General features: G+C 39.4%; 61 protein-coding genes (2 of these 61 running past the window's edge). 41 read left to right on the top strand and 20 right to left on the bottom strand.

The window, feature by feature from the left end; translation table 11 throughout:
• A protein-coding gene (gene mltF / locus H5122_RS12340) for a membrane-bound lytic murein transglycosylase MltF (protein ID WP_182682145.1) crosses the window boundary here: on the bottom strand, positions 1-219 show its start. The gene continues 1,290 nt to the left of window position 1, outside the view; only the first 219 of its 1,509 coding nucleotides appear in the window; the start codon lies at positions 217-219; its stop codon lies beyond the left edge, outside the window.
• A gap of 211 nt (positions 220-430) precedes the next feature.
• Between mltF and purL the strand changes: the two genes are divergently transcribed.
• The 4 genes from purL (at position 431) to H5122_RS12320 (ending at position 7,590) form a co-directional block, all read left to right on the top strand.
• A complete protein-coding gene (gene purL, locus H5122_RS12335) occupies positions 431-4,321 on the top strand; it encodes a phosphoribosylformylglycinamidine synthase (RefSeq protein ID WP_182682146.1) in 3,891 nt (1,296 codons plus the stop codon).
• A 277-nt stretch (positions 4,322-4,598) separates the two neighbouring features.
• Entirely contained in the window at positions 4,599-7,049 is a 2,451-nt protein-coding gene (locus H5122_RS12330) for a YdbH domain-containing protein (protein ID WP_182682147.1), read from the top strand.
• Between the two features lie 2 nt (positions 7,050-7,051).
• On the top strand, positions 7,052-7,249 hold the full coding sequence (locus tag H5122_RS12325) for a YnbE family lipoprotein (RefSeq protein ID WP_182682148.1): 198 nt from the start codon (positions 7,052-7,054) through the stop codon (positions 7,247-7,249).
• An 11-nt stretch (positions 7,250-7,260) separates the two neighbouring features.
• The gene (locus H5122_RS12320) at positions 7,261-7,590 is read left to right on the top strand and encodes a YdbL family protein (protein WP_002961068.1); all 330 of its coding nucleotides are present in this window, start codon (positions 7,261-7,263) and stop codon (positions 7,588-7,590) included.
• A 48-nt stretch (positions 7,591-7,638) separates the two neighbouring features.
• On the opposite strand, the gene H5122_RS12315 is transcribed toward H5122_RS12320, so the two are convergent.
• Both H5122_RS12315 and waaA read right to left on the bottom strand, forming a co-directional pair.
• Entirely contained in the window at positions 7,639-8,187 is a 549-nt protein-coding gene (locus tag H5122_RS12315; protein ID WP_002961067.1) for a DUF1415 domain-containing protein, read from the bottom strand.
• The gene (gene waaA, locus H5122_RS12310) at positions 8,184-9,467 is read right to left on the bottom strand and encodes a lipid IV(A) 3-deoxy-D-manno-octulosonic acid transferase (protein ID WP_182682149.1); all 1,284 of its coding nucleotides are present in this window, start codon (positions 9,465-9,467) and stop codon (positions 8,184-8,186) included. The genes H5122_RS12315 and waaA overlap by 4 nt, the downstream gene beginning before the upstream one ends.
• A gap of 182 nt (positions 9,468-9,649) precedes the next feature.
• Between waaA and H5122_RS12305 the strand changes: the two genes are divergently transcribed.
• Together H5122_RS12305 and hldE are read left to right on the top strand one after the other, a co-directional pair.
• The gene (locus H5122_RS12305) at positions 9,650-10,240 is read left to right on the top strand and encodes an SIS domain-containing protein (RefSeq protein ID WP_002961065.1); all 591 of its coding nucleotides are present in this window, start codon (positions 9,650-9,652) and stop codon (positions 10,238-10,240) included.
• A complete protein-coding gene (gene hldE / locus H5122_RS12300) occupies positions 10,240-11,679 on the top strand; it encodes a bifunctional D-glycero-beta-D-manno-heptose-7-phosphate kinase/D-glycero-beta-D-manno-heptose 1-phosphate adenylyltransferase HldE (protein WP_182682150.1) in 1,440 nt (479 codons plus the stop codon). Before H5122_RS12305 ends, hldE begins: the two co-directional genes overlap by 1 nt.
• A gap of 248 nt (positions 11,680-11,927) precedes the next feature.
• On the opposite strand, the gene H5122_RS12295 is transcribed toward hldE, so the two are convergent.
• Complete coding sequence (locus H5122_RS12295; RefSeq protein WP_182682262.1) at positions 11,928-13,433, bottom strand: capsule assembly Wzi family protein; 1,506 nt, start codon at positions 13,431-13,433, stop codon at positions 11,928-11,930.
• A gap of 211 nt (positions 13,434-13,644) precedes the next feature.
• Here H5122_RS12295 and H5122_RS12290 point away from each other — a divergent pair, with 211 nt between their 5' ends.
• Together H5122_RS12290 and H5122_RS12285 are read left to right on the top strand one after the other, a co-directional pair.
• Complete coding sequence (locus H5122_RS12290) at positions 13,645-14,718, top strand: glycosyltransferase (protein WP_182682151.1); 1,074 nt, start codon at positions 13,645-13,647, stop codon at positions 14,716-14,718.
• Positions 14,715-15,800: a glycosyltransferase gene (locus H5122_RS12285; RefSeq protein ID WP_182682152.1), complete on the top strand. Its 1,086-nt coding sequence runs from the start codon at positions 14,715-14,717 to the stop codon at positions 15,798-15,800. The genes H5122_RS12290 and H5122_RS12285 overlap by 4 nt, the downstream gene beginning before the upstream one ends.
• Positions 15,801-15,811: 11 nt before the next feature.
• Here H5122_RS12285 and H5122_RS12280 read toward each other — a convergent pair whose 3' ends face one another.
• Positions 15,812-16,540, bottom strand: coding sequence for a 3-deoxy-D-manno-octulosonic acid kinase (locus H5122_RS12280; RefSeq protein WP_182682153.1), 729 nt, complete (start codon positions 16,538-16,540; stop codon positions 15,812-15,814).
• A gap of 122 nt (positions 16,541-16,662) precedes the next feature.
• On the opposite strand from H5122_RS12280, the gene H5122_RS12275 reads away from it, so the two are divergent.
• The 6 genes from H5122_RS12275 (at position 16,663) to glpG (ending at position 21,914) form a co-directional block, all read left to right on the top strand.
• A complete protein-coding gene (locus tag H5122_RS12275) occupies positions 16,663-17,721 on the top strand; it encodes a glycosyltransferase family 9 protein (RefSeq protein WP_182682154.1) in 1,059 nt (352 codons plus the stop codon).
• The gene (gmhB, locus tag H5122_RS12270) at positions 17,721-18,284 is read left to right on the top strand and encodes a D-glycero-beta-D-manno-heptose 1,7-bisphosphate 7-phosphatase (RefSeq protein ID WP_182682155.1); all 564 of its coding nucleotides are present in this window, start codon (positions 17,721-17,723) and stop codon (positions 18,282-18,284) included. The genes H5122_RS12275 and gmhB overlap by 1 nt, the downstream gene beginning before the upstream one ends.
• 159 nt (positions 18,285-18,443) lie before the next feature.
• On the top strand, positions 18,444-19,637 hold the full coding sequence (locus H5122_RS12265; protein ID WP_002961055.1) for a glycine C-acetyltransferase: 1,194 nt from the start codon (positions 18,444-18,446) through the stop codon (positions 19,635-19,637).
• Between the two features lie 50 nt (positions 19,638-19,687).
• A complete protein-coding gene (gene tdh, locus H5122_RS12260; RefSeq protein ID WP_024595694.1) occupies positions 19,688-20,713 on the top strand; it encodes an L-threonine 3-dehydrogenase in 1,026 nt (341 codons plus the stop codon).
• Positions 20,714-20,781: 68 nt separating this feature from the next.
• Positions 20,782-21,099 carry a thiosulfate sulfurtransferase GlpE gene (gene glpE / locus H5122_RS12255; RefSeq protein ID WP_010554397.1) on the top strand — a complete coding sequence of 106 codons (318 nt, stop codon included), beginning with the start codon at positions 20,782-20,784 and terminating at the stop codon, positions 21,097-21,099.
• Positions 21,096-21,914, top strand: a complete 819-nt coding sequence (glpG, locus tag H5122_RS12250) for a rhomboid family intramembrane serine protease GlpG (RefSeq protein ID WP_024595695.1) — start codon at positions 21,096-21,098, stop codon at positions 21,912-21,914. Before glpE ends, glpG begins: the two co-directional genes overlap by 4 nt.
• Before the next feature lie 3 nt (positions 21,915-21,917).
• Here glpG and H5122_RS12245 read toward each other — a convergent pair whose 3' ends face one another.
• Positions 21,918-22,316 (bottom strand): flagellar basal body-associated protein FliL, encoded by a 399-nt coding sequence (locus H5122_RS12245; RefSeq protein ID WP_002961049.1) that lies wholly within the window; start codon positions 22,314-22,316, stop codon positions 21,918-21,920.
• A 154-nt stretch (positions 22,317-22,470) separates the two neighbouring features.
• On the opposite strand from H5122_RS12245, the gene H5122_RS12240 reads away from it, so the two are divergent.
• Together H5122_RS12240 and ubiA are read left to right on the top strand one after the other, a co-directional pair.
• On the top strand, positions 22,471-23,010 hold the full coding sequence (locus H5122_RS12240) for a chorismate lyase (RefSeq protein ID WP_182682156.1): 540 nt from the start codon (positions 22,471-22,473) through the stop codon (positions 23,008-23,010).
• The gene (gene ubiA, locus H5122_RS12235) at positions 23,007-23,885 is read left to right on the top strand and encodes a 4-hydroxybenzoate octaprenyltransferase (RefSeq protein WP_182682157.1); all 879 of its coding nucleotides are present in this window, start codon (positions 23,007-23,009) and stop codon (positions 23,883-23,885) included. Before H5122_RS12240 ends, ubiA begins: the two co-directional genes overlap by 4 nt.
• 38 nt (positions 23,886-23,923) lie before the next feature.
• On the opposite strand, the gene H5122_RS12230 is transcribed toward ubiA, so the two are convergent.
• The 3 genes from H5122_RS12230 to H5122_RS12220 form a co-directional block, all read right to left on the bottom strand.
• Positions 23,924-24,544, bottom strand: a complete 621-nt coding sequence (locus H5122_RS12230; protein WP_002961046.1) for a 2OG-Fe(II) oxygenase — start codon at positions 24,542-24,544, stop codon at positions 23,924-23,926.
• A 91-nt stretch (positions 24,545-24,635) separates the two neighbouring features.
• Positions 24,636-25,520, bottom strand: coding sequence for a LysR family transcriptional regulator (locus H5122_RS12225; protein ID WP_182673818.1), 885 nt, complete (start codon positions 25,518-25,520; stop codon positions 24,636-24,638).
• Positions 25,521-25,898: 378 nt separating this feature from the next.
• Positions 25,899-26,321 carry a DUF2721 domain-containing protein gene (locus tag H5122_RS12220; RefSeq protein WP_002961042.1) on the bottom strand — a complete coding sequence of 141 codons (423 nt, stop codon included), beginning with the start codon at positions 26,319-26,321 and terminating at the stop codon, positions 25,899-25,901.
• 75 nt (positions 26,322-26,396) lie between these two features.
• Between H5122_RS12220 and H5122_RS12215 the strand changes: the two genes are divergently transcribed.
• Genes H5122_RS12215 through tsaD form a run of 3 tightly spaced genes read left to right on the top strand, consistent with a single transcriptional unit; the run spans position 26,397 to position 28,385 of the window.
• Positions 26,397-26,750, top strand: coding sequence for a DUF2007 domain-containing protein (locus H5122_RS12215; protein WP_002961041.1), 354 nt, complete (start codon positions 26,397-26,399; stop codon positions 26,748-26,750).
• Positions 26,743-27,333, top strand: a complete 591-nt coding sequence (locus H5122_RS12210; RefSeq protein ID WP_002961040.1) for a YjaG family protein — start codon at positions 26,743-26,745, stop codon at positions 27,331-27,333. The genes H5122_RS12215 and H5122_RS12210 overlap by 8 nt, the downstream gene beginning before the upstream one ends.
• A gap of 38 nt (positions 27,334-27,371) precedes the next feature.
• Positions 27,372-28,385, top strand: coding sequence for a tRNA (adenosine(37)-N6)-threonylcarbamoyltransferase complex transferase subunit TsaD (gene tsaD, locus H5122_RS12205; protein WP_165744224.1), 1,014 nt, complete (start codon positions 27,372-27,374; stop codon positions 28,383-28,385).
• An 11-nt stretch (positions 28,386-28,396) separates the two neighbouring features.
• Here tsaD and plsY read toward each other — a convergent pair whose 3' ends face one another.
• The gene (gene plsY, locus H5122_RS12200; protein ID WP_002961038.1) at positions 28,397-29,008 is read right to left on the bottom strand and encodes a glycerol-3-phosphate 1-O-acyltransferase PlsY; all 612 of its coding nucleotides are present in this window, start codon (positions 29,006-29,008) and stop codon (positions 28,397-28,399) included.
• Between the two features lie 230 nt (positions 29,009-29,238).
• Between plsY and folB the strand changes: the two genes are divergently transcribed.
• The 8 genes from folB (at position 29,239) to H5122_RS12160 (ending at position 35,411) form a co-directional block, all read left to right on the top strand.
• Positions 29,239-29,598, top strand: a complete 360-nt coding sequence (gene folB, locus H5122_RS12195; RefSeq protein ID WP_024604056.1) for a dihydroneopterin aldolase — start codon at positions 29,239-29,241, stop codon at positions 29,596-29,598.
• A complete protein-coding gene (gene folK / locus H5122_RS12190; protein WP_024604057.1) occupies positions 29,599-30,087 on the top strand; it encodes a 2-amino-4-hydroxy-6-hydroxymethyldihydropteridine diphosphokinase in 489 nt (162 codons plus the stop codon).
• Positions 30,084-30,884 (top strand): undecaprenyl-diphosphate phosphatase, encoded by an 801-nt coding sequence (locus H5122_RS12185; RefSeq protein ID WP_182670780.1) that lies wholly within the window; start codon positions 30,084-30,086, stop codon positions 30,882-30,884. Before folK ends, H5122_RS12185 begins: the two co-directional genes overlap by 4 nt.
• 175 nt (positions 30,885-31,059) lie before the next feature.
• Positions 31,060-32,415, top strand: coding sequence for a UDP-N-acetylmuramate:L-alanyl-gamma-D-glutamyl-meso-diaminopimelate ligase (gene mpl, locus H5122_RS12180; protein WP_182682158.1), 1,356 nt, complete (start codon positions 31,060-31,062; stop codon positions 32,413-32,415).
• A 1-nt stretch (position 32,416) separates the two neighbouring features.
• The gene (locus H5122_RS12175; protein ID WP_182670782.1) at positions 32,417-33,040 is read left to right on the top strand and encodes a flavin prenyltransferase UbiX; all 624 of its coding nucleotides are present in this window, start codon (positions 32,417-32,419) and stop codon (positions 33,038-33,040) included.
• Positions 33,037-33,966, top strand: coding sequence for an ABC transporter ATP-binding protein (locus tag H5122_RS12170; protein WP_024595485.1), 930 nt, complete (start codon positions 33,037-33,039; stop codon positions 33,964-33,966). Before H5122_RS12175 ends, H5122_RS12170 begins: the two co-directional genes overlap by 4 nt.
• Complete coding sequence (locus tag H5122_RS12165) at positions 33,967-34,734, top strand: ABC transporter permease (protein WP_002961025.1); 768 nt, start codon at positions 33,967-33,969, stop codon at positions 34,732-34,734.
• Positions 34,734-35,411, top strand: coding sequence for a tRNA (guanosine(46)-N(7))-methyltransferase TrmB (locus H5122_RS12160; protein WP_182670784.1), 678 nt, complete (start codon positions 34,734-34,736; stop codon positions 35,409-35,411). Before H5122_RS12165 ends, H5122_RS12160 begins: the two co-directional genes overlap by 1 nt.
• Before the next feature lie 243 nt (positions 35,412-35,654).
• Here H5122_RS12160 and H5122_RS12155 read toward each other — a convergent pair whose 3' ends face one another.
• Positions 35,655-37,535, bottom strand: a complete 1,881-nt coding sequence (locus tag H5122_RS12155) for a GGDEF domain-containing protein (RefSeq protein ID WP_033020723.1) — start codon at positions 37,533-37,535, stop codon at positions 35,655-35,657.
• 264 nt (positions 37,536-37,799) lie between these two features.
• Between H5122_RS12155 and panP the strand changes: the two genes are divergently transcribed.
• Positions 37,800-39,425: a pyridoxal-dependent aspartate 1-decarboxylase PanP gene (panP, locus tag H5122_RS12150; RefSeq protein WP_182682159.1), complete on the top strand. Its 1,626-nt coding sequence runs from the start codon at positions 37,800-37,802 to the stop codon at positions 39,423-39,425.
• 52 nt (positions 39,426-39,477) lie between these two features.
• Here panP and serA read toward each other — a convergent pair whose 3' ends face one another.
• The 5 genes from serA to metK all read right to left on the bottom strand — a co-directional run bounded on the left by serA (position 39,478) and on the right by metK (position 43,914).
• Positions 39,478-40,707: a phosphoglycerate dehydrogenase gene (gene serA, locus H5122_RS12145; protein ID WP_024595232.1), complete on the bottom strand. Its 1,230-nt coding sequence runs from the start codon at positions 40,705-40,707 to the stop codon at positions 39,478-39,480.
• A 9-nt stretch (positions 40,708-40,716) separates the two neighbouring features.
• Positions 40,717-41,370: a ribose-5-phosphate isomerase RpiA gene (gene rpiA / locus H5122_RS12140; protein ID WP_002958979.1), complete on the bottom strand. Its 654-nt coding sequence runs from the start codon at positions 41,368-41,370 to the stop codon at positions 40,717-40,719.
• A 53-nt stretch (positions 41,371-41,423) separates the two neighbouring features.
• Entirely contained in the window at positions 41,424-42,020 is a 597-nt protein-coding gene (locus tag H5122_RS12135) for a 5-formyltetrahydrofolate cyclo-ligase (protein WP_182682160.1), read from the bottom strand.
• An 18-nt stretch (positions 42,021-42,038) separates the two neighbouring features.
• Entirely contained in the window at positions 42,039-42,587 is a 549-nt protein-coding gene (locus H5122_RS12130) for a hypothetical protein (RefSeq protein WP_182682161.1), read from the bottom strand.
• 175 nt (positions 42,588-42,762) lie between these two features.
• A complete protein-coding gene (gene metK / locus H5122_RS12125) occupies positions 42,763-43,914 on the bottom strand; it encodes a methionine adenosyltransferase (protein ID WP_002958976.1) in 1,152 nt (383 codons plus the stop codon).
• Between the two features lie 304 nt (positions 43,915-44,218).
• Here metK and tkt point away from each other — a divergent pair, with 304 nt between their 5' ends.
• From tkt to H5122_RS12080, 9 genes are all read left to right on the top strand, one after another.
• Positions 44,219-46,210 carry a transketolase gene (gene tkt, locus H5122_RS12120; RefSeq protein ID WP_076925203.1) on the top strand — a complete coding sequence of 664 codons (1,992 nt, stop codon included), beginning with the start codon at positions 44,219-44,221 and terminating at the stop codon, positions 46,208-46,210.
• A 234-nt stretch (positions 46,211-46,444) separates the two neighbouring features.
• Positions 46,445-47,635 (top strand): hypothetical protein, encoded by a 1,191-nt coding sequence (locus H5122_RS12115; protein ID WP_182682162.1) that lies wholly within the window; start codon positions 46,445-46,447, stop codon positions 47,633-47,635.
• Positions 47,632-48,438, top strand: coding sequence for a hypothetical protein (locus tag H5122_RS12110; protein WP_182682163.1), 807 nt, complete (start codon positions 47,632-47,634; stop codon positions 48,436-48,438). Before H5122_RS12115 ends, H5122_RS12110 begins: the two co-directional genes overlap by 4 nt.
• A gap of 298 nt (positions 48,439-48,736) precedes the next feature.
• Positions 48,737-49,051, top strand: coding sequence for a pyrimidine/purine nucleoside phosphorylase (locus tag H5122_RS12105; protein ID WP_002958974.1), 315 nt, complete (start codon positions 48,737-48,739; stop codon positions 49,049-49,051).
• A 177-nt stretch (positions 49,052-49,228) separates the two neighbouring features.
• Entirely contained in the window at positions 49,229-49,585 is a 357-nt protein-coding gene (gene hpf / locus H5122_RS12100; RefSeq protein ID WP_007376058.1) for a ribosome hibernation-promoting factor, HPF/YfiA family, read from the top strand.
• Positions 49,586-49,787: 202 nt separating this feature from the next.
• Positions 49,788-50,963, top strand: coding sequence for an NRAMP family divalent metal transporter (locus H5122_RS12095; protein ID WP_182682263.1), 1,176 nt, complete (start codon positions 49,788-49,790; stop codon positions 50,961-50,963).
• A gap of 71 nt (positions 50,964-51,034) precedes the next feature.
• Positions 51,035-51,490 (top strand): GNAT family N-acetyltransferase, encoded by a 456-nt coding sequence (locus H5122_RS12090; RefSeq protein WP_182682164.1) that lies wholly within the window; start codon positions 51,035-51,037, stop codon positions 51,488-51,490.
• Positions 51,491-51,508: 18 nt separating this feature from the next.
• Complete coding sequence (locus H5122_RS12085; RefSeq protein ID WP_182682165.1) at positions 51,509-51,919, top strand: GNAT family N-acetyltransferase; 411 nt, start codon at positions 51,509-51,511, stop codon at positions 51,917-51,919.
• Positions 51,920-51,953: 34 nt separating this feature from the next.
• Positions 51,954-52,649, top strand: coding sequence for a hypothetical protein (locus H5122_RS12080; protein WP_182682166.1), 696 nt, complete (start codon positions 51,954-51,956; stop codon positions 52,647-52,649).
• 354 nt (positions 52,650-53,003) lie between these two features.
• Here H5122_RS12080 and H5122_RS12075 read toward each other — a convergent pair whose 3' ends face one another.
• Genes H5122_RS12075 through H5122_RS12060 form a run of 4 tightly spaced genes read right to left on the bottom strand, consistent with a single transcriptional unit; the run spans position 53,004 to position 55,757 of the window.
• Positions 53,004-53,426, bottom strand: a complete 423-nt coding sequence (locus H5122_RS12075) for a hypothetical protein (RefSeq protein ID WP_182682167.1) — start codon at positions 53,424-53,426, stop codon at positions 53,004-53,006.
• A gap of 1 nt (position 53,427) precedes the next feature.
• Positions 53,428-54,615, bottom strand: a complete 1,188-nt coding sequence (locus tag H5122_RS12070; RefSeq protein WP_182682168.1) for a VWA domain-containing protein — start codon at positions 54,613-54,615, stop codon at positions 53,428-53,430.
• A gap of 1 nt (position 54,616) precedes the next feature.
• Entirely contained in the window at positions 54,617-55,465 is an 849-nt protein-coding gene (locus H5122_RS12065) for a MoxR family ATPase (protein WP_024610526.1), read from the bottom strand.
• 52 nt (positions 55,466-55,517) lie between these two features.
• Entirely contained in the window at positions 55,518-55,757 is a 240-nt protein-coding gene (locus H5122_RS12060) for a DUF1653 domain-containing protein (RefSeq protein WP_182670792.1), read from the bottom strand.
• Between the two features lie 60 nt (positions 55,758-55,817).
• On the opposite strand from H5122_RS12060, the gene H5122_RS12055 reads away from it, so the two are divergent.
• The 4 genes from H5122_RS12055 to ispD form a co-directional block, all read left to right on the top strand.
• The gene (locus H5122_RS12055; protein ID WP_002958965.1) at positions 55,818-56,297 is read left to right on the top strand and encodes a DUF2947 domain-containing protein; all 480 of its coding nucleotides are present in this window, start codon (positions 55,818-55,820) and stop codon (positions 56,295-56,297) included.
• 75 nt (positions 56,298-56,372) lie between these two features.
• On the top strand, positions 56,373-57,008 hold the full coding sequence (locus H5122_RS12050) for a hypothetical protein (RefSeq protein ID WP_002958964.1): 636 nt from the start codon (positions 56,373-56,375) through the stop codon (positions 57,006-57,008).
• 37 nt (positions 57,009-57,045) lie between these two features.
• The gene (gene ftsB / locus H5122_RS12045) at positions 57,046-57,333 is read left to right on the top strand and encodes a cell division protein FtsB (RefSeq protein WP_002958963.1); all 288 of its coding nucleotides are present in this window, start codon (positions 57,046-57,048) and stop codon (positions 57,331-57,333) included.
• A protein-coding gene (ispD, locus tag H5122_RS12040) for a 2-C-methyl-D-erythritol 4-phosphate cytidylyltransferase (RefSeq protein ID WP_182682169.1) crosses the window boundary here: on the top strand, positions 57,323-57,671 show its 5' end (the start). 353 nt of this gene lie beyond the right edge of the window; only the first 349 of its 702 coding nucleotides appear in the window; the start codon lies at positions 57,323-57,325; its stop codon lies off the right edge, out of view. The genes ftsB and ispD overlap by 11 nt, the downstream gene beginning before the upstream one ends.

Below are 57,671 nucleotides of genomic sequence, written 5' to 3'. Positions count from 1 at the left end.
CTCTACACCTAGATATTCAGCAAATGCTTGAGATAGCTCATATTCAAAGCCTTGTTCACCTTGAACGGCTTGATAATAATTACTAGCACTTGCAAGTGTACCCACACGTATTTTGTTTTGTTCTTTTATTTGGGCGAGTTGAGTTGGCTGCTCTTGCATATCACATGCACATAACAGCATAACTAAAGTAATGATTATTATTAGTTTTTCTTTGAACATTGAGTGCCCCTTAAGCTCGCCAACCACCGTTATAGCAAAACTAAGCTATCGCGTCACTTTACCTTTTATTTTATTAACCAAAAGAGGCTATAAATAAAGCTAAAAAGTTAATTTTATGAAAAGCGTAATTTTGAGTTAAATCTGAATGCTAATTGGACTATAATGCGTGCCTAAAATATCGTTCAATCCCTAACCCCGGATGAAATTACCTATGTTGATCCTTCGTGGTGCACCAGCACTTTCAGAGTTCAGAGTTAATAAAATTTTAGCGCGTTGCCAACAATCGCAACTTCCAGTCACTAACGTATACGCCGAGTATGCTCACTTTGCCGATTTAACATCGCCGTTGAGTAGCTCTGAGCAAACAAAGCTTGAAAAACTATTAACTTACGGTCCAACTATTGCTGAGCATACCCCAGCTGGCAAACTTGTACTTGTTACACCTCGCCCAGGTACCATTTCACCTTGGGCATCTAAAGCTACCGACATCGCCCACAACTGTGGTTTAAAGCAGGTTCACCGTGTTGAACGCGGTATTGCTTATTATGTTGAAGGTGATTTAAACGCAGAACAACTTGTACAAGTAACTGCGTTATTGCACGACCGCATGACTGAAGCCACACACAATGAACTTGAAGATGCGGCTCAGCTGTTTCGCAGTGATGCCCCACGCCAAATGTCGTCTGTCGATATTTTAGGTGGTGGACGCGAAGCATTAGTAATAGCCAATGTTGAGCAAGGCTTTGCGCTTGCTGATGACGAAATAGACTATTTAGTAGAAAATTTTACAAAGTTAGGACGTAACCCTAACGACATCGAATTGTTTATGTTTGCACAAGCGAACTCAGAGCATTGTCGCCATAAAATATTTAATGCTGACTGGACAATCGATGGTAAAGAGCAGCCAAAATCGCTGTTTAAAATGATTAAAAATACGTTTGAGCTAAATCCTGAAAATGTATTGTCGGCGTATAAAGATAACGCGGCAGTAATGAAAGGCTCAAAAGCGGGTCGCTTCTTCCCAAATGCGCAAGGTGAATATGCGTATCATCAAGAAGACATTGAAATACTAATGAAAGTTGAAACGCATAACCACCCAACAGCTATTGCGCCATTCTCAGGTGCTGCTACAGGTTCTGGTGGTGAGATTCGCGATGAAGGCGCAACTGGTCGTGGTTCTAAGCCAAAAGCAGGCTTAGTTGGCTTTACTGTATCAAATTTACGTATTCCAGGTTACGAGCAACCGTGGGAAAGCGATTTTGGTAAGCCGGGTCGTATTGTAAACGCACTTGATATAATGACAGAAGGTCCACTAGGTGGTGCTGCATTTAATAATGAGTTTGGTCGTCCTAACTTGTTAGGCTATTTCCGTACTTACGAAGAAAAAGTAACAAGCCATAATGGTGAAGAAGTGCGTGGTTACCATAAACCAATTATGCTTGCCGGTGGTTTAGGCAATATTCGCTCTGATCATGTTCAAAAAGGCGATATTCCTGTTGGCGCTAAGTTAATTGCGCTAGGCGGACCTGCAATGAACATTGGTTTAGGCGGTGGTGCTGCATCAAGTATGGCCTCTGGTCAGTCAAACGAAGATTTAGACTTTGCTTCAGTACAGCGCGAAAACCCAGAAATGGAACGTCGTTGCCAAGAAGTTATCGATAAATGTTGGCAGCTTGGTGACGAAAACCCAATTGCATTCATCCATGATGTAGGTGCCGGTGGTTTATCTAACGCGTTTCCTGAGCTTGTTAATGATGGCGGACGTGGTGGTAAGTTTCAATTACGTAGCATCCCTAACGATGAGCCAGGCATGGCACCACACGAAATTTGGTGTAATGAATCACAAGAGCGTTATGTACTCGCTGTTGGCGTAGAGGACTTTGACCGCTTTGAAGCAATTTGTAAGCGCGAACGTGCCCAGTACGCTGTTATTGGTGAAGCAACAGCGGAACCTCACTTAACAGTGTCAGACAGCCACTTTGAAAATAACCCTGTTGATTTGCCGCTGGACGTATTATTAGGTAAAGCACCTAAAATGCACCGCGATGTAACGTCAAAGCAAGTTGTTGGCAAGGCGCTTGATATCACATCAATAAATGCAGCAGATGCAGCGCAGCGCTTAATGCGTTTACCAACCATTGCAGAAAAAACATTCTTAATAACAATCGGCGATCGCTCAGTTACGGGTTTAGTAGCACGCGACCAAATGGTTGGTCCTTGGCAAGTACCTGTTGCTAACTGTGCTGTAACTGCGGCAACGTATGATACTTACCACGGTGAAGCTATGTCACTCGGTGAGCGTACTCCGGCTGCATTACTTAATTACGGTGCATCTGCTCGTTTAGCTGTGGCAGAGTCGTTAACTAATATTGCTTGTGCAAATATTGGTAGCCTTGAAAACATTAAGTTATCGGCAAACTGGATGGCAGCAGCGGGTCACCCAGGTGAAGATGCTGGTTTATATGAAGCTGTTAAAGCCGTAGGCGAAGAGCTTTGCCCTGCGCTTGGTTTAACTATTCCAGTGGGTAAAGATTCTATGTCGATGAAAACGACATGGAAAGATGAAGGTGACTCACAAGAGAAATCAGTAACATCGCCGCTTTCACTGGTTATAACTGCATTTGGTCGTGTTGACGACGTACGTAAAACAGTAACTCCACAACTACGCACAGATAAAGGCGATACATCGCTTATATTAGTTGATTTAGGTGCGGGTAAAAACCGCATGGGCGCATCAAGCCTTGCACAAGTTTATAAGCAATTAGGTGATGTAACCCCTGATGTTGATAGCCCTGAGTTATTAAAAGGCTTCTATAACGCAATGCAAGCACTTGTGGCTGATAGTAAGTTACTTGCTTATCATGACCGCTCAGACGGTGGCTTATTTACCACAGTAGCTGAAATGGCGTTTACGGGTCATACCGGTGTAACGGTTGATTTAGCAGCTTTAACAGGTTCTGACATTGAAGCGCTTTATAACGAAGAGCTAGGTGCGGTAATTCAAGTTGCGAATGCTGATTTAGATGCAGTAAATGCGGTGTTTGAACAACATGGTATAGCAGCCATTAGTCACAATATTGGCACGCTTAACAGTGACGATACGATTATGTTTCACCGTGGCGAAAATACGGTACTTAATCATACGCGTACTGAGCTTCGTACTATTTGGGCTGAAACAACGTATCAAATGCAAGCACGCCGTGATAACCCTGAGTGTGCTAAGCAAGAGTTTGATGCTAAATTTGATGCAAAAGATCCAGGCTTAAACGTAAAACTTAACTTTGATTTAAACGAAGATATAGCTGCACCATACATTGCAACCGGTGCTAAACCGCAAATGGCTATTTTACGTGAGCAGGGTGTTAACTCTCATTTAGAAATGGCGGCAGCGTTTAATCGCGCAGGTTTTGCAGCCGTTGATGTACACATGAGCGACATTTTAGAAGGTCGTTTAACACTAGAGCAATTTAAAGGTTTAGTGGCCTGTGGTGGTTTCTCATACGGTGACGTACTTGGTGCAGGTGAAGGTTGGGCTAAGTCTATTTTGTTTAACGACATGGCACGCGATCAGTTCCAAAACTTTTTCCACCGTGAAGATACTTTCAGCTTAGGTGTATGTAACGGTTGCCAAATGTTATCAACGTTAAAAGAGTTGATCCCTGGTACTGAACATTGGCCGCGCTTTGTAACTAATAAATCAGAGCGTTTTGAAGCACGCTTTAGTTTAGTAGAAATACAAGAGAATCCGTCTGTGTTCTTTAACGGAATGGCTGGCTCGCGTATGCCAATTGCAGTTTCTCATGGTGAAGGTCATGCTGAGTTTGCAAACGATGCAGCTACTAAAGCGGCGCTTGATAGCGGCACTGTAGCGGTTAAATTTGTAGATAACTACGGTAACCCTACAACGCAGTACCCAGCTAACCCTAATGGTTCTCCAGAAGGTATTACCGGTATTACGTCAACTGATGGTCGCGCCACTGTAATGATGCCGCATCCAGAACGTGTATTCAGAAGCGTTGCCAACTCTTGGCACCCAGATGAGTGGCTCGAGGATAGCCCGTGGATGCGTATGTTCCGTAACGCACGTAAAAACGTAGGTTAATTATATTTACGTTTATACAAGTTAGATTCATAATCTTACTGTAAAATAAAAAAGGCTGCATTGTGCAGCCTTTTTTGATTATACCAATCTGCTTATATATGGGGTCTATTTAACGTTAAGAAAATTACGCTAGAACTAGGCAAAAGTTTTTATATCTAGTTGTTCTAAATAAAAAACTTTTAACGACGTTATAGTGCAATTTAATTCGTTAAATTGATCAAAGATTTATGCAGGTTGGTATTAGTATAGCTAAAAGCACAAAGCATTTAAGGATAGTATGTTTAAGCGAATTGGTTTAATTGTTGGCGTTTTATTGCTAAGTACCTTGCTGCTTAGTTATGTATTTCGTTTACCTTTATTACAGTGGGTTATAGCGCCTGAGCTCGAAAAAGCGGGTGTCACATTAAACTGCTTTGATTTTTCAATAACGTCTGAACTAAATATTCATGCTGATAAAGTGTGTGTAAATTATCAAAATCAACAATTACAACTTACTGGTATTACTGCAAATACAAAGCGTGTAGATATTGAAAATGCAGTGCTAACAGTTAATCCACTCCCTAAAAGTGATAATGCTAATCAGCTTGCTAAAAATCTCGATTTAGCACTTCCCTTAAATCGCCCATTAATCAATATTAAACAGCTTGTAGTAAAAAGTGATGAGCTCAATAAGCCACTTAAAATAAGCATATTAGAACCCAAACTAAATAAATTTAATGTCTCAGGTGATATAAACGCAAGTGCAATTTTGACTGCTAATAAAGTAAGTGGTCAGTTTGAAATTAATGACACTTTTTTAAAGCACGTTATAAACACTAAAAATACATTAATAGCAGGTTTTAACTTTAATACTCAGCAAGCATTTAGCTTTGATGGTATAGAACTTAAGTTAAATGGCGATATTAGCTCCCAGTTTACTCACACGTATGAGCAGTGCAAAGTTAACGTATTAACCACTGGTAAATTGGCGACGCGTTTTAATTTAAATAGCCAAGCGTTAATGTTTAATACCGATTTGCTTAATAACAAAATTAATTTAACACCAAGCTGTACTGAGTTAATTCCACCAAGTGAATATGCAGGCTTTATTAGCAAACAAGTTCCTTTAAATTGGCAACTTAAACTCCCTCAATCAATTCGCTTAAAGAGTAGTGAGTTGAGGGTACCTGCAATTAATTTGTTAAGCGTGGGCGATAAGCAATTTGATTTTTTAATAACTGATACAACACTAAATATTACATCTCCATTTAAAGACTTACAGTCAACTTTATCAGCTCAAATAAATACACCCGATATAAATAATATTAACGTTAATGCTCAGTTATCTGGCGCTGCGATTAAAGGCGATTACGCCGTTATGCTTGAAAATTTACCTGAGTTTGTACCCGCAACAGCGGATGGGCTTAGCCTTAGTGGTCACTTTAATATAAGTGAGTTTATAGACTTAAAACCCATTGGGCTTATAAATGCTAAATTAACGCTTAATAGTGTAGATGCGTTTGATATAAGTGCAGTGCAATACCAAGGTGATTTAACTGCAAAAATGGATAAACAGTTAAACACAGAAGTAACGTTAACGCAGCAATTAAAAAGCGCAGAATATAAAGAATTTAAAGTCACAGATATAAGTAACACATTAACAGCAAATGCTAATTTAGGCGTAGGTGAGTTATTTGCTGATCTAACAGCAAAAACCAATATAAAGGCTGTTAATAGCCCCGACATAAAACTTAATAATATAAAAGTAGAGTCTACGGGCTTGCAAAGCCGTGCACTAAAAGCCACGCATCACGCATTTATAAATAATGTTGAGTTAGTGATAAATCATCATATGTCGTCGCAAGCTCATCCATTTGAAGTGGTTATTCCTGAACAAAGTGCGCTGCCGTTAAATGCGTTTATTAGTCAATTTGAGCCACTTGCACAGTTAACAGAGGGCGAATTTAATGGCTATATTAGTGGCGATATAAACTTACAAAATGCACTGTTCAATATAGGGATTAGTCATACAAGTGCATTGTATAACGATTACCTTGCGAGTGATTTAAGCAGTACATTTAGCGGGGAATATAATTCAGGTAAGCTTAATGTAAAACCAACTACCTTTAATTTAAATGAATTTAGAGCCGGTGCCGTAGTTAAAACTATTAAAGGTCAATGGCAAGTTAATAACAATACCGCGCTTATAAATGATGTAAAAGGAAGTGTGTTTGGTGGCGAGTTTTCATTAGATAGCTACACAGTAGGGAAGCCAAACCAAGTTGCTAATGTTAAGTTTGAAAATATTGATGCAAGCAAACTTGTTACACTCGACGATAAGTCGGGCATTGTATTAACGGGACGCTTGGCGGGGTCTTTACCGGTTCACTTTGATAGTGGAAAAATTGAAATAATTGACGGAAGCTTATTTAGCCAAGGAACAGGTAATTTAAAAATTACCAATAATGCCGCTTTTGATTCAGTAATGCAGCAACAGCAAGAGTTACAACCTGTGTTAGGGTTATTAACTAATTTAGATATTCAAAAACTTAATAGCAGTGTGGCACTAAAAAATGATGGTTGGTTAAAACTAGGGGTTAATTTGCAAGGCTATAATAAAGCAGAGCAGCAGCAGGTTAACTTTAATTATAACCACGAAGAAAACGTATTTACACTTTTACGCGCACTACGTTTAAGTGACGAAATTACACAAAAAGTTGAGCAACAATACTCACAAAAAGGAAACTAATAATGAGACAGCCGTTATTGATAAAAGTACTGCTCGCACTGAGTGCTATTAGTGCACTCAGTGCTTGCACGCATCGTGTTGAGGTGTCTGCTAAAGAGCCCATTACTATTAATTTAAATGTGAAGGTCGATCACGAAATTCGCGTAAAAGTAGATAAAGAACTCGACAATTTATTTAGTGACGACAGTGAGTTATTTTAAGGAGCTAGAACATGAATACGAAGAAAAAATTAAACATTATTACGTTAGTTAGTGCAGTATGTATGTCGTTCTCTGCGTGGGCTATTAGCCTTGATGACGCTAAAAACCAAGGTCTAGTAGGTGAAGATAGCTCTGGTTATTTAGGGCTTGTTGTACAAAACGCAGAAGCAAAAGCCGTTGTTGATGATATAAATGCAAAGCGTAAAGCGCAATATTTAAAGCTCGCTAAAAAGAATAACTTGTCGCTTTCACAAGTTGAAGCACTTGCTGCCGCTAAAACAATTGAAAAAACCCAAAGTGGTCATTACGTTGAAGTAAATGGTAACTGGGTTAAAAAATAAGCGTTTGTTATTGTCTTGTTCTGCACAAACCAAAATAAAACCGAGCATTTAAGCGCTCGGTTTTTTACAGCCTTCAAGTAACTGCTGCCAAAAATCAATCCCCTTACGTCTTGCTAGGTTTATATTATGCTCAGGAATAGATTCAGGCTCGTTATAACTATCAAGTGCTTCGCTCATACTTGCTTCGCGGATTAAGTGCAATGTAGGAAAGGGCGCTCTATTTGTGTAGTTTGCGGCATCGGTTTCATCACTGTCAGCAAATACGTAGTCAGGATGAAAATTAGCGATTTGATACTTACCTTCAAAGCCTTGCGCGACTAAAAGTGCATTAGCTAAATCGACCAAGTCTAAAAAGTCTTCAAAGTCACTAAAGCCGTTGTCAAACATGATAAGGGTTGTTTCGCGCTCTGGTTCACGGTCAAGCTCAACACATTGCTCAAGCATATCCATTACAGCATCATCCATACTCGTTGCTGAGCTTACTATGTAATGAATACAGTTATTTTCTACTTCTTTTCGAGCAAACGGGCAAAAGTTATATTTAACAATAACAGATGACACCCATTCGCGGGTTTGGCTTATAGCTATGTTGGTCACGGTTTTGGCTCTAAATATTGATTAATAATGGTAAGTGTTTTTTGTATAGCACCTTGGTTTTTAGTTACGCATTGCGCAGCTTTAATACCTAAGGTTTGGCATGCTTTTGTGTTTTGGCTAAACGTTATAAGCTGCTTTGCGAGTTCGTCGTTACTATCAACCACTACAGCACCTTTGAGCTTTGTTAGCTCGGGATAAACATGGTCAAAATTGTATGTGTGTGGACCTGTTATTACACCTACCGAAAACGCTGCTGATTCCAGTGGGTTATGCCCACCTCTGCGAATTAAGCTGCCACCAATAAAGCTCACATTTGCAGCGCCATATAAACACTGTAATTCACCAAGCGTATCAGCAAGGAGTATTTGCTCATTATTATAGTTATTTTGGCTACGACGGCTAAAGCTAAGTGGGCTTTGCGTTAAAAGCTCTGCCACTTTGTCAAATTGCTCTGGATGGCGCGGGGCAATTATAAGTAATGCGTTCGGTTGCTTTTTTAGTAACTCTTGATGGGCTGAAAGTACCAGCTCATGCTCAACAGGATGTGTTGAGCCTGCCACCCACACAAAGCGTTCATTACTACTATAAAGCTGTTTAAGGTTGAGTACTTTAGCTAGTTGCTCTTCACTTGGTGTTATATCAAATTTTATTGAGCCTGTTACATGGCTTTTTGAAGCTTCAAGACCAAGTTCAATAAAGCGTTTAGCATCTGTTTTATTGTGACTCGCAAGTACCGTAATTGAGCGCATAATAATATGCGTTAATTTAGCGACCTTTTGATAGCCCTGCTGCGACTTTTCAGAGAGTCTTGCATTGATGACAAGTACTGGTATGTTTTTTTTGTGGCTTATCGCCATTAAATTTGGCCATAGCTCGGTTTCTAAAATACATAATGCTTGTGGCTTTATACGCTTTAAAAATCGAGCCGTTGCAAACGGGAAATCGATTGGTAAATAGCTACACGCTACAGTATTTTTAAACTGGCTAAGTATTTGCTCTCTGCCTGTTGGAGTATTACAGGTTATAAGTATATTTAAATTTGGATGCACTTTTTGCAAAGCTTTAATAAGTGGCGTTGCGGCAACTACCTCACCAACAGAAGCACAATGAAAAACTAAAGGTTTAGTTTTAACCGTAAATAAAGACTTACTGACAAACCCAAAGCGCTCTTTAAAGTGTGCACGATAGCCTTGGTTTTTTTTACCTCGTAAAATATAGAGATAAAATACAATCAGTGGGCTAATAATAATTAATGCGAATGAGTAAAAAATGCGTGCCATACTGATCTTTCTTAAAGGGAAGTGGCGTTAGTTTACCGTGAAATAGCCGTTTTCTAAACAGACTCGTTATAAAATATGGTCTGGGTTCAGTTATAACCCGATAAAATACACACAATTAAATAAAATTATGGAATAATGAATTTAATTTTTCCTGCCATTTCAGTTCCAAGAGGAATTTTTTCATGTCAATTATCGATTCAGTGGCAACTAGCTACGTTGAAACATTAAACCGTCATCAGGCATTATTTGAAACGATGGAGGCTTATCATCAAGAATCTATGCAATTGTTAGAAGCATGCCATAGTGCATTACAAGCTGGTGGCAAGATTGTTTGGTTTGGTAACGGTGGTAGTGCAGCAGATGCACAGCATTTAGCAGCAGAATTTGTAGTGCGTTATAAATTAGAACGTGGTCCGCTTGCTTCAATGGCATTGACCACCGACACCTCAATTTTAACAGCGCACAGCAACGATTATCACTTTGATACGGTGTTTGAACGCCAAGTTCAAGCGTTATGTAAGCCAGAAGATTTAGTTATTGGTTTAACCACATCAGGTACTAGTAACAATATTAATTTAGCATTGGAAGCTGCAAATAAACTAGGCGCTTTTACTGTGGCATTAACTGGGCGTGATGGCGGTAAAGTAAAAGATATTGCTAAGTTACCTATTATTATAAAAAATGACGAAACAGCACGTATTCAAGAAGCTCACATGTTTATAGGTCACTGGTTATGTGAAGCCATGGATATGGTTGTTGCGGAGCAGCAGTAATGGATTTATCGTTATTAAAAAACTTATCAGCGGCACGAATATTAGTTGTTGGCGATGTAATGCTAGACCGCTATTGGTATGGTGATACAGGTCGCATTTCGCCAGAAGCACCAGTACCGGTTGTTAAAGTGAGTAAATTTGAAGACAAAGCGGGCGGTGCAGCTAACGTTGCAAAAAATATAGCGCGGTTAGATGCAAAAGTTGGCTTATTGGGTTTAATTGGTGAGGACGAAAGCGGGCAGATTTTAGAGACCATCCTAAAAGGTGAAAAAATAAGCTCACAATTAGTGAGTGTATGTGATTTACCGACTATTTCAAAAATGCGTGTTATTAGCCGCCACCAACAATTGGTTCGACTTGATTTAGAAGAAATGTTTACTGAGCAACATAGCCAGCTTTTATTAAACCGCTTAGAGCTTGTACTTGATGAATATGACTTTATTGTGTTCTCTGATTACAGCAAAGGATCTTTAAGCTTAATTAAAGAGATGATAAGCCTTGCTAAGGGCGCCGGAAAAACGGTTTTAATTGACCCTAAATCGCCAGACTTACACTTATACGAAGGTGCTGATTACATTACACCTAACTTACACGAGTTTAAGTTAGCGGGTGGTCAAACCGATTCAGAAGAGGCTTTAGCAGCAAGTGCGCGTGATTTAATTAGCAAAAATGGCATTAAAGCTATGTTGCTTACGCGTTCTGAGCAAGGTATGTCGCTTATTAGTGCAGATGAAAAATTTGATTTTGCAGCGCAAGAGCTTGAAGTAAGCGATGTAACCGGGGCCGGTGATACGGTTATAGCTACACTCGCGGTTATGCTTGGTGCGGGCATGGAACCTAAAGATGCTGTCGAAATTGCTAATTTAGCCGCAGGTATCGTTGTGAGTAAGTTTGGGGCTGCAACTGTCTCGCCAGAAGAGCTAAGCCGCAAGCTTGGTCAGTATTTACATACTACGGGTGAGCATTACCAAACACCATTTGATGATGTACTTCAGCATATTGAATTTGCAAAACAAAACGGCGAAACCATTGTATTCACTAATGGCTGTTTTGATATTTTACACGCCGGGCATGTACGTTATTTAGCGCAAGCTAAAGCACGAGGCGATAGACTCGTTGTTGGATTAAATAATGATGAATCAATTACGCGTTTAAAAGGGGCAGAACGTCCTATTAACCCACTAGATGAGCGTGCGATGGTACTTAGCGCACTTTCATCAGTTGATTGGGTTATTCCGTTTGGTAGCTTAGATGAAAACGATACTCCCGCTAAATTAATTGAGCAAATAAGCCCTGATATTTTAGTTAAAGGTGGAGATTACACTGTAGATCAAATAGCGGGTGCTGAGCATGTACTTCGCCATGGCGGAAAAGTTGAAGTGCTTGAATTTTTAGATGGGTGTTCAACATCAAAAGTAATTAGTAAAATTAAACAGTAATACCAATTTTATTAAAAACATGATCATTCTAGTGTATTAAATAGCTCACTAACTACGTTAAAAATTATTTATATAGAACAACTATGTATCATAATTTTAGCCTTGTTATTGAGCTGTTTTCTTATCGCTATAATAGAACACTAATTTAATGCAATTGGTATAATTACTGATTTAAGTTTGCTTAAAAAATACAAAAAAGGGATGAAAACAGTGTTTTCATCCCTTTTTATTTTTAATAAAGTAACTTACTAAAAATTTAATTCATACTTAGCAAATGCTGATGTATCGTTTTCAGCACCGTCATTGTTAGATGCAAAAGCACCTAAAGTGACTCGCCCTCCCATAGAAAGCATTCTATAACGAAGTTCTAATTGCTTACTATTAAAGCCTGTTTTAGTAATAGTGTTACCTAAGTCTGGATTGTTAGGATAAAGGTCACGGTTATCGCTGTTGTAATCAACACTGCGTAATTTTACCTGCCAATCGTCTCCATTAGATAATTGACCTAACAGGGTTAAAACAACTGACTGTGCATCGTTATCATAAGTAGAGCCAATAGTGCGACCGTGGTAACGGTAACCCGATTTGTAATCTGAATGCTCATAGTAACAATTTTCAACTATTGATTCAGCTTGACATGAAACACCTGTGTCTATGTACTCTACATTTATTAATAAGTTTTGATCATATACACGTTGTGTTGTCTGTACACCAAATAAGTAGGCTCTATCAGCGGGTTTAAATTGTGAACTGGCATCTTCGCCAATCGTACTGGCATAAACAGCATAAGGTTGGTTGAAAAGTGTATCTGACCAGCGAATATCTATGCCAGCTAATTGATTACCTATTTTTGACTCTAATTGGCTATCGCAACTAACATTGCCATCAATACATGCTGTTTGCCCAGTTATGACATCAATAAAATCACCCGCAGAGCCTGGTTGGCCGTCTCCTGCCCATTGTGCAGACCAGCTAACAGCAATTTCTAATTGTTGTATTGGGCGTATATTTAATCTACTGCTCCAAAGTAAAGCATCAGGAATTACACGTGTAGACTCAAGTTTAGCCATTTGTGCGGTAAAGCCCCATTGACCAATCCAGCTTAACCATGGTGTTTCAAAAGCAGTACTTTTTTCTCTGGTTACACTTAGTGCAGGTAAAGGTTTCGCATTACCAGACATAATTAAGCTGTTATCAACACCAGGGCCCCAAAATTGCTCAACAGCACCGGCTCTAAAAATCCAGTTACCTAAACGGTAAGCTAAGTAACTATCGTCAAGCGAGGTATCGTTACAATCAGTTAAAGCTTGCTCATCGGTAACTATATCGTCAGTCGTTTTTCCATCAACTAAACATTTTTTACCGTCGCTTCTGTAATTTATAGCTACTTTAGCTGCAAAGTTATCGCCTAAATAAGCGTAAGCTGCTGAAAGCTCTGTTTCTTGTGTATTTGTTGCACCAAAGCTTGTTGCTATGATCGGATCTGTGGCTGCAAAAGCAGATAATTGAAGACTATGCGAGCTGCTATTTTCTGATTTATATCGATGCTTAACGCGAAGTAAAGCATCTTGCAAGCTTGGAGATAATTGCTCAAGCGGCATGCTTTGCACATCACTTATAAAACTTTTCCACATAAGCGGATAGGTAGTTACAGGAGCTAAAATAACACCAGCATCAGCTAATTGTTGAATATCAGCTTTAAGACCGTAATCATCGGGTTTTACCCATGGTTCAGCATTAACTGACGCGCTCATAGCGCAAAAAAGAGTAGAAAGTAGAAAAATTCTGTTTCGCAAAGTTCAGATCCTTGTGATTTAGATTGCGGCTAAGTTTATCAACCTAAGCTTGTTATTGCAGTAAATAATCAAATTTATAGAGCTAATTTAATATATTAAAATGTAACCTAGCTATCGTAATAAGTATCTGATTGGTATACTGGAGTTCAAATAGGAAATTGAGAATGTAATGAGCAACAAACGACTTTTATTTATTCCCGTATCATCACCAGAAGGCATTGGTGAATATATGCGCTCGTTGTTGTTGGCTCAAAGTTTAAAGGCAGAACTTACTGATTCTCTCGATATTCACTTCATACTAAACAAGCATACAAGCTACGCAAAAAAGTGTCCTTTTGAAGCCACATTGCTTGAACACTCAGCGACTAAAGAGCTTGATTCTGTTTGCGACTTTATAGAGCAATTTAAACCTGACGTCGTTGTTTTTGATTGTGCAGGACGTGCAGGGCATATGAAAGCGGCTAAAAAAGTAGGCGCTAAAGTTATATTTATTTCTCAGCATGCAAAAAAACGCGCTAAGGGATTGAAGCTAAACAGGATTAATTTGATTGATACACATTGGGTTGTACAGCCTGATTATTGTATTGAGCCACTTACATGGGCTGAAAGTGCGAAGTTAGACATGTTTCCCTTGGCACCCCCTCGTAATGTAGGCCCTTTTGTTGTATTTGCTTCTTGTGAGCAAAAACGTGATGTTTTAAATCGCTACAACTTAGTATCTGATGGCTATTTTATTGTTAATGCGGGTTCTGGCGGGCATATATTAAATAATCTTAATTGTGCTGAGGTTTACTTTAAAGCCGCGCTTAAAATTACTAAGCATACTGGGTTAAAAGCAGTTGTTGTGTTTGGTGCAAATTATAATAAAGCAATTCCTAAAAGTGATGAGGTTACTTGTTTATCAAGCCTGCAAGGAACCGAATTTTTGGCATTAATGAGCCAAGCTAAAGTCGCATTACTTAGTGGTGGAGATACTTTATTGCAAGCAATTGCAGTTCAAACCCCTGTTGTGGCATGTGCTATCTCAAAAGATCAAAATACACGTTTGGATCATTGCGTTAATGCAGGTGTTGTAATAAAAGCAAATCTTGATATTGATGAAATTACAACGAAAATAGCTCAAGTTATTACCGAGCCTTTTTATAGTGAATTTATTGGTAAATATAAGCAACTCGATAGCACACATAGCTTCGACGTGATCACTACTGGCATAAAAAATATGCTTGTAGGAGATCGCTTATGAATATAGTGATTGTAATTGATTCACTAGTAGGTGGTGGTGCTGAAAAAGTAATGCTTACTTTGGCTGAAAAAATGGCGAAACTACAGCACAATGTCACTATATTATCTCTTGCGAGCAACGCTGAGTATGACATTCCTGATATAGTTAAAGTTGATAGCCTTTTTCCTGATAGAGCATCTAAAGTAGATAGATTCTGGCAGCGAAAAAATAGTATTTTGCGATTAGAAGCGTGGTTTGAAAAAAAACAAAGCGAGATTAGCAATATTGATCTAGTGCTTTCTAACCTTGATAGAAGTAATAACTTGCTCGCGCTTAGTAATATCAAAAATGTTCATTTTGTTATTCACAACTCAGTTAATGCAGAACTTGCCCGTCAAAAAAAGTTAGGTCCATTTTCATATTTATACCTTAAAAAAAGTAAGCAAAACTTAAATGGTAAATCACTTATTTGCGTATCAAAGGGTGTTGAAAAAGAAATAACACAAGGGGATTTAATTAACCCAAGTGCAATCGCGACTATTTATAACCCGTTCGATTTTGAAAAAATAAACCAACAAGCAAATGAGAAAAATAACGACATCCCAAATGAGCCTTACTTAATTCATGTAGGAAGGCTCGCCAAACAAAAACGCCACGATATATTATTTGCAGCATTTGCAAAGCTTGATAAAAAATACAAGTTAGTCCTTTTATGTAATAAACCTGCAAAAGCGTTAAAGCTTGCACAGCAATATGGCATAGATAAACAGTTAGTAGTGCCTGGATTTCAACAAAACCCGTACAACTGGATTCAGCATGCCAAAGCTTTAGTTTTGAGCTCTGATTTTGAAGGGCTGCCAACGGTATTAATTGAGGCTTTAGCGGTGGGTACTCCGGTAGTTAGCACTAATTGTACATTTGGACCAAGCGAGATATTAACAGGCGAGCTGTGTAAATATTTAGTACCCGCTGGACAAAGTGAGGCATTAGCCAATGCCGTTAAGCAGGTGCTAGCAGATAAGCCAAATGTGGAAAACGCAGATATTCTAAAACAAGTACAGGCAGAGCAGGTTGCTCTGCAGTATTTAGCATTGGCTAATTAACTTATATTAGGTTAACTGATATTGGCGAGCGCTTTGAGGTAGTTGCTGTGCAGAGTTTGCCAGTCACTCGCTAGCCAATTGAATGGCTTGTTTCGACCTTGTTCCTTTAAAAATGAGCGCTCAAGGCGTGCCATATTACTTTGTTGCCACTGTGGGTTCGGCGCTCTTATTTCACCTCTATCAAAGTCGATAATATACACATCACCAGTATCATCAAACAATATGTTATTAATGTTTAAATCGGCGTGATACACACCTTTTGAATGAAATAGCGCGATTGTTTTCGCAATGCGTTCCAACTCATCGTTAGTCAAAGAGCGTTCAATTAATATATCGAGTACACTTTTAGCGCCTTTAACAGCCTCGGTAATAATATCACCACGGTAAATTAATCCGCTGTGGGTTACTTTAGCTGCAACAGGGGTTGGTACGTTTAAACCAAGCTCTATAAGCTTACTCATTAAGCTAAACTCTTTAAATACGCGGGTTTGTTCAAGTCCTGGGTATAAATATTGATCGCTTAGCAATTTACCCACTAAGCCACCGCGCCAATAATGCCTAAGTACGGCTGTTAATTCGTCTTGCTTAAAAAACCACGCAGTTGCTCGACCTTTTTTAGCGCCCACAATTTTATTTTGTTGTTGCCAATAATTTGCATCAAACCAATCGAGGGTAATTTGGCTTGTGTATTTAGGGTGGCTTAATAGCGTGTGATTGCCTTGCACGTGTTGTTTAAACATAGCTCTGTGTAATTGCTAAATAATGAGTCTATATTAGCGCGTTTTAAAGCGCAGGATAAGTGCTTGCAATAGCGTGATTATAATTTAAGATCGGCTTTTGTATTTAATACCTAAGGGAATGTGTGACTCAAGCTCCTAATTATTCATCTATTTGTATATTAAGACTCTCAGCCATTGGTGACGTATGTCATGCTGTGAGTGCAGTACAAGCTATTCAAAAGGCACACCCGAATGCAAAAATCACCTGGGTAATTGGCAAAATAGAAGCCATGTTACTTGCTGACTTACCGGGTGTTGAGCTGGTGGTATTTGATAAAAAGCAAGGCAAAGCAGCGCTTAAAAGCTTAAAGCAACGCTTCAACAACCAAAAATTTGATGTGCTTCTTAATATGCAAGTTGCATTAAGGGCTGGGTTTGTAGCGCGTTGTATTCCTGCAAAAGTAAAAGTAGGGTTCGATTGGGCACGTTCAAAAGAATTGCACAGCTTATTTATTAATAAACGAATAGACCCACAAGCCCAGGCGCATGTGCTTGAAGGCTTTAAAGGTTTTGCAAAAGCCATTGGTGTTTCTGATTATAAACCGAGTTGGGACATGCCATACACCGAGCAAGACCAAGCGGTTGCAGATGAGTTATTAACATCAGAATACCTAACTAATAAACTATTAGTAATATCGCCCGCAGCTAGTAAAGCGCAGCGTAATTGGCTCGCTGATCGTTATGCCACATTGGCTGATTATGCAAGCGAGCAAGGCTTTAAGGTGGTATTGACGGGTGGCCCAACAGAGCTTGAAATTAACCTAGCAAATAGCGTTATTGAGCACAGCAACACGCCTATTTTAAATTTAGTAGGTAAAACAAAACTCAAAGAGTTGTTGTGCGTGTTAAAGCGTGGCAGCTTAGTGCTTGCGCCCGATACGGGTCCTGCGCATATGGCAGTAACAGTTGGTACGCCGGTTATTGGTTTATATGCACATTCAAATCCAGCACGCACAGGTCCTTATTTATATCAAGACTACGTGGTAGAGGTTTATCATCAAAACTTGTTTAAGCAAACAGGTAAAACGGCTGAGCAAGTCTCGTGGGGGACACGCGTAAAAGGCGATGATTTAATGAGCCAAATTACAGTTGATGATGTAAAAGCGATGTTTGACCATGTTGTACAAAAAGAGTCTTTGTAATGAATGCACAACAAAAAAATAAAGCGCTTTTTTTAGACCGAGATGGCGTGGTAAATATTGATCATGGTTATGTGTATCAAAGCGATAAATTTGAATTTATTGACGGTGTTTTTAGTACTTGTAAAACATTTTATGATGCAGGCTATAAAATCATAATCGTCACTAATCAATCTGGAATTGGTCGAGGTTATTACACCGAAGCTGATTTTTTAGCACTGACCGAGTGGATGAAAGACCAGTTTAGTGCCCACAGCATTGCAGTTACCGATGTGTATTTTTGCCCGCATCACCCTAAAAAAGCGGGCCCTGAATATTTGAAAGAGTGCAGTTGCAGAAAGCCTGCGCCAGGTATGTTATTACAAGGCATACAAGAGCATAATATCGACCCTGCTTGCAGTATTATGGTGGGCGATAAACTCAGTGATATGCAGGCTGCGAAAAAAGCAGGGATCACTACACGTGTTTTAGTGCGTTCAGGGCAAAGCTTTGACGAAAGCGCTAAGCAAGAAGCTGATTTAATTATCGATTCTATAAGTAGTTTACCTGCACTTTTAAACACATAAATAAACAGCCTGTAAACTGGCAGGAATTCCTTCCAACTTAGGGTGTTTGCGACGAACTGCAAACCGTGCATTTTACCCATTAAACTTTTACAATACCCCGCATAATAAACAGCCGTGAAAGTGCGGTTGTTTACCCGTTCAAATAGATGGAGAACCTAGATGAGAGCATCTGCTTTTTTTAGCCAGTTACAACAGCAAATTGAAGACGTAAAAACCGAAGGTTTGTATAAAAACGAACGTATTATTAAGTCCCAACAGCAAGCTCAAATCGAAGTTGCATCAGGTAAAGTAATCAACTTTTGTGCTAATAACTACTTAGGTTTAGCTAATAGCCCAGAGTTAATTGAAGCGGCGCAAAATGGTTTAAATAATCATGGTTTTGGTGTGGCTTCAGTACGTTTTATTTGTGGCACGCAAGATATCCATAAAACACTAGAGCAAAAAATAAGTGCGTTTTTAGAAACAGAAGATACTATTTTATATTCTTCATGTTTTGACGCAAATACAGGGTTGTTTGAAACTATTTTAGGCGCAGAAGACGCTATTATTTCTGATTCATTAAATCATGCATCAATTATTGACGGTGTACGTTTATGTAAAGCTAAACGTTTTCGTTATGCAAATAACGACATGGCTGATCTTGAGAAGCAACTTATTGCAGCAGACGAAGCCGGTGCTAAAACTAAACTAATTGCTACCGATGGCGTGTTTTCTATGGACGGCGTTATTTGTAATTTAGAAGCTGTGTGCGACTTAGCCGATAAATATGATGCGCTTGTAATGGTAGATGACTCTCACGCAGTTGGCTTTGTTGGCGAAAACGGTAAGGGTACACCTGAGTACTGTAATGTATTAGACCGTGTAGATATTATCACCGGTACATTAGGTAAGGCGCTGGGCGGTGCTTCAGGTGGTTATACATCAGGTAAAAAAGAAATTGTTGAATGGTTACGTCAGCGTTCACGCCCATACTTGTTCTCAAACTCATTAGCGCCTTCAATTGTTACTGCATCAATTAAAGTACTTGAAATGCTAGAAAATGGCGGTGAGCTTCGCGCTAAACTTTGGTCAAATGCTAAATATTTCCGTGAGCAAATGGAAGCTGCTGGTTTTACGTGTGCAGGTAAAGATCATGCAATTATCCCCGTAATGCTAGGAGATGCCAAAGTAGCCTCGTTAATGGCTGATAAATTACTTGCTGAAGGCATTTACGTAACCGGTTTTTCATTCCCTGTAGTACCAAAAGGGCAAGCGCGTATTCGTACACAAATTTCAGCGGCACATAGTATTGAGCAACTCGATACAGCTATTGATGCATTTACCCGTATTGGTAAAGAAATGGGCGTTATTTAATTTTATTTTAAACCGAAGCCTCGCTTCGGTTTTTTAGTTGAGTGTGGATTATGAAAGCATTATCTAAATTAAAAGCAGAACCGGGCATTTGGATGACAGATGCACCAAAGCCAGAAGTGGGTCACAACGATTTACTGATTAAAATTCGCAAAACAGCTATTTGTGGTACCGACGTACATATTTACAAGTGGGACGAGTGGGCAAGTAAAACCATTCCAACGCCTATGGTTGTTGGTCATGAATATGTTGGTGAAGTCGTTGATATGGGTCAAGAAGTTCGTGGCTTTCAGGTTGGCGACCGCGTATCTGGCGAAGGGCATATTACGTGTGGGCATTGTCGAAATTGTCGTGCTGGACGTGTACATTTATGCCGTAATACAACGGGTGTAGGTGTAAACCGTGAAGGTGCGTTTGCCGAATATTTAGTTATTCCTGCATTTAACGCATTTAAAATTCCAGATAACATTTCAGATGAACTAGCGTCTATTTTTGACCCGTTTGGCAATGCGGTACACACAGCACTATCGTTTGACTTAGTTGGCGAAGATGTACTTATCACTGGTGCTGGCCCAATTGGTATTATGGCAGCAGCTGTTGCAAAACATGTTGGTGCTCGCCACGTTGTAATTACCGACGTAAACGAATACCGCCTAGATTTAGCACGTAAAATGGGTGCTTCACGCGCTGTAAACGTTGCAAATGAAAAGCTTGAAGATGTAATGAAAGAGCTAGGTATGACAGAGGGCTTTGATATTGGCCTTGAAATGTCAGGTGTGCCAAGCGCGTTTAATTCAATGCTTAATAATATGAACCACGGCGGTAAAATTGCCATGCTAGGTATTCCACCATCTGATATGGCAGTTGATTGGAACCAAGTTATTTTTAAAGGTTTAGTGATTAAAGGTATTTACGGTCGCGAAATGTTCGAAACGTGGTACAAAATGGCAAGCTTGATTCAATCTGGTCTTGATTTGAACCCAATTATTACACATCAGTATTCTGTGGATGACTTCCAAGCTGGCTTTGATATGATGATTTCAGGTCAGTCAGGTAAAGTGATTTTAAACTGGGATTAACTCCCACCTAAATTACAAGAAGGGCGGCTTTAGCCGCCTTTTTTATACTATTAATTAAAGAGACTTCAATGGCATTTAAACATATTTCTATAGCGCAAACGTTAGAGCTTTTAGATAAAGAAGACGTGGTAATTGCAGATATTCGCGATCCTAATTCGTATCAAGCCGGTCGCATTCCAGGCTCAGAAGCACTTTCTAACGGTAATATCGCACAATTTATGATGGAAAAAGAATTCGATCAGCCAATTATTATTGTCTGCTACCACGGTATGAGCTCACAAGGCGCAGCTAGCTACTTAGTTGAGCAAGGTTTTGAAGACGTTTACAGTATGGATGGCGGCTTTACAGCTTGGGAAGCTGCTTACAGCGAGAAAGTAGAGCGATGATAGAGCTTGGCAGTTTAAATAACCCGCGCGCCGCACAGGGCTTTATAGATTATTTAAAAAGCCAAGGTTTACAAGGACAATTAAGCTCCTCAGATGGTAGCAATGTCATTATTAGTGTTGCGCCTGAGCATTTTCATCAAATACAACCTTTATGGGCCGAATTTACACAAAACCCTAACCATGAACGCTATCAACAAGCTTCATGGGATGTAGGTAGCACACAATCGCCGCTTAAATACCAAGGGCAATCACTTAATCTAATGACGCGATTTAAAGCGCTTAGCTGGTTAAATCAAACCGTAAGTATTGTAAGCGTTATAATTTATTTTGCTTTTTTACTAGGTGGTTTTGAGACCATTTACACCATGATGCAGTTTAAACCTACGCAGCCTTTAAGTTGGTTAACGCCCGCCCTCGTACATTTTAGCGCGATGCATATAGTGTTTAATTTAATTTGGTGGATGTCGCTTGGTGACAATATCGAAAAACAATGCGGAAAACTCACCCTAATAGGTTTGTTTTTAGTAACTGCACTTATAAGTAATTGGGCACAATACTTAATGGTTGGCCCCAATTTTGGCGGCTTGAGTGGTGTGGTGTATGGGCTACTTGGTTTTTGCTGGATTCATAGCTTTTTAAATCCTAACAAGCCTGCGCTTGTAAGTACGGCTATTGTTGGCTTTATGTTGATTTGGTTAGTGCTTGGGTTTGCTGATGTATTGTTTGTAGGTATGGCTAATTGGGCGCACTTAGGTGGGTTACTTAGCGGTATGGCTTTTGCCTATACCGCCAAAATATTTAACGCAAAACGTTAAATACTAATGATATAAATATTTAGTGAACAAGACTTCACGGATGATCTCTTGTCCTGTTTCTTCTTTTAGCAGGCTTTTTAGTTTTTCGGCGCACTTTGCACGTATTTCTTCACGGCCAGTAAGTGATTTTATTTTTTCTTCTGGTTCTTTAGATAAAATCTCTACTAGGGCATCACGAAGTAATGGCGTATGGTGTTCAACCACTGCAATATCAGAAGTATCAGTAAGCATTAAATCAATAGTTACACGCACATAGCCCATTTTTTTACTTGATGCGCCAATGTAGTTGGTGATTATATCTGGCTCAAAACCAAAATAACCAACTGTGGATTCAGCACGAGCTGTAAAGCTTATAACGCTTACAAAGAACGTAAAAAGACCTGCGTATACTATTTTTTTCATATTTAAAGCGTTTCTTAAAACTTGTTACAAATAGTTTATACTTAATAGTAGGTAATAAACAGCGCCAAGCAATTATTTATGGTTATAAAACATCACTTTTTCAAAAGCTTTGGCAATGGTATCATCTCGTTGTTTTTTATTTTGTTGAGCTATTGTGATTACTTATCCTCTTTCTATATCTGCTAATTGGCAGTCCACTTCTTATATAAGTGACTTATCTCCTCTAGAGCAAGAGTGGCTTTTTGAACAAAATTCATTAACGGCTAAATTAAAAAGTAACTCAAAAACTTTTAATGTAAAGGTATTAAGTGAGCAGTTATTTACTTTAAGCCCAGAGCAAAACTTACTACTAAACAGCGCAGCTGAAACAGCTATTAATCGAGAAGTTCTCTTACTGTGCGATAACAAACCTGTGGTGTACGCACAAAGCTGGCTTCCTAAAAATGATTCTATTAATCCTTTGCACAATATGGGCGAGCGTCCTTTAGGTGATGTGATTTTTCAAGACCCAGCATTAAAACGAACGGATATAGAAATTGCTTATTTTGATGACACGCACCCTATTCAGCAATTAGTTACAAAATTGAACTTACCCGAGAAAAACTTACTAGGGCGTCGAAGTGTATTCTCACTCAAAGAATATAAGTTTTTAGTGTGTGAAGTGTTTTTACCTGGAGCATATTTATACTCATGAAATTAGCCGCTTTAAAGCCAAAACATCTTCCTTATTATATACAGTTAATGCGTATAGATAAGCCCATTGGTACCTTGTTATTACTTTGGCCAACATACTGGGCTTTATGGCTTGCTAATAGTGGGATGCCGAGCTTACTCAACTTTATTATATTTACGCTGGGCGTTGTTGTTATGCGAAGCGCAGGGTGTGTAATCAATGATTTTGCAGATAGAAAAATAGACGGCTCGGTAAAACGCACAGCTCAACGGCCGCTAGCTTCAGGACAGGTGAGTAGTGGTGAAGCACTTAGCCTATTTTTACTACTCATAGTTATTGCGTTCATTTTAGTATTAATGCTTAGCGTTAATACTATTTTGCTTTCTTTTGGAGCTTTGGCTTTAGCCTTTTGTTACCCCTTTATGAAGCGCTATACACAGTTACCTCAAGTTGTTTTAGGGGCTGCATTTGGTTGGGCTATTCCTATGGCGTATATGGCTTCAATTAATGCACTACCACAGCAGGCATGGTTATTATTTATAGCCAATATTTGCTGGACAGTGGCTTACGACACCATGTATGCGATGGTTGATAGGGACGACGATTTAAAAATAGGGGTAAAATCAACCGCTATTTTATTTGGTAAATACGACCGCCATATTATCTTTTTACTTAATGCTGTATTTATAGCGTTGGTTGCTTTTATTGGTATAAGCAATCATTTAAGTGTCGCGTTTGGCGTTGGTTTAAGTATTGCTGCGGGCCTATTGGCATACCAACAAACGCTTATTCATAAACGTGAAAGAGATGCTTGTTTTAAAGCGTTTTTAAATAATCATTACGTGGGTTTGGCTATCTTTATAGGGTTATTACTTTCATACCCAATAGCATTTTAAAAGCCTCAATAAATGCTGTTAAAATGCTCTATTAGGAGTTATCGGGGCGGATCAATAATGCCGCTAATAGAGGCGTTTTTCCTAAACCAGCCTGCAATAGAATAGCGATCGTCAACGGCGGGAAGTACTTCGTGGGCAAAGCGTTCGCTTTCAAACATTACTAATGTGCCAGCAGTTGGTTTAATTGTTATTTCTATCTCTTTACTTTTAGGTTTATAAATAACAAGTTCGCCACCTTGCTTAGGCGTATTTAAATAAAGTACCGTTGTAAATACTCGATTAGAGCGACCTTTAAATGCATCTAAGTGCTTTTTGTAAAAATCACCCTGTGTATATTTTGCATAATGGCATTCGTAATCAAATAACCCCATAAAAAAACTGCGATTTAACGTGGTCTTTATACTTTGCATTATTGCTTGATAGGTAAGCTGTGCTTGAGAGCTGCCGTCAAACCAATAGGTTTTATCAGTACGTACGGTTTTATCTATTTGTAAGTCATTTAATCGACCAATACCAGCAAGGCTAAAGTGAGGGTTTATACGGTGGCAGTCTGCAACTAAATCGTTAACTAAATCGGCAATAAGCGCGTTATGAATTACGGTATATCCTTGGCGTTCTATATCATCTAGATAGACATCAGGACCAAAAAGTGTGTTCATTCACATCAGCTGTTAAAAAAAGGTGCGACAGTGTAGCCGAAAAGCTGTTAAAAGCTACTGTTTATTGTGCCGCACTTTTTGAAACATCAGATTAGCTAAATGCAGCACCCGCTTTTTTTATAAGCGATAGTAAATGCTCTACATGTTCAGTAATCGACGTCTGTTGGCTTGTTTGTACAACGAGTTGTTCGTGGTTTAAATCTTTATTTGTTTTAAGTTGTACTAATTCAGAATTCTCTGCGATTGCATTAGCATGTTCAATGCTTGCAATAGCAAAATGATCTGATTTAACTACACCTGCCATTACTTGCTCAATACTGCCCACTTTAATACTTGATGATTTATTTAAAGAATCAATTGCTTCATTAAGCATAGTTTGTACTTGTTTAGACTCAGAGAAACAGCCAAACATCGGGTAGCTATCAAGGTTTTGTTTACTTATATCGTTTTTATGGGCAAGAGGGTGGTTTTTTGAAACAAATAACACAAGCTGATCAGGTAAGTGAATGTCACTGCCAATACTATTAATAGCTTGAGAGTATACGCTAATATCTATTTCACCCTGTTGGAGTTTGCGTGTTAGCTCTTGCTGATCTTGAAGCTGCATCTCAATTTTTATATGAGGGTATTGAGCCAAAAACTGCCCACAAGAAATAGGGACTATGCTGCTTGCCTTATTGGTATACCCAATTACGAGTTTTTCATTAGCATTACCGTTTACTGATTGAAAAATCCGCTTTTTTGTTAGCTCAAGTTCCGATAGAGTCGTTTTAGCATATTCTAGAAAAAGTTCGCCTTCTGGCGTTAATTTAACTGAGCGTGTTGAGCGTTTAACTAATTCATATCCCATTTCATCTTCAAGTGTTTGAATGCTGCGCGTTAGCGCTGAAGTACTAATTTGGGTTTGTTCAGCAGCTTGTCTAAAATGACGTAATACACCAAGTGCTACAAATTGCTCTAATTGTTCAAATCTCACTTTATAGTCCCTTTTTATAAGTAAGTCGCAGATACCACGGGCATCAAATACATTAATTTTTTATTCTAAAGTTTAGTAAAATTCTATATTGAAATACGTTTGTAAGTTCATACGTGTTTCCAGCAGGATACCCCCCTTTTAGTATTAATTAAAGAGAAAAGCGACCAAATAGTATTGCTTTTTAAATTCATAACTAGTTGTTTATTGTATTTTATCTATATTTTTGCAATGGGTTATCTAAGTAAAGTTATTTATTGTCAGTGAGTTAGTTAGTATATTTGGATTTAATTGTTCTAATTAATAAAAAAGTACGCCCCAAAAAGGGGCATTCATACAACATGATTATGACAAATAATAGGTTGTTTTATTTATAATACTCTATTTTACAAAATTTCTATTTATTCGGCTGCTTAGTGGTTTATTTTCAATGCTTTGCAGTTCTATCTCGATTGCATCACAGGAAATATGTATTTCAAATAAAGACGTTAATAACGATAAACTCAAGCAGGCTAAGCTAATACCAAATAAAATAATTCCTGTGGCATTAAACTCAATAAATAATGCAAACATTGATAGAGTACAAAGTAGAAACGAGGCTACCCCGTACACCTGCATCGTTCTAATTAGCTTAATACGTTTGCGTAAGTTAGTGATTTGAGCCACTACAACAGGCCGAATAGATTCACCCTCACGCGCATTTAGCTCCCTAATTAATTGCGCTAAAACTAAAAATCGGTTTGTATAGGCAAGTAATAGCAGCGATATGGCCGGAAAAAGTAAGCCTGGGGTTGTTAATGTCATGTTTATTCCTTAAAAGTACAGCATGCTAATAATCTAGCGCAGGATATTGTTAACACAAAATAAATGAGGTGAATATTGCAAAATATTAATAATAACAATTCAACAGATAGCTCTTTTCAATGGGTTACAATTTATAAAGCTGAAAATACCTTGGAAGCGAATATCGTAAAAGGCTTAATACAAACTGCTGGAATAGAGTGTAAAATTAAAGGCGAGATGCTCCAAGGGGCGCTTGGAGAAATTCCATATGATCAGGCGCAAGTTAGTGTGCAGGTTTATGCGATAAAAGAGCGCCATGCGCGGCAAATATTGGTAAACTATCAACAAGTAAAACAATCCGCTCCAGATTGGGTATGCCCTAATTGTAATGAGCATAATGGATCAACATTTGATTTTTGTTGGTCGTGTGAGACGTTAAAGAATGACTAAAGCAAATAATTTTCAGCGTATTAGAGAGCTTAACTATTTACAAAAGGCCGTCTTAGCAAGTGCTTTAATAGAGCGAATGCTGCCAAATTACGGTTTATTTAGCGAAGCAACGGGGTTTGGTGATGAAACCTTATTACGTAATTCGCTTAATGTTTGTTGGGAAAAAATCTTACTGCCTAAAAGTAAAATAGATCTCGAAAAACAAGTTGAAAAAATAGAGCCAAATGTTCCTGAACTTGCTGATTTTGATATGTTTGGTACTTATCCTGCTATTGATGCTGCAACGTCTTTACTTAGCTTAATGCATGGTTTAGTGGCGCAAGATGAGCAAGAGTTCATTAGTGTGAGCAAAATATCTCAAGCAACAGTGGCTCGCTTTATTGAATACCAAATGACGGTTGAAGGTGAGATTGCTGATAACACAGCAGTGAGAGAGCACCCATTAATGCAGTACGAAATAGAAGTATTAGGTGAGCTAATTGATTTTGTAGAAAATATGGGGCGTATTACCTCTGATAGCGTAAAGGCACTAAAAAAGTTTGCACTTGAAGATGGCCAAACAAATATTGGTCTTACGTTATAAAAGAAGCAAAGTAGAATTTAAAAGGCAGGAGAAGTACAGTGCGAATTTTAGGCATTGAATCGTCATGTGATGAAACGGGTATTGCAATATATGATGATGAAAAAGGCTTGTTAGCTCATCAATTATACAGCCAAGTAAAAGTACACGCTGATTACGGCGGTGTAGTGCCGGAACTTGCATCGCGCGATCATGTTCGTAAAACATTACCACTTATAGATGCAGCTTTTGCACAAGCAGGTTGTGGCCCGGAAGATTTAGACGGTATTGCTTATACTGCAGGCCCAGGTCTAGTTGGTGCATTATTGGTAGGTACGTCTATTGGTCGTTCATTAGCATACGGTTGGGATATACCTGCGGTAGCAGTACATCATATGGAAGGGCATTTACTTGCTCCGATGCTTGAGGAAAATACCCCTGAGTTTCCGTTTATTGCATTGCTTGTATCGGGCGGTCATACCATGATGGTCAAAGTAGCGGGTATTGGACAATACGAAGTACTAGGTGAGTCAGTTGATGATGCCGCAGGCGAGGCCTTTGATAAAACGGCTAAGTTACTTGGTCTTGATTACCCCGGTGGCCCGCGCTTAGCTAAAATGGCTGAACAAGGCGTAGCAAAGCGCTTTGTATTTCCTCGCCCTATGACCGACAAGCCAGGTCTTGATTTTAGTTTTAGTGGTTTAAAAACAGCGGCATCAATCACGATTCGTGAAAATGACGACGACGATCAAACCAAAGCTGATATAGCGCATGCATTTCAAACTGCGGTTATTGATACCCTCGTTATTAAGTGTAAGCGTGCGCTTAAACAAACAGGTATTAAGCGTTTGGTTATCGCCGGTGGCGTAAGTGCGAATACACAGCTTCGACTGCAGCTCGAACGCGTAATGAAAGGTATGAAAGGCGAAGTGTTTTATCCGCGTACTGAATTTTGTACCGACAATGGTGCAATGATTGCTTATGCCGGAATGCAACGTTTAAAAGCAGGGCAATTTGCCACGCTTGATATGAAAACAAAACCTCGTTGGCCTATAGATAGTCTTGAGCCGATTTAATGACTCATATTTTAGATATTTTTGTTTTCATCGGTGGGTGCTTTTTTAGCACCCACTTTTGGTTCTTCCCCACTAAATAATCGAATAATATTAGTACGGTGACGAAATATAATTAACAGCGTGATAAAAGTAACGGGAAGAGTATAAAGTGGCTTTATTAGCCATGTATACAAGGGCGCTAAAGATACAGCTACAAGCGCGGCCAGTGATGAATAGCGTGTTATTGCCACTATAACTAACCAAGTACACACAAGTAAACCTGCCAATGATAAGCCAATAGGTAATAATGAGCCAAATGCCGTTGCTACGGCTTTACCGCCTTTGAAGCTAAAAAACAGTGGATACATATGGCCTAAACAAGCAGCTACTGCTACTAAACCAAGCTCTAAAGGTTCAACTTCTAAAAAATAAGCCCCCCATACCGGAATAGTGCCTTTTAAAATATCAAACACTAGAACCAAGCAAGCCGGAAATGCTCCGCCTAATCTATAAACATTTGTAGCTCCTGGGTTATTAGAACCACTATTACGAGGGTCTGGGAGTTTGAACAACCGCGACACTAAAATAGCCGACGAAATCGACCCAAGTAAATAAGCTAAAACAAACATTATAGTGGCTAACACGCGCTTCCTTATTTTTTAATTGCTATACCAATTGATAGTGCTTTTAGGCTATTATTGGCAGCAAAATTTATCGTAAAAATTATTAACGGGCTATTTAATAGCTAGTTTAGTTATTTTGCTATTGTAGAAGTTATTTTTACATATTTAAACACTGGCTAAACCATATACAGTATTAATTTTATTGATGCTTAGTATAGTTGCTTAGTAGTTTGTTGTTATTTGGAGTATCAATGGATAAGGTTTTTATATCTCAATTGCACGTCGACACTATTATTGGAGTGTACGACTTTGAAAAAGAAAGTAAACAGAGCCTTTATTTTGATATTGAAATGCTAAGCGATATTAAGCCTGCAGCTGAAAATGACGATATTAATTTAGCACTCGATTACTCAAAAGTAAGTGAGCGAGTTATTGAGCACTGCACTTTAAAACCTGTAGAGTTGCTAGAAACTTTAGTTGAACAATTAGCGCATATTATTTTAAGCGAGTTTAATACTCCACAAGTTACCATAAGAGTAAGTAAACCAGCAGCAGTAGCACAAGCGCAAACTGTAGGTGTTGAAATTACACGTGTTAAGGCAACTGACTAAATGGCTCAAATTTATATCAGCCTAGGGTCAAATATAAATAAAGCGCATTATATACAATGTGCATTAATTGCACTTAAGCAGCACTTTGAACATATTGTACACTCGTCTGTTTTTGAAAGTGAAGCAGTAGGGTTTGCTGGCAATAATTTTTATAATTCAGTCGTTGGCGCTACAACTGATATGTCGCTTGTTGATGTATGCGCTTTATTAAAACAAATAGAGCGTGATAATGGACGCACAGCGAACGACAAAAAATTTAGTCCACGAACGCTCGATTTAGATTTACTATTTTATGATGATGTAATTTGCGCTTCTCCAGCACAATTACCACGAGATGAAATAACTAAAAACGCATTTGTATTACAACCTCTTAGCGAGGTTGCCCCTGATTTCTATCATCCTGTAGCTAAACAAACGATTGCGCAGTTATGGAATGAATATAATAACCCTCAACAAAAGCTATGGAAGGTGGAGTTTTCTAACCCATGAGTATCATCGAAATAATTATTTTAGCCCTCATACAGGGATTTACTGAGTTTTTACCAATATCTAGTTCTGCGCACTTAATTCTCCCATCGCAAATTTTAGGCTGGGAAGATCAAGGGCTTGCGTTTGACGTGGCAGTACATGTTGGTACTTTAATTGCCGTTGTTATTTATTTTCGCAAAGAGGTCGTCGACATACTCAGTGCGTGGTTTAAATCCTTTGGAGCACAGGGTACTAGTGATGATAGTAAGCTAGGTTGGTGGATAATTTTAGGCACTGTGCCTGCCGCTATTTTAGGCTTACTTTTAAAAGACTTTATAGAGTTGTACCTACGAAGCGCTTGGGTAATTGCTACTACCACAATTGTGTTTGGTTTATTGCTTTGGTACGCGGATGCAAAAGGTAAGCAAATAAAAACTATTTATCAGCTTAATTGGAAAACAGCACTTATTATTGGTTTTGCACAAGCTGTTGCAATGATCCCGGGAACTTCTCGCTCAGGTATCACGATGACTGCTGGTTTAATGCTTGGAATGAATAAGCAAAGCGCAGCGCGTTTTTCGTTCTTACTGGCAATTCCAATTATTTCTATGATGGGGCTTTATTATACTGCAGAGCTTGCTTTGGGTGACCATGTGGTTGATTGGAATACATTATTACTAGGTGTAGTGCTATCGTTCTTATCGGCTTATGCATGTATATTTATGTTTTTAAAAGTAATAGAGCGAATGGGCATGTTGCCATTTGTGATATATCGTTTATTGCTCGGTGTAGGTTTAATAGTATTTTTAATGATGTAGCAAATAATGACTAATAAAAAAGCCTTCTAATTAAGAAGGCTTTTTTATTATCAAGTGGTCATTTTGGCACGAGTGAAATGCTTACTCGCAATGGTAACTAAGCACGAATTTTGGCATTATAGCGCCATTAAACTTTGCATAGCTGTAAAGTGAGCATACGATTTAAGGAAAGTATATGCATATACATATTTTGGGCATTTGTGGCACGTTTATGGGTGGCATTGCAGCCATTGCTAAATCATTAGGTCATAAAGTAACGGGTTCTGATCAGAACGTATACCCACCAATGAGTACGCAACTCGAAGAGCTTGGCATTGAACTGACTCAAGGCTATGACGTATCTCAATTAGAGCCAAAGCCAGATATGGTCGTTATTGGTAATGCAATGAGCCGGGGTAACCCATGTGTTGAATATGTGCTTGATAAAGGCCTGCCTTATACTTCAGGCCCTGAGTGGCTTAAGCATAACTTACTGCAAGATTCTTGGGTGCTTGCGGTTGCTGGTACGCATGGTAAAACAACCACAGCAAGTATGCTTGCGTGGGTATTAGAGTACGCAGGTTTAAAACCAGGGTTTTTAATTGGCGGCATAGTGCAAAATTTTGGTGTATCGGCAAAAGTGGGTGAAACGCCATTTTTTGTTATTGAAGCCGATGAATACGACACTGCTTTTTTTGATAAGCGCAGTAAGTTTGTACACTACCTCCCGCGTACACTTATCTTAAATAATCTTGAATTCGATCACGCTGATATTTTTGAAGATTTAAACGCAATAAAAAAACAATTTCATCACTTAATGCGTACATTACCTCAAAGCGGCAAGGTAATTTGGCCAAAGCAAGACGTAGCGCTTAATGACGTAATAGCACAAGGGCTTTGGAGCGAAAGCGAAACGCTAGGCGATGATTGGAGCTATGAATTAATAAAAGCCGATGGAAGTGAGTTTAATGTATTACTTAATGGCGAAAAGCAGGGCACTGTCTGTTGGCAAGCAATAGGCGAGCATAACGTTAAAAATGCGATTATGACTATCGCAGCAGCGCGCCATGTGGGTATAGCCATTGATCATAGTATTGATGCGTTAGGAGAATTTATTAGCCCTAAAAGGCGTATGGAGCTTAAGGCTGATATAAATAATATTAAAGTGTATGACGACTTTGCGCATCATCCAACGGCAATTAAAACAACGCTTGCGGGCTTGCGGGCAAAAGTAGGCGATGAAAAAATTATCGCTATTTTAGAGCCGCGCTCAAACACCATGAAAATGGGCGTACACCAACATACATTATTAGATTCACTGCGTGATGCTGACGAGGTACTACTTTTTGAACCAGAGAATCTAAATTGGTCGCTAAAAGAGCAAGCAGATAAAGCAGGCATGCAGTGCTTTAGCAGCACGCAAACAATTATTGATACGGTGCTTGAAAATATTGAGCCTAATCAGCATATTTTAATTATGAGTAATGGCGGCTTTAATGGCCTTCATCAACACCTTGTTGATGGCTTAGCTGATAAATACAGCGGAGAATAGTGTGCAATTTAAAGATAGAATTACGCTCGCTTTTAGTGGTGCATCGGGTGCGCCTTATGGGCTTAGGTTACTTGAAGTATTACTAGAGCAGCAATTTCAGGTCTACGTTCTCATTTCAAGTGCAGCACGCGTGGTGCTTGATACAGAATCAAATATTAAGCTCTCTGGTAATGAAGATAAAGCCACAGAGCAGTTAAGTACGCTGTTTAATGCCAAACCTGAACAGCTAAAAGTATACGGTAAAGATAACTGGTTTAGCCCTGTGGCTTCGGGCTCTGCTGCTCCTAAAAAAATGGTAGTATGCCCATGTAGTGCCGGGTCGGTTTCTGCAATTGCAGTGGGGGCGTCTGATAATTTATTAGAGCGCGCCGCTGATGTGGTAATTAAAGAACGCGGACAGCTCATTTTAGTGCCTCGCGAAACTCCATTTAACGAAATTCATTTAGAAAACATGCTTAAGTTATCTCGTTTAGGGGTAACAATTATGCCAGCCGCACCTGGTTTTTATCATAAGCCACAAAGTATTGAAGACTTAGTTGATTTTATGGTGGCGAGAATTTTAGATCATTTAAATATTGAGCATAACCTAACAAAACGTTGGGGTTATGGTGAGGGTAAGAAATGAATAAGCAAAATATTGCTTTAAATATAGAAGGCCTTACCAAGGTTTATAAAAATGGTGTTGAGGCTATTAAAGGCGTTGATTTACAAGTTGAAGAGGGCGATTTTTTCGCTTTGCTTGGTCCAAATGGAGCTGGTAAATCAACTACTATTGGTGTTATTTCGTCACTTGTTAATAAAACAAAAGGCAAAGTAGAAGTATTTGGCTGTGATATTGATACTGATTTAGAAGCTGCAAAAGCGCATTTAGGCTTAGTGCCGCAAGAGTTTAACTTTAGCCAGTTTGAAACGCTTAGCCAAATACTGGTTAACCAAGCCGGTTATTATGGTGTGCCACGTGGTGAAGCCCATAAACGTGCTGATAAATACCTAGCGCAGCTGGGTTTGTTAGAGAAAAAAGACAAGCAAGCACGTACGCTTTCAGGCGGAATGAAACGTCGATTAATGATTGCACGCGCCCTTATGCACGAGCCAAAATTACTTATACTTGATGAGCCAACAGCGGGTGTAGACATAGAACTTCGTCGTTCAATGTGGGATTTTTTACGCCAAATAAATGAGCAAGGCGTTACTATTATTTTAACCACACACTACCTTGAGGAAGCTGAGTTACTGTGTAAAAACATAGCGATTATTGATTCTGGTCGAATTGTTGAAAACACCACCATTAAAGCGCTGCTTGCAAAACTTGATAAAGAAACCTTTATTTTAGATTTAAAAATGCCAGCAAACCCTGTCACGCTTGAAGGTTATAAGTTTACGATGACGGACGATCATACTGTTGAAGTAGAAGTCGCTAAATCACAGGGCTTAAATGCGGTATTTAGCGCATTAACAACCCAAGGAAATACAGTATTGAGTATGCGAAATAAAGCAAACAGACTAGAAGAGTTATTTGTAGGATTACTAGAGCAAGGGCGGGGCGAATAAATGTTTAAATATGGCGTAGCCTTAAAGAGTTTATGGATTAAAGAGTGTATTCGTTTTTTACGTATCTGGGTACAAACCTTAGTGCCGCCAGCAATTACGATGAGCTTATATTTTGTTATTTTTGGTAACTTAATTGGTTCACGTATTGGTGATATGGGCGGCTTTAGTTATATGGAGTTTATTGTACCTGGCCTTATAATGATGTCGGTTATTACTAATTCCTATTCCAACGTAGCCTCTAGTTTTTACTCAACAAAATTTCAAAAAAGCATTGAAGAGCTTTTAGTTGCACCTGTGCCTAATTACATCATTGTACTGGGTTATATGGGCGGCGGTATGACGCGCGGTATTATGGTGGGCTTTATAGTTACTTGTGTATCGTTATTATTTGTTGATATTCAAATTCATAATATTTTTGTCATTATGGCGACCGTTATTTTAACCTCAGCTGTGTTTGCTTTAGGTGGTTTAATTAATGCAATTTATGCAAATAGCTTTGACGATATAAGCATTATTCCCACCTTTATACTAACGCCATTAACTTACTTAGGCGGTGTATTTTATTCAATAACGTTATTGCCAGAATTTTGGCAAAACGTATCGCAAATAAATCCTATTATTTACATGGTAAATGCATTTCGCTATGGCTTTTTAGGTGTGTCGGATGTTGATTTAAGTGTAGCGCTAGGTGTTATTTTGGTGTTTATTACGGTGTTATTTACTTTAGCGCTAACTTTAATTAAAAAAGGTGTGGGGCTAAGACACTAATGAGTGATGCAAATTCACGTAGTATTGTATCTAATCAAGCGGGTATTCACGAAAAGCTTGATGAAATAGTAAATAAGCACTTAGAGGCTGAGTTTAAAAAACCGATTGCAGCGCATACTCAGGCCGCATTTGATGAAGTAAACGCTAAAGTACAAGCCTTTAGTGGTCCGCTTATTTTGGACTCGTGTTGTGGCGTGGGTGAAAGCTCAGCTAACTTAGCTAAGCGCCACCCTGACGCACTTATAATTGGTATTGATAAATCTTCGCACCGATTAGATAAGCACGATGTTGAATATAAGCAAACCGACAGTGGTCAGTACATCTTAGTGCAAGCAGATTTAAATGACTTTTGGCGTTTAGCGGTAGCCGCCAATTGGCAACCTACGCACCATTATTTGTTGTATCCAAACCCGTGGCCTAAATCTAAGCATATTCGTAGGCGCTGGCATGGCGCAGCTATTTTTCCATTTATCGTTAAGTTAGGTGGAAAATTAGAAGTGCGCAGCAATTGGGATATTTACGTTAAGGAGTTTGCTCGGGCGCTTGAATTAACAGGCAACCCTTGCGATGTAACACTTTATGAGTCAGACGATGCAATTACGCCTTTTGAGCGTAAATACTGGGCCAGTGGCCAGCAAAGCCACCGACTCGTTATTAACTTACCTAGGGCGTGTTGACCTTTCGTGATTGATTTTTCAGCAGCATAAAGACCAAACATGTGCTGCCCTTTGGGTTCTTTCTAGGGACGATTAACTCTTTGTTGCCTACATGGATGTAGGTAAGGGGCGTGAGCAGGACGCGGAAGCTTTGCTCAGTTTTTACTTAGCCCACTAGGTTACAAACCTCGTGCCGCGATTTAATCGCCCCTAGATTGAACAAATTTCAATCCACAAAGATCAACACGCCCTAGTCAAAGTAAGTTAAAGTGCTAATTCTTCTGTAACCGTATTAACATGTGGCACTGGGTGGGCAAAATAGTTGCCTTGCATTAGTGTCACATTCGCCTTTTTAAGTGCGGTTACTATGGTTGTATTTTCTACCGATTCTGCCATTAATTGTAAACCAAGTTGATTAGCAAAGCTGGCTATATGCTCAATAAACAAGTAGATATCTTTGTCATTCACTATTTGCTTTATTAGTGCGCCATCTAATTTAATACCATCTACTTCAAGCTTAAGTACGTTTGATATATTTGAATAACCACTACCAAAGTCATCAATAATAACCTTAACGCCTTTCGTTTTAACCATTCCAATAAATGCTTTTACTTCAGAGAAGTTGGCAATAGCTTGGGTTTCTAAAAGCTCTAATGTGATATTACCTGGATGCGGGTAGCGCTTAAGTTCGTCCGCAATAAACTCACTTAAATTAGGATCGAGCATATCTTGTGCTGTTATATTTAAACTCCAGCAAATATCGGTTTTTCTAAAGCGACTAACACATTGTGAAAATATAGTACGGGTAAGTATTCCGTCCATTCTTGAGCGGGTAACAACATTTAAAAATGCATCAGGTTTTAATACTTCCCCTTGCGCTGTTACCATTCGAGCTAAACATTCGTATTGAACGACCTTATTGGTATTTGTGTCAATAATGGGTTGAAAGTAAGGCACTATACGATTGTTATCAAACGCTTCTCGCACTTCTTTAGCCATCTCTACATTGTATTGATATTGCGTTTTTACATCGTGTAGCGCTTTTGAGTAGTTAACTACACTATGCCTGCCTTGTTTAGCTTGCAGCGCTGCTATATGAGCGTTTTCAAGTAATAGCGATTTATTACCACTGGCAATACCTGCACATAGGGTTATGTAGATAAAAGGGTCAGTTAACACCGGTGTATTAAAGTTATATGTTTTTACGAGATCGGTAAATTCGTCATTACTCATTTCTTTAGGCGCGAGTAATACTATTTTATTTGTTGCTAGTCTGTATATATGGCAATGCGTAGAGCTTCTAAGTTTAAAGTGAATAAGTAAGTTTTTCATTACCTTGTCACCCACTTCAGTGCCATAAAAACTGTTTATATCTTCTATTTCATTAACCCAAATAACGGCTAATTGCATGTGATGTGCATTACTTTTTTTAATAAAGTACTCAAGAGCAATATGATTTGAAAAACCAGTACTTGAGTCAGTTGCTAAAGACCGTTTTAGTAAATAAATATATATGGCGGCAACAAGTATCGCGATAAAAAAGAAGAAGCTCGCCATGGCAGCAGCTTTTGATACGCTTTCTTTAAGTTTCTCGTTTAAGTCATAAATAGTTATATCGGCACCCGTTAAATAGGTATTGCCGTTGATTGGGTCAACGTAAGGAATAAAAATTGTTTTAAAGTGGCCCCACTGATCGCTCGATATTTCAAATACTGGCTCTGTTGAATAAAAAGCACTTATATTTGCATCGGTAGCTTCAGGGTAGAGATCTAAAAATTGAGTTACCTTGCCATTATTCTGATCGTCTTGCGTGTAGCTTGATGAGCTAAAAAGCACCTTACCGTCTTTTAAAATCATTGAATAGACATAAGCAATATCAAGTGCTTGAGCAAATTCAGAGAGTTGTTTACTTTTATCTTGATAGTAAGAAAAACTTATATTATCGCCTTGATTAACCGCACTTAAATAATCGTCACCTAAAATATGTTTAACGCTGGTGGCGGCATTAAGTAAGCGATTATCAACTGACTGCATTATTTCAGCACGCGTGGTTTGGTAAGTGTAGTAAACGTAGGTTAGCAAGCTTATTAAAAACAAGCTAAAGCCTGCCACTATCCAACTAACTTTGACTCTTCCTTCTGGCATATGTGTCCCTTTTTTGTTATCAAATTTATTATACCCAAAATAAGTAAATGCCCAATAAATAATTAGGTTTGGTAGAGTTTTAATTAAATTATCATTTTTTTGTCATCGCTTTGATTGCTTTTATAGGTTTAAACGAGACATTTTAGTTATATTGCAGTAAAGTTAGCGCAATTTTTAAAGAAACACGATTGCTCCAAATGTCCTAATAAGTAGGCGTTTTTGATGGGTAAGCGCGTGTTTTAGCTACACACACTAGGTATTAAGATGGATCAAAAGCGTTGTGCCGTCGCCTCTAAAGAAAGCCTTAAGCGTATATTTACTGTACCTGAAGCGCCAGACTCAACTTTAAGCAAAATCGAGCTTGAAATTTCGAGTAATTTAGCAGGTTTTCTAAACGAAAATATAGCGGCAATTGAAAAACCATTACATGAAATAGAAAAAGATTTTCAATCGGCAGTGATCCCAGAAGATCCAACGTTTGTCTCTGCTTATGCCCAAGACATAATGGAGCAACTTGTTGCACATTCTGTGCATACAGCTGCGCCTAGTTTTATTGGTCACATGACCTCTGCCTTGCCGCACTTTTTATTACCGCTGTCAAAATTGATGGTAGGGCTAAATCAAAATCTAGTAAAAATAGAAACATCTAAAGCGTTTACGCCTCTTGAGCGTCAAGTGCTTGGGATGATGCATCATTTAGCTTATGGGCAAGAAGACTCATTTTATTCTAAATGGATGCACAGTGCTAAAACCTCATTAGGTGCATTTTGCTCTGGTGGTACGGTTGCTAATATTACAGCGCTTTGGATTGCGCGAAACCGCTTATTAAAACCTGATGGCGACTTTAGAGGCATTGGTGCACAAGGCTTAATTGCTGGTATGCTGCATTACGGTTATAAAGGTTTAGCGGTATTAATATCAGAACGCGGGCATTACTCGTTAGGTAAATCGGTTGATTTACTCGGCATTGGTCGCGAGAACTTAATTGGTATTAAAACCTGCGAAAATAATAAAGTTGATGTAGGTGCTATGCGCGAAAAAGCACGTGAGCTTGAAGCGCAAGGTATTAAAGTAATGGCAATTATTGGGGTCGCGGGGACAACCGAAACCGGTAATATTGACCCACTTGATGAAATGGCCGACTTAGCACAAGACATTAACTGCCATTTTCATGTAGATGCTGCATGGGGGGGAGCGACCCTTTTATCGAGTACGCACCGTCCTTTACTAAAAGGGATTGAGCGAGCAGATTCAATTACCATCGATGCACATAAACAAATGTATGTACCAATGGGAGCGGGTTTGGTTTTATTTAAAGACCCCGCTGCCACAGATGCAATAGAGCATCACGCTGAGTATATATTACGTAAAGGTTCAAAAGACTTAGGTAGCCACACGCTTGAAGGCAGCCGACCGGGTATGGCAATGTTAGTACACGCTTGCTTACGTGTTATTGGTCGCAAAGGTTACGAAATGCTGATTGATCGAAGCATCAAAAAAGCACATTACTTTGCTGATTTAATTAAGGCTGATGAAGACTTTGAGCTTATTTCGGAGCCTGAGTTGTGCTTATTAACGTATCGTTATGTACCTAAGCAAATTAAACAAGCAATAGCCGATGCAGATGCCGCAACTCGGTTAGATATTTTTGCTTCACTGAACCGTTTTACTGCCAGTATGCAAAAGCGTCAACGCGAGTCTGGTCGCTCATTTGTATCACGTACACGCTTAACGCCTCCTAAATACGACAATCAACCAACGGTTGTATTTAGAGTGGTCCTTGCTAACCCGCTTACCTCAGGCGCTATTTTAAAAGAGATATTAGCTGAGCAAAAAGAGTTGGCTGCAACAGATCCGGTATTCAAAAAATACTTGAGAAAGTATATGTAATCTAAATACAAAAAAGGGTCCATAAGGACCCTTTTTTAATATCGAAGAATGGTTAATGTAAAATACGTGCTCTAATTGTACCCTCAACAGCGCTTAGTTCTTTAAGTGCTACTTCAGATTGATCTGTATCAACATCAATAACTACATAACCAATAGATGCGTCTGTTTGTAGGTATTGCGCAGCAATATTAATACCGTGCTGTGCAAACGCTTGGTTAATTTGCGTTAGTACACCTGGGCGGTTGTGGTGTACGTGTAATAAACGGCTACGATTAGCAAGCTCAGGTAGCGATACTTCAGGGAAGTTAACCGCAGTAATAGTTGAGCCATTATCTGAATATTTGGCCAATTTACCCGCTACTTCAATACCAATGTTTTCTTGCGCTTCTTGTGTAGAACCACCAATGTGTGGCGTTAAAATAACATTGTCGAATTGGCGCAGTGGCGATACAAATTCTTCATCGTTAGATTTTGGCTCAGTAGGGAACACATCGATTGCTGCACCACTTAGTTTTTTCTCTGTAAGCGCTTCTGCAAGAGCATCAATATCAACAACAGTTCCGCGTGAGGCATTGATCAAAATAGACCCCTGCTTCATAACTGCAAGTTCTGCTGTACCAATAAGGTTTTTAGTTTGCGGTGTTTCTGGTACATGTAAGCTAATAATATCAGAGCGTTGTAACAGCTGAGTAAGGTTATGAACTTGTGTTGCATTACCCAGTGATAACTTATCTTCGATATCGTAAAACTCCACGTTCATACCGATATTTTCAGCCATAATACCTAGCTGAGTACCAATGTGACCGTAGCCAATAATACCTAATGTTTTACCACGTGCTTCAAACGAACCATTTGCTGTTTTTAACCAGCCACCACGATGAGCCGCTGCATTACGCTCTGGAATACCACGTAATAAAAGTAGTATTTCGCCAAGTACAAGTTCAGCAACTGAACGAGTATTAGAAAATGGAGCGTTAAATACAGCAATACCACGTTCGCGTGCTGCATCTAAATCAACTTGGTTTGTACCAATACAAAAACAACCAATAGCAACTAGCTTTTCAGCTGAGTCTAATACGGCTTGGTTAATATGAGTACGAGAACGAAGTCCTACAAAGTGAACATCTTTAATGCGCTCTTTAAGCTCGTCCTCAGGTAAGGATGTTTTAACGTAGTCGATATTGCTGTAACCGTTACGTTTTAGCGTTTCAACAGCGCTTTGGTGAACACCTTCAAGCAAGAGAATTTTAATTTTGTCTTTTGCTAACGATACCTTACTCATAACCTCATCCTATTTAATTTGTGGCCCATTTTTGGTACCGATAATCACTTTATCAGCACCTCGCATCGCAAATAGGCCGTTGGTAACTACGCCAACAATTGAATTTATTTGTGTTTCAAGTTGTTTGGCATTGGTAATTTTTAAGTTAAATACATCTAATATAACGTTACCATTATCGGTAACTACGCCTTGGCGATAAACAGGGTCACCACCAAGTTTTAATAATTCTCGTGCAACGTAGCTGCGCGCCATTGGAATAACTTCTACCGGAAGCGGGAAGTCGCCCAATGTATCTACCAGCTTTGTGTCATCAACAATACACACAAACTGTTTTGCAACTGCTGCTACTATTTTTTCACGTGTTAACGCTGCGCCGCCGCCTTTAATCATTTCGTTTTGAGCGTTTATTTCGTCAGCGCCGTCAACGTATACATCTAAAGCATCAACGTTATTAAGTTCAAACACTTCAATACCTAACGCTTCCAAACGTGCAGTTGACGCTTCTGAGCTTGATACAGCGCCTACAATAGTGTCCTTTACTGAGCCAAGGGCATCAATAAAGTGATTAACAGTAGAGCCTGTACCGACACCTACAATGGTGTTTTCTTTTACAAACTCGAGTGCTGCCCAGGCAGCTGCTTTTTTTAATTCGTCTTGTGTCATTGCTTTGTGCTCATGTATGTCAGAAATATGCGGTTAGTAACCAAAATTAAATGTTACCAACAGTATGTTTTATCTGGGGTGATAATGGTTTTAAGTGGTACGTCCCACGACTCGATTGGTAGAGCATCAACTTTTTGACATTCATGTGCAAGGCCAATTAGTTGCGGTTTTTGCCAATTTTGTTCATGTAAACGCGCCAATGTCCGGTCGTAAAACCCACCTCCCATTCCTAGGCGATTACCTTGTTTATCAAATGCAACCAATGGCATAAGGAGGTAATCAAGCGCTGGTAATGGGCATATTTGAGAGCAGTTCAGCTTAGGCTCCAAGATACCATAGCGATTTGCTCTCATGGGTGAGTTTTTCTCATAGCGCTGAAATAGTAAATTAGCGCCATTAAATGGGTGTATTATAGGTAGATAAACAACATGGTTTAAGTTCCATAACTCTTTAATTAACAATGAAGTGTCTAGTTCTCCGTCGTTGCTTAAATAAATGGCAATATGCTTTGAATTCGTTGTATTTTCGCTTTTTAAGTGTTGAATAAAATTCATTTTTAGCGATTGCGCAGCAATTATTTTCTGATTATTTGACAAGTTTTTACGGGTGTTACGAATTTCAGATCTTATTTGTGCGCGTTTATTGCTCATTAAACTAATTAGCCATTTTTAAAAAGAGAATAAATCGGGAAAAATCAAAAAAACAGCCAGTACGACTAGCAAAATGGTGGCAGTTGCAATCAATGAATATAAAAGTAAGTTACTGTGTTTTTTAGAAGGTGCTAAATCCTCATCTAGCATTAGGTCGTCATTTTGCCATTCGTCTACACTTTCGTCTGGTGCATTTAATTGAGCTTCAGGAAGGCGTTGCTCTAGCTCATCTAGCTTTTCTTCAAGGCGTATTAAGCTGCTAGTGATGTAATCAAGTGCATCAAAAATACGTTCATCACGTTGGTTGTTATTTGCAGCTGCGGGGGAGCTATTTTGAATCGCATTTGAAACAGCTTGCAGCTTACTTTTAATACCTAAGCTTGCTAATAACTTAGTCTGTTTTAACGCTTTGTCTTTATCGCTTGGCGCAAACAGCGGCTTACCTTTAAAAAAAAGAGCTACTTTTTCATCTGACGTTTTTAATTTTTCAGCTAAGCTTGCGCACGCTGCTTTTATGTCAACGTTATCGGCAAGTCCTGCAAATATAACGCGAAAGTTATCGGCCATTTAACTATCCCTAAAGCTTTTATAATGAAATGAGTATATACCTAAAGTACAAAAGAATTCGAGGTCGATTTTATAGTTATTTTGTAGACGCACTACAAACAATGTAACTGATAAGTTTTAGATACAAAAACGGCCCTATTAAGGGCCGTTTTTAATTTTCTTCAACACTTTTTGCTTAAAGGCCAGCGGCTGCACGAAGTGCATCAGCTTTATCTGTACGTTCCCAAGGGAATTCGTCACGACCAAAGTGGCCGTAAGCCGCTGTAGGAAGGTAGATAGGGCGCTCTAAATCAAGCATTTGAATTAAGCCGTAAGGGCGCAGGTCAAAGTGTTCACGAATAAGCTCGATTAAACGGCTTTCTTCTAACTTGCTTGTACCAAACGTTTCAACGCTGATAGATGTAGGCTCTGCAACACCGATTGCGTAAGAAACTTGTAATTCACATTTATCAGCAAGGCCAGCCGCAACTACGTTTTTAGCAACGTAACGTGCAGCGTATGCAGCTGAGCGGTCAACTTTTGATGGATCTTTACCAGAGAAAGCACCACCACCGTGACGAGCCATACCACCGTATGTATCAACGATGATTTTACGACCTGTTAAACCACAATCGCCCATTGGTCCGCCAATTACAAAGCGACCCGTTGGGTTAATGAAAAATTTAGTCGCGCTTGTAATAAGCTCTGCAGGAAGTACCGGCTTGATGATAGTTTCCATCACCGCTTCTACTAAATCTTTTTGCGAAATGTCTTCGCTGTGCTGAGTAGATAGTACTACTGCATCAATACCTACTGGCTTACCATTTTCGTATGCAAAAGTAACTTGAGATTTTGCATCTGGACGTAACCAGTTAAGCTCGCCGCTTTTACGTACTTGCGCTTGGCGCTGTACTAAACGGTGTGAGTAAGTAATTGGCGCAGGCATTAGCACTTCTGTTTCGTTACATGCGTAACCAAACATAAGACCTTGGTCGCCAGCACCTTGTTCTTCTGGGCTAGTACGGTCAACACCTTGGTTAATGTCAGGAGACTGTTTACCAATAGTGTTTAAAATTGCACATGAATCAGCATCGAAACCCATGTCTGAATGCGTGTAGCCAATTTCACGTACTGTTTTACGTGTAATTTCTTCAATATCAACCCATGCGCTAGTAGTGATTTCACCACCAACCATAACCATACCTGTTTTTACGTAAGTTTCGCACGCAACACGGGCATGAGAGTCTTGCTCTAGGATAGCATCAAGTACCGCATCAGAGATTTGATCGGCGATTTTATCCGGATGACCTTCAGAAACTGATTCAGAAGTAAATAAATGTTTTGCCATTGTATTTCTGCTCACAAATATTGCGCTTCACAAACGTCGGTATTAGCGCTAAAAAATTAAGGGGCGTATTTTATCGAAAACAAAACACCTTGCATAGTGTTTTTACGCCTAGACGTCTAAATAAAATTACTAATAACTTTTTGGTCTTAAAAAATATTCATAATGCCTCACTTTTATAGGGTTTTTAATTGCACACAGCCCCCACAATAAGTAAGAATGGTCGATATAAACAAACCCAAGTTACTTGGGTGCATAAACAAACACATAAATACCCGCGCAAATACACATAAAGGTAGGAGAATTCATGCCATCTCGCAAAGAACTTGCAAATGCTATTCGCGTCTTGTCAATGGACGCAGTACAAAAGGCCAAATCTGGTCACCCTGGAGCCCCTATGGGCATGGCTGATATCGCAGAAGTATTATGGCGCGATTATCTAAAACACAACCCAACAAATCCAGAGTGGGCTGACCGTGACAGATTTATTCTTTCAAACGGCCACGGTTCAATGCTTATCTATTCTCTATTGCATCTAAGTGGTTACGACTTACCACTGGACGAAATTAAAAACTTCCGTCAAATGCATTCTAAAACACCAGGTCACCCTGAATATGGCTATGCACCAGGAATCGAAACTACTACGGGTCCATTAGGTCAAGGGATCACAAATGCCGTAGGTATGGCAATTGCTGAAAAAGCGCTAGCTGCACAGTTTAACCGTGAAGGTCACGATATTGTTGATCACTTTACCTATGCATTTATGGGCGATGGCTGCCTTATGGAAGGTATTTCTCATGAAGCTGGTTCACTTGCAGGCACATTAGGTCTGGGTAAACTTGTTGCATTTTGGGATGACAACGGCATTTCAATCGATGGTGAAGTAGAAGGTTGGTTTACAGATGACACGCCAGCTCGCTTTAAAGCATACGGTTGGCATGTAATTAGTGGTGTTGATGGCCACGACAGCGATGCTATAAGTGCTGCAATTGCAGAAGCTAAAAGTGTTACCGATAAACCATCACTAATTTGTTGTAAAACAATTATTGGTTACGGGTCACCTAACAAATCTGGTAGCCACGATTGTCACGGTGCACCACTAGGTGATGACGAAATTAAAGCGTCTCGCGAATTTTTAGGTTGGACTGGCGATGCGTTCGAAATTCCTGATGATATTTACGCACAATGGGATAGCAAAGAAAAAGGTCAGCAGCTTGAATCAAGCTGGGACGAAAAATTTGCAGCATACGCAAAAGCATACCCAGAGCTTGCAGCTGAATATAAGCGTCGTATTAATAACGAACTGCCTGGCGATTGGGCTGAAAAATCTCAAGCGTACATTGAGCAATTACAAGCAAACCCTGCAAACCCAGCGTCTCGTAAAGCATCGCAAAATGCATTAAACGCATTTGGTCCGTTATTACCAGAATTTATGGGTGGCTCAGCCGATTTAGCAGGCTCAAACTTAACAATTTGGGATGGCTCTAAAGGTTTAACACACGACGATGCAAGCGGTAACTACATTTACTACGGTGTACGTGAGTTTGGTATGTCGGCAATTATGAATGGTATTGCCCTTCATAAAGGCTTTATTCCTTACGGTGCTACGTTCTTAATGTTTGTTGAATATGCAAAAAATGCCGTACGTATGGCTGCATTAATGAAGCAACCAAGCATTTTTGTATACACGCACGATTCAATCGGTTTAGGTGAAGATGGTCCAACTCACCAACCAGTAGAGCAAATCGCAAGCATGCGTTTAACGCCTAACTTATACAACTGGCGCCCATGTGACCAAGTTGAGTCGGCAATTGCATGGCAACAAGCTATTGAGCGTAAAGACGGTCCTACATCGTTAATCTTTACTCGCCAAGGTCTTGAGCAACAAGCGCGTGACGCACAGCAATTAGCAGACGTTAAAAAGGGTGGTTACATCCTTAGCTGTGACGGCAACCCTGAGATTATTTTCATTGCGACGGGCTCTGAAGTGCAACTAGCACAAGATTCAGCAACTGAGCTACGCAGCCAAGGTAAAAAGGTACGTGTTGTATCTATGCCATGTACTGATGCCTTTGAAGATCAAAGCGCAGAGTACAAAGAAAGCGTATTACCGGCATCTGTTACACGCCGCGTAGCAGTAGAAGCAGGTATTGCTGACTACTGGTACAAGTACGTAGGTCTAAATGGCGCAGTAGTAGGTATGACTACCTTTGGTGAGTCAGCACCTGCTGGTGAGCTGTTTGAGCACTTTGGTTTTACAGTGGCAAACATTGTAAGCAAAGCAAACGAGCTTTTTTAATCGCTTGCTTTAAAGATTAAAAGCCCGCCTTGTGTAAAACAGGGCGGGCTTTTTTGTTTGTAGGTCGTGCTTAAGCGCGTTAAAGGTAAATAAAAATTATGATGCCATAAATGACGACCTACAATGGAGCCAAAAAGGTGCAATTCAACAATATAATACTGCGTTAAAAACTTTTGCTCTAAAAATTCATTTACGGTATCATTTTGGGCACAGACTCATTTACAAGGAAGCAATATGTCTTGGTCTAAACTCAATAAAACTATCACTGCTCATTCTGTTATCCCACTTGACGCGCTTAGCTGTCGAGATTTTGGTGTGATGCTACCCGTTAATTTTCCATTTAATAAAGTTAAATTTACTTGCCAAGCTCTCGCTATGCTATCGCAGCTTAATGACTATGATTTAAAAATGGTATGCGCCGATATAATTCAAATATGCGCGAACCCTAATGCTACAAACTCAATTAAGCATAGCCGTAACCCGCTGCGACGTTTATGGCGGACAAAATACCCATTTCGTAATTATCATTTTTTAATTGAATACTCACTTAAAAATAATTTTATCAATTTGGAAGATATACTTTTCGATAGGCAATTGCAGGGAGCTAAAGATAATTTTGCTGCAGAGCGTACGATGCTTTATGAAGTTCAAAGGCTTAGTAATCACACCTATGATAAAGCAATAAGCAAAGAGGAAATAAAAGAAATACAAGGAGCATGGAAACCTGATCCTATTCCGGTTACGCGAGTCAATACACAGCATGCAGCAGTCAATGGTATGCAAAATGAGCTTACCAAAGCCACATGGTTAATGGGCACCCACCTTGATAGAGCTTATGAGGGAGACGGCATAAAAGCTTATACGTTATTTCATAACCCCACAGATCGAGCAAAGCTCGACTTAGTGGAGTGCGTATTTGATAAACGCTTAGGTACAAAATCCCATAACGCCCAGCATTTAGCGGCCGTGCTGTCACAAAATAATCAGCAAGGGAAGCAGGTGAAATGGTTAGCACACAGTCAAGGCGCGATAATTTTTTGCGCGGCACTGGAGCATTATCGTATTCACTATGGTAAGCCACTTACAGGCCAGCAACTCGCTGTTCATGGCTCAGGTTCAAATGTCGAGCGTTTAAAACGCATTGCCCATAGTACCGGGTTAAAAGTTGTTGCGGTGCGTAATAATCCCTATGACTTAGTGCCTAACCTAGCTGGCCGCAATGACTTATCGTCAAGCAGTCTTGTCCGTTCGATGAAATTTAAAGGCTTAGTTACAGGTGATGATGCTGCAGCAAGCCCACACACTTTACCATTTTTAGGCCTAGTCACCTATGCTGACCAACTGCAGATGCTAGGCTATACCGATAAGGCCGATGTAGTAAGAAAGTTTATTAAAACTCTACCACCTACGGATGCGCGATTATGATCAAATTAGCCAAAGCTTTTTACCGTGGTTTTGAAGGAGGCCCTAATTTTGAAAATTACATCCACCATCGTCTTATTCTAGAAGACAAGCTATTAACACTCGATGTGCCAGATAGTAACGTCGCAGCTGTACCGTCTACCATGGATATCTCATTCCCGCATAATTCAACAAGCTGGTTTAATCAACATAAGAAAAACTATTTACACCATGAATACGTACATATGCTCACTGAAAATTGGATGTATTTGCCACCAGTAAGTTATTTACCAAGCAGTGAGTATGGCATGCTTAGTTGCCAACTAAGAATTAAGCAAACCAATAAAATCAATGTTCTTGATACTATGCAATTAAAACGCTTTGTGATTGATGAGTATGATAATTATCATTGGGGGTCAGATGGTTATAACACTAAGCTTCAAAATGATACCAAGCTAGAGTCGAATAAAAGAGCAAACCCATGGCAAGGTGAGGCACTTAAAAAGGAAATTTTAGGGCGCGTTGAATCTTATGGTTATCCGCCACTGCCTGCGGCTAAAGAGGTAATTATTAATGATCGCCAATGGGTGTTTTATCAAATAAAAAAAAGTAATAAGCGTTCTCGCCAAGATTTTTATTGCTTACCACTAAGTGAGCATGCATTTTTAGAGGTTGAATTTAATCACCGTGTTGATCTTTCCCATAAGCATAAAAAATGGGCTAATCATGCACTTGAATCACAACAGCGAATTATGGAGTCAATAAAGCTCACTGAGTTACCCTCGGACCATGATAATTTAATAACAGATAACTCGCAGGGTTTTTAACTTTCTCAAAGCCCGCCTTTAATAAAAGAGTTACTTTTAAAAGCCTGAAATATGCGCACCTACAAGTAGTTGTTCCCAAAGTTAAGGAGCGTTATTTGTAGACGCAGAGCTTGCTCGCGTGAGAAGCGTAGCTTCTAATTATTTAATATATACCCTAAAGCTAATATTCAATAAAAATAAGTTGTAGTTTGCCGTGATGATATGTTGACTTAATGTTTTTCGCTCCACTTCCTTGCAAGCTCATTATGTATCAGGCAATGTGACTGCAATTAAATATAAAAATTAGCAGGAGCTAAAAATGCCAAAGTTCGATAACGTAAGTGTAGTAAAAAAAGCCAATGTATATTTTGACGGAAAAGTGTCGAGCCGTACCGTTATTTTAGGTGATGGAGAAGCGAAAACTTTAGGCTTTATGCAACCAGGTGAGTTTGTTTTTGATACAAACCAAAAAGAATGCATGGAGCTTTTAGCTGGCCAATGGGATATTTTATTACCAGGGGCAAGTGAGTGGAAAACATTTAACGCAGGTGAATCGTTTAATGTTGATGCAAATGTAAGCTTTAAAGTAAAAGTATCTGATTTTGCTGACTACTGTTGTTCGTACACAGATTAATCAATACAGCTAGACGTCTGAAAGCCCATGTACTATGGGCTTTGCATAAACTTTGCGCAACACATGATTTAAATCACCAAAAACCGTAAATAAACCTCAAATATCTCTCTTTTTTCCTTGTGTTAATCTAAATAGCCCCCAATACTATTTATGAGGTAACAAATAAAAGGATACCCTATGAAAATTAATCTTTCTGGTCACCATGTTGAAGTTACTGACTCTATTAGAGAGCACATCAACGAAAAATTTTCAAAAATCGAGAGCCACTTTCCATCGCTTATTGCACTCGATATTATTTTGTCTAAAGAGCATCATAAAATCCAAGCTGAAATTAGCACTAATTACGAAGGCACGCGCATATCGGTAAAAGGGGAAAACGAAGTTATGTACCCAGCCATTGCAAGCGCAGCTAAAAAACTCGATGCGGCACTAAAACATCGAAAAGGGCAGATAAAAGCAAACTTACACGAAAAGCCTGTTAGCACTACACCTGAAATCGCACACGAGATCATCCAAGAGATGGATCTTAAATAAAATTTAGTTCCAAAGTATTGTAAAAAAGAGCCGTATGGCTCTTTTTTATTGCCTGTAATTTAGGTAAGTTATGCGTTCTTGCCGTTTATTAATTAAAAAAATTAATAAAAAGAACACACAACACACATATTTTGAGAAATTAATGCACACAACAAAAGCAGTATGGAAGTCTCGACTAGGTGCGCTTGGACCTGGAATACTCATGGCAACAGCCGCTATTGGCGGATCTCACTTAGTTGCCTCTACGCAAGCTGGGGCAATATTTGGCTGGCAATTATTTTGGCTTATCCTTGTTGTTAATGTTTTAAAGTACCCGTTTTTTCGCTTTGGTATGGAATACACACTCGCCACTAAAAATAGCCTAGTGGAGGGCTATAAAAGCAAAGGCCCGTTTTACTTTTATAGTTTTATTGGCTTAAACATTGTTGCCGCTGTTGTTAATACCGCCGGCGTATTACTGCTTACCGCAAGCTTACTGCATTACGCGCTGCCTGTAGTGATAGAGGTGACACTGCTATGTTGGATATTATTAGGAGTGTGCTTAGCCATATTATTGTTAGGCCACTTTAAAGCGCTCGACAGTGTGGCTAAAGGTATAATGGGGTTATTAACGCTGGCTACCGTTATTGCGTTAGTTATCGCGTTTAGTAATGGCCCAATGGCGCCTGCTGATTATGTTGGCCCATCACCTTACGAGCTGGCTATGTTGAGCTTTATGGTGGCTTTAATGGGTTGGATGCCAGCACCTATCGAAATATCTGCATTAAGTTCTTTATGGCTAAAAGAAAAACAAGCGCAACAAACAGTTTCTAAAAGCCAAGGCTTGTTCGATTTTAACGTAGGTTACTGGCTTACAGCTGGCTTAGCCTTGGTATTTTTTAGCTTAGGTGTATTAGTGCAGTACGGGCAAACCAGTAGTATAGAACTTGGCGGTGTCGCGTTTGCCAAGCAGCTTATTGATATGTACGCATTAACAATAGGCGAGTGGGCAAGACCGCTGGTATCAGCAATCGCTTTTTTATGTATGTTTGGCACCACACTCACCGTGCTTGATGGCTACGCCCGCACGCTTAACGAATCTCATAAACTACTTGGCTTTAAGCAATCAAAACACAGCTTAAATATTTGGTTAATACTACAAGCACTTGCCGGTATGGCCGTTATTTTATTTTTTAAATCAGCCCTTGGCCCCATGCTTACGTTTGCCATGACGCTTTCATTTGTTACAACGCCTGTATTTGCATGGCTCAACTTTAGCCTTGTGCGATCAGAGCCAGCTATAAAGCACAGCGTGCTATTACGCAGCTTAACGTGGTTAGGGCTAGTGTATTTAGTAGGTTTTGCTGTCGCTTTTGTAGTGTGGAAACTAGCATTCTAAATACAGCCACTTACTTTAGGGTTTTAATTAAAGCCCTAAAGCATTAAATTCTAGGATTAAACGAGGTATAAATGGATATTAGAATAGGTGAGCTTTCAAACCCAGAAGTTATAAAACTACTACAAGCGCATCATAACGATATGTTAAAACACTCACCCGTTGAGAGCGTACATGCACTTGATGTGAGCAAACTTATCCAGCCCGATATAACTTTTTATAGCTTATGGATTGATAATAATTTAGCGGGTGTTGGCGCTTTAAAAATACTAAATACAACGCATGGCGAAATTAAATCAATGCGCACATCAAGCAGCTATTTACGCCAAGGCATAGCCGCTAAGTTACTCACACATATTATTGAGCAAGCAACTTTGCGAGGTTACAAAAAGTTAAGTTTAGAGACCGGCACGGCAAAGGCATTTTTACCCGCACAAAAGCTTTACACTCAATTTGGTTTTAAAGAGTGCGAACCCTTTGGTGATTATGAGGTAGATCCGTACAGCTTGTTTATGAGTAAAGGGCTTTGAAAGTGAGTAGGGGATGTTATGGAATATAAGGTTGAATATACAGCTCCAGCACTGGATGAATTTACTAATTTACGCGCACAAGCAAAGTGGCAAAACCCTGACGATAAAACATTAAAAGCAAGCATTGAAAACTCACTTTTTTGGGTTGCCGTATACGATACTGATAAGTTAATAGGCACTGGTAGAATAATCGGTGATGGCGCAATGTATTTTTATATTCAAGATGTAATTGTTGCGCCAAGTTATCAAAAACAAGGCATAGGTCATTTAGTTATGACCCACATTGAAAACTACCTAAAAAACACCTGCTCTAATGGCGCTACTATAGGTTTATTAAGTGCTCACGGTAAAGAAAGCTTTTATACACAATATGGTTATTTAAAACGTGATGGCGATGGTTTAGGGCTTGGAATGTGTAAGTTTATTTAGTTAATATTATGGATTAAAGGAACTGATTTTTTATATGGTTATTGACCTTACTAAGCCCTTAAGATTACCAAAGGCATTTACTGATAGATTAAGAACATTAGACGAGCTATGCCGTAAATATGACTACTTGGAAAGTATGTTTAAATACAGTTGTGTCCTCGAGTTAGTAAAAGATATTGATAAACACTGCTCGGAAAGAAAAGTTGTCGGTATTCATTATACAAGGGCTATTCCTGAGCAAATAAAAGAAAGAGGACTCCTTGTCAGGGATGGAGGTGAGATTAGGAACACCTTCTTAACGGAACATCGTCATCGGTTTTCTTTAAATGAAATTGACTTCATTAAGAGCTGTTGGAGCGATTTTTTCACTGAAGAATATTGCCCAGCTAGAGATAAACGAATATTTTTTAATTTTACTGAAGTAGCACTAGGCAATAGTAGTTCGAAATTTTTAATCGGTTTATATGGCGGTGAGCAGATTATGATGTGTTTTGATTTCGACGATTCTATTGGTATGAAGTTGTCGGAAATTGGTAAACCTCTTCTCATTCGCTGTGCTTTAAATCCATCAAAAGTGAAAACTTTTACGGAGTACCCATGGGGTAAAATTTTAGTTTCATCTTATCACAAGCTTATAAACCCTGAAGCTTGTATTTTTGATCAGGATGGTTATCAATCTATCGCAGTCACAAAAGACGATATTGTAAATATTGAAGTGCTTCCTGAGTAATAACGAAGTTGTACTCAGGAGGTGATTTAAAACGCGGCGAGTCGAGTTATTTCTAGTCAATTCATCATTTTGTCGGATGGCGTGGCTTCGCCACTTATTCGACCTACGTCAAAAGGTAGGTTGGTTAAGCCGAAGGCGCCACCCAACAGAGTTTCAGATAAACGCCTTGAGGGTCCGCTTCTGGAGCTAAACTGTCGTTAATTCGCATCTAACTCAGCTCTTTTATCGCTCCACTGACCCAATCTAAACTAAGCGCATACATGCGGTTGTTCATTAGCTTTTTTATAAAGCCAATTGATTAATAGTACAGCCAATGCTCAACGAGTTATGAGCTAAGCCAATCTAGCCTAATTGTTACTCATTTGAGTAAACAATAATTTCGTCAGAATTTGGTAATTTATAAAATCCAACATTTTTTGATTGCTTACCCATGAGATCAATAGCATATCTCATCTCTGCAATTGTTCTTACTGTAGAAAATTTATCTTTAAAACATGCTGAGAATTCGTATATGAAAGATGTTGACTGATCATAACCTCCCAGCTCTAAAAGGTTATACTCAGTAAAAGGATCTGGCCCTAAAATTTGATGAGAGGTAATAAAAGGTACCCTAGAGTCTTGTGACTTCCAGTCATTCAAGCATTTAGCTTCAACATTGCTTGCTAATAAGTAAATGCTTTTATCCTTTTTAGAGTCACTTATAAAGGTAGTAATAAAAACCATATTTATTATAAGTGATGCAAACAAAACTAATTTTAATATATTTCTATTATTCACTTTAACTCAACTCTTTTATCGCTTTACTTATCCCATCTAAACTCAACGCGTACATGCGGTTGTTCATTAGCTCTTTTATAAAGCCAATCGATTGATAGTACGGCCAGTGTTCAACGGGTTGTGGGTTGAGCCAAGCGACTTTATCAAAGTGGTTTGTTATACGTTGCAACCATGCACTGCCGGGCTCTTCGTTGTAGTGTTCTACGGAGCCGCCAGGGTAGGCTATTTCGTATGGACCCATAGTGGCATCGCCTACAAATATTACTTTGTAGTCGCTAGTGAACTTGTTTATGAGCGTCATGGTGTCTATTACGTTTGAGTGGCGGCGTGCGTTGTCTTGCCAAACGTGCTCGTATAAACAGTTATGAAAGTAGTAAAACTCTAGGTGTTTAAATTCGCTGTGGGCGGCGCTAAATAGCTCTTCGCAGGTATGAATGTAGTCATCCATTGAGCCGCCAATATCAAACAGCATGAGTACTTTTACTGCATTGTGGCGCTCGGGCGCCATTTTTACATCAAGCATGCCGCCTTGTTTTGCAGTAGCGCGAATAGTCTCGTTTAAATCAAGCGTGTCGCTTGCGCCTGTGCGGGCAAACTTACGTAACTTTTTAAGGGCGAGTTTAACTGTGCGCGAACTAATTTCTCTGTCGGTGTCGAGGTTTTTGTATTCTCGTTTATCCCACACTTTTACTGCTTGGCGGTTACGGTTACCGTCTTGCCCTATACGCACACCTTCTGGGTTATAGCCGTATGCACCAAAAGGTGATGTGCCGCCAGTGCCCACCCATTTATTGCCACCAGCGTGGCGTTTTTGCTGCTCTTCTAAACGCTCTTTTAGGGTTTTCATAAGCTCATCGAGCCCACCCATAGCTTTTAGCTGAGCTTTTTCTTCATCGCTTAGGTTTTTTTCAAACTCTTTACGTAGCCAATCTTCAGGTAAGTTGTGCTGTTGCTTTAAACTCTCGAGCAAATCAAGGTCGGCAATACCGCTAAAGTAGTCGCTAAAGGCTTTGTCGAATCGGTCAAAGTGCGTTTCGTCTTTTACCATTATGGTACGAGCTAAATGGTAAAAGGCGTCTACATCGGCAAATATAACGCCTTTTTTTAAGGCGTTAATTAAATCGAGTAGTTCTCGAAGGCTTACAGGTAGGCGGTATTCACGCAGTTTGAAGAAGAACGCAATCAACATCTTAACGGCGGCTCATAAAGGCAAGTTTTTCGATTAGGCTTATATCTTGCTCATTTTTAAGTAATGCGCCAAACATTGGCATTAAACCGCCTTTTTTAGCTTTGTCGTGCAGTGTTTTAGCGTCTATGTCTTCAGCCATTAAAAGCTTTAACCAGTCGAGTAATTCGCTGGTGGAGGGCTTCTTTTTAAGGCCGTTGGCTTCACGTAAGTTAAAAAACACCTCAAGTGCTTGGCGTACTAAATCCTGTTTAACGTTAGGGTAGTGCACGTCAATAATTTGCTGCATTTCGTCGCTGCTAGGAAAATCAATGTAATGAAAAAAGCAGCGGCGTAAAAATGCGTCCGGCAATTCTTTTTCGTTATTTGATGTGATGATTACAATAGGGCGCTCTTTTGCGACAATGCGCTCGTTAGTTTCGTAAACATGAAACTCCATTTTATCAAGCTCAAGTAGTAAGTCGTTTGGGAACTCTATGTCGGCTTTGTCTATTTCATCAATTAATAGTACTGGGCGTTTGCCGTTAAGCTCTGCATACGTAAATGCCTGCCAAAGCTTACCTTTAACGATGTAGTTACTAATGTTGTGTACGCGCTCGTCACCTAGTTGGCTGTCGCGCAGGCGCGAAACCGCGTCGTACTCGTATAAACCTTGCTGCGCTTTAGTAGTCGATTTTATATGCCACTGAATAAGCGTGGTGTCTAAGCTTTTAGCCAACTCCTCAGCCAGCATGGTTTTACCTGTGCCAGGTTCGCCTTTAATTAAAAGTGGTTTTTCGAGCATAATGGCAGCATTTACAGCTTGTTTAAGCGCGCTACTCGCTATGTAATTGTCAGTTGAATTAAATTGCACGGTGTACCCTTGTCTGGTCTGAGCAGTAAGTTATTTTGTTATAATGCCATAGTTAAGCAGCAGGTCCAATATAAGCAAAACGCTGTATAGTTTTACCGTCTTTTTCTATTGTTTCGTTAAACATGCTTAATGGGCGCGCCCATATACCAAATTCACCATAAAGTGCTTGGTAAATCACAAGCTGTTCCTCGGTTTCGCTATGGGTGGCAACATGAATAACTTTATATTGCGGGCCTTTGTAGTGTTGGTATATGCCTGGTTTTAGGGAAAGTGGTTTTATTGCTGTAGTCATGTTTTGATCTCTTGTATAATTTGGCTTTGCACTTTTAATGTTAACTAATTTGCCAATACTATGAACTATATTTCTTTAGATGATTACAAAAAGGCGTGGGTTTTTCGCCACAAAGATTTACCTGTATCTGATGAAGACGCAGCAAAAATAAAGCCTATGAGCGACGAGCGCGCAGCCGTACTTTGGACAACCATGGTGAGCCGTGAGTTTGATCACCCTGATTTTTTTGAAGACACCGATTGGTGTGGCCAAGAAAAAAGCTTTAGCCAAGAAGTAGATTGGCAAGATGCGTGGGAAAATGGCGATGCGTTACCACCAGAAGCAATCTTAACGTTTTTAGATTGGGAAGCTAACACCACGGTTTATTTTTGTATGGCACGCGATAATATTATCGAAACGACGTTTGATGTATTTAAACGCAATTGGCAAAACTTTATGTTTTTAGCTGATGGCAGTTTATTGATTGGTAAAAAGCGTAATACGGTTGTGCAATTTTTAGAATCAGGTAAAGCAAAATTAGGTGAAAAGCCAAGCGCTTAAAATAGTGCGCTGCGCTTAAAAAACATTCAATACTGTGTTATAAAACATTTACCTGAATATTTTTGAGTACAGCTTTTGGTCGCTAAAAATCAGTCACTTGGTGCTCAACAGCAAGTTGAAATTTGGCAAACTGATGCACAAAAAGTGTTGTATGCACAATTGTGCAATGCGTTTTATCAGCGTGAGGTTCAGCGATTAGTTGCAGAGCCTAATGCCGATAAACTGCGCCGCCAGTTAAAAAGCCTACCTTATTATATTGAGCGAGCGGCAACGTTAGTTGCCAATGGTGACACGCCTTTTACGCTTGATGCACAAAATGGTACGTGGCTTGAAAAGCAAAAACCGACCCCACCCGATGTGAATGTTCAAGCTAATGAACTTTTTTATCAAACGTATGCCAAAGTGGGGCTTATAGTGCCCGTTATATTGCATGGCTACGATCAGGTGCGTCTTAGAATAGACAGTATCGATCAGTTAGGCGAAAATAAGCTGCATTGTAACGAGCTTGGTTGGTTTGATTTTTTAGGAAATGGGCTAGAGCAGCAAAATGCTCAGCTAATAAAGCCAAGTAAAGTGAGTTTAACCGCTGCATGTTGCGGGCATCAGTGGCAATTTTCGAAGCGTTGTATGCCACGGGTTTTATCACTACGCGAAATGCTTTTAGCGGGTAGTATTAATTGGCGCAATTTAAAGCGCCCCTTAGCGTATTAAAGTTAAGGTATTTGGAATTTAAAATAAGGAGTGTTAAATGCGTATTTTTCAAGTTGGCTTACTGTGCTTAGCACTGTTTGTACAATACAGGTTATGGTTTGGTCATAATGGTTTACAAGACTACACACGACTAAAAGGTGCAGTAACGTCGCATCATCAAACCAACGAAAAACTCATTAAACGTAATAAAGTACTTAAAGCAGATATTGAAGACTTAAAGCTTGGCCAAGAAGGCATTGAAGAGCGTGCACGCAACGAATTGGGAATGATTAAACCGGACGAAACATTTATTCGTGTTTTACCGGGCAAACAATATGACAAATAAACAGACTATTGCAGCAATTGTACCTGCGGCGGGTGTTGGCAGTAGAATGCAGCACAATGCGCCTAAGCAATATATACAATTAGCCGGTAAAACCATTTTAGAACACACCTTAGCTAAACTTTCTCAATTACCTCAATTACGCACTATTATTGTTGCCCTTAGCGACAGCGACCCCTATTTTGACGAACTCCCACTGCTTGATAATCGCATTGTGCGAGCCAGTGGCGGGAAAGAGCGAGCCGACTCGGTGCTTAATAGCTTGCTTTTTTTAGCGCCTAACCCACCAACATGGGTGCTTGTACATGATGCTGCTCGCCCGTTAGTTAATATTAGTGATA

Source organism: Pseudoalteromonas sp. SG43-8 (assembly GCF_014164245.1).
Taxonomy (GTDB): Bacteria; Pseudomonadota; Gammaproteobacteria; order Enterobacterales; family Alteromonadaceae; genus Pseudoalteromonas; species Pseudoalteromonas distincta.
This window is presented reverse-complemented; position numbering and strand designations above follow the sequence as displayed.

Bases quoted from the DNA above. Each gene is read 5' to 3' on its own strand.
- H5122_RS12245 (WP_002961049.1), bottom strand. From the start codon at position 22,316: ATGAAAAAAATAGTATACGCAGGTCTTTTTACGTTCTTTGTAAGCGTT.
- H5122_RS12090 (WP_182682164.1), top strand. From the start codon at position 51,035: ATGGATATTAGAATAGGTGAGCTTTCAAACCCAGAAGTTATAAAACTA.
- waaA (WP_182682149.1), bottom strand. From the start codon at position 9,467: ATGGCACGCATTTTTTACTCATTCGCATTAATTATTATTAGCCCACTG.
- H5122_RS12330 (WP_182682147.1), top strand. From the start codon at position 4,599: ATGTTTAAGCGAATTGGTTTAATTGTTGGCGTTTTATTGCTAAGTACC.
- ubiA (WP_182682157.1), top strand. From the start codon at position 23,007: ATGAAATTAGCCGCTTTAAAGCCAAAACATCTTCCTTATTATATACAG.
- H5122_RS12285 (WP_182682152.1), top strand. From the start codon at position 14,715: ATGAATATAGTGATTGTAATTGATTCACTAGTAGGTGGTGGTGCTGAA.
- H5122_RS12295 (WP_182682262.1), bottom strand. From the start codon at position 13,433: ATGAGCGCGTCAGTTAATGCTGAACCATGGGTAAAACCCGATGATTAC.
- glpE (WP_010554397.1), top strand. From the start codon at position 20,782: ATGGCATTTAAACATATTTCTATAGCGCAAACGTTAGAGCTTTTAGAT.
- H5122_RS12320 (WP_002961068.1), top strand. From the start codon at position 7,261: ATGAATACGAAGAAAAAATTAAACATTATTACGTTAGTTAGTGCAGTA.
- folK (WP_024604057.1), top strand. From the start codon at position 29,599: ATGGCTCAAATTTATATCAGCCTAGGGTCAAATATAAATAAAGCGCAT.
- tkt (WP_076925203.1), top strand. From the start codon at position 44,219: ATGCCATCTCGCAAAGAACTTGCAAATGCTATTCGCGTCTTGTCAATG.
- H5122_RS12220 (WP_002961042.1), bottom strand. From the start codon at position 26,321: ATGACATTAACAACCCCAGGCTTACTTTTTCCGGCCATATCGCTGCTA.
- H5122_RS12135 (WP_182682160.1), bottom strand. From the start codon at position 42,020: ATGAGCAATAAACGCGCACAAATAAGATCTGAAATTCGTAACACCCGT.
- H5122_RS12105 (WP_002958974.1), top strand. From the start codon at position 48,737: ATGCCAAAGTTCGATAACGTAAGTGTAGTAAAAAAAGCCAATGTATAT.
- H5122_RS12165 (WP_002961025.1), top strand. From the start codon at position 33,967: ATGTTTAAATATGGCGTAGCCTTAAAGAGTTTATGGATTAAAGAGTGT.
- folB (WP_024604056.1), top strand. From the start codon at position 29,239: ATGGATAAGGTTTTTATATCTCAATTGCACGTCGACACTATTATTGGA.
- panP (WP_182682159.1), top strand. From the start codon at position 37,800: ATGGATCAAAAGCGTTGTGCCGTCGCCTCTAAAGAAAGCCTTAAGCGT.
- H5122_RS12095 (WP_182682263.1), top strand. From the start codon at position 49,788: ATGGCAACAGCCGCTATTGGCGGATCTCACTTAGTTGCCTCTACGCAA.
- tdh (WP_024595694.1), top strand. From the start codon at position 19,688: ATGAAAGCATTATCTAAATTAAAAGCAGAACCGGGCATTTGGATGACA.
- mpl (WP_182682158.1), top strand. From the start codon at position 31,060: ATGCATATACATATTTTGGGCATTTGTGGCACGTTTATGGGTGGCATT.
- H5122_RS12230 (WP_002961046.1), bottom strand. From the start codon at position 24,544: ATGAACACACTTTTTGGTCCTGATGTCTATCTAGATGATATAGAACGC.
- H5122_RS12080 (WP_182682166.1), top strand. From the start codon at position 51,954: ATGGTTATTGACCTTACTAAGCCCTTAAGATTACCAAAGGCATTTACT.
- H5122_RS12290 (WP_182682151.1), top strand. From the start codon at position 13,645: ATGAGCAACAAACGACTTTTATTTATTCCCGTATCATCACCAGAAGGC.
- purL (WP_182682146.1), top strand. From the start codon at position 431: ATGTTGATCCTTCGTGGTGCACCAGCACTTTCAGAGTTCAGAGTTAAT.
- H5122_RS12210 (WP_002961040.1), top strand. From the start codon at position 26,743: ATGACTAAAGCAAATAATTTTCAGCGTATTAGAGAGCTTAACTATTTA.
- H5122_RS12060 (WP_182670792.1), bottom strand. From the start codon at position 55,757: ATGACTACAGCAATAAAACCACTTTCCCTAAAACCAGGCATATACCAA.
- glpG (WP_024595695.1), top strand. From the start codon at position 21,096: ATGATAGAGCTTGGCAGTTTAAATAACCCGCGCGCCGCACAGGGCTTT.
- H5122_RS12265 (WP_002961055.1), top strand. From the start codon at position 18,444: ATGAGAGCATCTGCTTTTTTTAGCCAGTTACAACAGCAAATTGAAGAC.
- rpiA (WP_002958979.1), bottom strand. From the start codon at position 41,370: ATGACACAAGACGAATTAAAAAAAGCAGCTGCCTGGGCAGCACTCGAG.
- H5122_RS12130 (WP_182682161.1), bottom strand. From the start codon at position 42,587: ATGGCCGATAACTTTCGCGTTATATTTGCAGGACTTGCCGATAACGTT.
- H5122_RS12085 (WP_182682165.1), top strand. From the start codon at position 51,509: ATGGAATATAAGGTTGAATATACAGCTCCAGCACTGGATGAATTTACT.
- H5122_RS12280 (WP_182682153.1), bottom strand. From the start codon at position 16,540: ATGTTTAAACAACACGTGCAAGGCAATCACACGCTATTAAGCCACCCT.
- H5122_RS12115 (WP_182682162.1), top strand. From the start codon at position 46,445: ATGTCTTGGTCTAAACTCAATAAAACTATCACTGCTCATTCTGTTATC.
- hpf (WP_007376058.1), top strand. From the start codon at position 49,229: ATGAAAATTAATCTTTCTGGTCACCATGTTGAAGTTACTGACTCTATT.
- H5122_RS12070 (WP_182682168.1), bottom strand. From the start codon at position 54,615: ATGTTGATTGCGTTCTTCTTCAAACTGCGTGAATACCGCCTACCTGTA.
- H5122_RS12325 (WP_182682148.1), top strand. From the start codon at position 7,052: ATGAGACAGCCGTTATTGATAAAAGTACTGCTCGCACTGAGTGCTATT.
- H5122_RS12170 (WP_024595485.1), top strand. From the start codon at position 33,037: ATGAATAAGCAAAATATTGCTTTAAATATAGAAGGCCTTACCAAGGTT.
- H5122_RS12155 (WP_033020723.1), bottom strand. From the start codon at position 37,535: ATGCCAGAAGGAAGAGTCAAAGTTAGTTGGATAGTGGCAGGCTTTAGC.
- hldE (WP_182682150.1), top strand. From the start codon at position 10,240: ATGGATTTATCGTTATTAAAAAACTTATCAGCGGCACGAATATTAGTT.
- H5122_RS12185 (WP_182670780.1), top strand. From the start codon at position 30,084: ATGAGTATCATCGAAATAATTATTTTAGCCCTCATACAGGGATTTACT.
- H5122_RS12305 (WP_002961065.1), top strand. From the start codon at position 9,650: ATGTCAATTATCGATTCAGTGGCAACTAGCTACGTTGAAACATTAAAC.
- serA (WP_024595232.1), bottom strand. From the start codon at position 40,707: ATGAGTAAGGTATCGTTAGCAAAAGACAAAATTAAAATTCTCTTGCTT.
- ftsB (WP_002958963.1), top strand. From the start codon at position 57,046: ATGCGTATTTTTCAAGTTGGCTTACTGTGCTTAGCACTGTTTGTACAA.
- H5122_RS12160 (WP_182670784.1), top strand. From the start codon at position 34,734: ATGAGTGATGCAAATTCACGTAGTATTGTATCTAATCAAGCGGGTATT.
- H5122_RS12055 (WP_002958965.1), top strand. From the start codon at position 55,818: ATGAACTATATTTCTTTAGATGATTACAAAAAGGCGTGGGTTTTTCGC.
- H5122_RS12110 (WP_182682163.1), top strand. From the start codon at position 47,632: ATGATCAAATTAGCCAAAGCTTTTTACCGTGGTTTTGAAGGAGGCCCT.
- metK (WP_002958976.1), bottom strand. From the start codon at position 43,914: ATGGCAAAACATTTATTTACTTCTGAATCAGTTTCTGAAGGTCATCCG.
- gmhB (WP_182682155.1), top strand. From the start codon at position 17,721: ATGAATGCACAACAAAAAAATAAAGCGCTTTTTTTAGACCGAGATGGC.